This window comes from Spirosoma liriopis (assembly GCF_023196085.1).
GTDB classification, from domain to species: domain Bacteria; phylum Bacteroidota; class Bacteroidia; order Cytophagales; family Spirosomataceae; genus Spirosoma; species Spirosoma oryzicola.
Map to the genome: position 1 here is coordinate 576,308 of NZ_JALPRF010000001.1, position 57,671 is coordinate 633,978.

At 48.4% G+C, this 57,671-nt stretch carries 45 protein-coding genes and 1 pseudogene (1 of these 46 cut by a window edge); 18 read left to right on the forward strand and 28 right to left on the reverse strand.

Features of this window, described 5'->3' with window-relative positions; translation table 11 throughout:
- Nucleotides 1–150: 150 nt before the first annotated feature.
- From M0L20_RS02420 to M0L20_RS02440, 5 genes are all read right to left on the reverse strand, one after another.
- Entirely contained in the window at nucleotides 151–1,698 is a 1,548-nt protein-coding gene (locus M0L20_RS02420; protein ID WP_248475459.1) for a vanadium-dependent haloperoxidase, read from the reverse strand.
- Between the two features lie 16 nt (nucleotides 1,699–1,714).
- On the reverse strand, nucleotides 1,715–2,611 hold the full coding sequence (locus M0L20_RS02425) for a hypothetical protein (protein WP_232559233.1): 897 nt from the start codon (nucleotides 2,609–2,611) through the stop codon (nucleotides 1,715–1,717).
- Between the two features lie 91 nt (nucleotides 2,612–2,702).
- Nucleotides 2,703–4,931: a TonB-dependent receptor family protein gene (locus M0L20_RS02430; protein WP_248475461.1), complete on the reverse strand. Its 2,229-nt coding sequence runs from the start codon at nucleotides 4,929–4,931 to the stop codon at nucleotides 2,703–2,705.
- Nucleotides 4,932–5,141: 210 nt separating this feature from the next.
- The gene (locus tag M0L20_RS02435; RefSeq protein WP_248475463.1) at nucleotides 5,142–6,263 is read right to left on the reverse strand and encodes a hypothetical protein; all 1,122 of its coding nucleotides are present in this window, start codon (nucleotides 6,261–6,263) and stop codon (nucleotides 5,142–5,144) included.
- 282 nt (nucleotides 6,264–6,545) lie between these two features.
- Nucleotides 6,546–7,085: a hypothetical protein gene (locus M0L20_RS02440; RefSeq protein ID WP_248475465.1), complete on the reverse strand. Its 540-nt coding sequence runs from the start codon at nucleotides 7,083–7,085 to the stop codon at nucleotides 6,546–6,548.
- Between the two features lie 246 nt (nucleotides 7,086–7,331).
- Between M0L20_RS02440 and moaA the strand changes: the two genes are divergently transcribed.
- Nucleotides 7,332–8,312, forward strand: a complete 981-nt coding sequence (gene moaA / locus M0L20_RS02445) for a GTP 3',8-cyclase MoaA (protein WP_248475467.1) — start codon at nucleotides 7,332–7,334, stop codon at nucleotides 8,310–8,312.
- 25 nt (nucleotides 8,313–8,337) lie between these two features.
- Here moaA and M0L20_RS02450 read toward each other — a convergent pair whose 3' ends face one another.
- A complete protein-coding gene (locus M0L20_RS02450) occupies nucleotides 8,338–9,297 on the reverse strand; it encodes an ABC transporter substrate-binding protein (RefSeq protein WP_248475469.1) in 960 nt (319 codons plus the stop codon).
- 101 nt (nucleotides 9,298–9,398) lie between these two features.
- Nucleotides 9,399–10,175 carry an NrtR DNA-binding winged helix domain-containing protein gene (locus M0L20_RS02455; RefSeq protein WP_248475474.1) on the reverse strand — a complete coding sequence of 259 codons (777 nt, stop codon included), beginning with the start codon at nucleotides 10,173–10,175 and terminating at the stop codon, nucleotides 9,399–9,401.
- Nucleotides 10,176–10,257: 82 nt separating this feature from the next.
- Between M0L20_RS02455 and M0L20_RS02460 the strand changes: the two genes are divergently transcribed.
- The 3 genes from M0L20_RS02460 to M0L20_RS02470 are packed head-to-tail and all read left to right on the forward strand — an operon-like array spanning nucleotide 10,258 to nucleotide 14,921.
- Nucleotides 10,258–13,035, forward strand: coding sequence for a PQQ-dependent sugar dehydrogenase (locus tag M0L20_RS02460; protein WP_248475476.1), 2,778 nt, complete (start codon nucleotides 10,258–10,260; stop codon nucleotides 13,033–13,035).
- Nucleotides 13,036–13,052: 17 nt separating this feature from the next.
- On the forward strand, nucleotides 13,053–14,078 hold the full coding sequence (locus M0L20_RS02465; protein ID WP_248475478.1) for a sugar phosphate isomerase/epimerase family protein: 1,026 nt from the start codon (nucleotides 13,053–13,055) through the stop codon (nucleotides 14,076–14,078).
- A gap of 3 nt (nucleotides 14,079–14,081) precedes the next feature.
- Nucleotides 14,082–14,921 (forward strand): ThuA domain-containing protein, encoded by an 840-nt coding sequence (locus tag M0L20_RS02470; RefSeq protein WP_248475480.1) that lies wholly within the window; start codon nucleotides 14,082–14,084, stop codon nucleotides 14,919–14,921.
- An 82-nt stretch (nucleotides 14,922–15,003) separates the two neighbouring features.
- Here the strand turns inward: M0L20_RS02470 and M0L20_RS02475 are convergent, their stop codons facing one another.
- Together M0L20_RS02475 and M0L20_RS02480 are read right to left on the reverse strand one after the other, a co-directional pair.
- Nucleotides 15,004–15,939, reverse strand: coding sequence for a polysaccharide deacetylase family protein (locus M0L20_RS02475; protein ID WP_232559242.1), 936 nt, complete (start codon nucleotides 15,937–15,939; stop codon nucleotides 15,004–15,006).
- Nucleotides 15,940–16,150: 211 nt separating this feature from the next.
- Complete coding sequence (locus tag M0L20_RS02480) at nucleotides 16,151–16,462, reverse strand: hypothetical protein (protein WP_232559243.1); 312 nt, start codon at nucleotides 16,460–16,462, stop codon at nucleotides 16,151–16,153.
- Nucleotides 16,463–16,697: 235 nt separating this feature from the next.
- Here M0L20_RS02480 and M0L20_RS02485 point away from each other — a divergent pair, with 235 nt between their 5' ends.
- Entirely contained in the window at nucleotides 16,698–19,130 is a 2,433-nt protein-coding gene (locus tag M0L20_RS02485; RefSeq protein ID WP_248475482.1) for an endonuclease MutS2, read from the forward strand.
- Nucleotides 19,131–19,181: 51 nt separating this feature from the next.
- On the opposite strand, the gene M0L20_RS02490 is transcribed toward M0L20_RS02485, so the two are convergent.
- The 5 genes from M0L20_RS02490 to M0L20_RS02510 all read right to left on the reverse strand — a co-directional run bounded on the left by M0L20_RS02490 (nucleotide 19,182) and on the right by M0L20_RS02510 (nucleotide 24,039).
- Nucleotides 19,182–20,054: a YDG/SRA domain-containing protein gene (locus tag M0L20_RS02490; protein ID WP_248475484.1), complete on the reverse strand. Its 873-nt coding sequence runs from the start codon at nucleotides 20,052–20,054 to the stop codon at nucleotides 19,182–19,184.
- A 97-nt stretch (nucleotides 20,055–20,151) separates the two neighbouring features.
- Complete coding sequence (locus M0L20_RS02495; RefSeq protein WP_248475486.1) at nucleotides 20,152–21,204, reverse strand: sugar phosphate isomerase/epimerase family protein; 1,053 nt, start codon at nucleotides 21,202–21,204, stop codon at nucleotides 20,152–20,154.
- Nucleotides 21,205–21,248: 44 nt separating this feature from the next.
- Nucleotides 21,249–21,566: a four helix bundle protein gene (locus tag M0L20_RS02500; RefSeq protein ID WP_248475488.1), complete on the reverse strand. Its 318-nt coding sequence runs from the start codon at nucleotides 21,564–21,566 to the stop codon at nucleotides 21,249–21,251.
- 95 nt (nucleotides 21,567–21,661) lie between these two features.
- Nucleotides 21,662–22,810 carry a Gfo/Idh/MocA family protein gene (locus M0L20_RS02505; protein ID WP_232559248.1) on the reverse strand — a complete coding sequence of 383 codons (1,149 nt, stop codon included), beginning with the start codon at nucleotides 22,808–22,810 and terminating at the stop codon, nucleotides 21,662–21,664.
- A 95-nt stretch (nucleotides 22,811–22,905) separates the two neighbouring features.
- Complete coding sequence (locus tag M0L20_RS02510; RefSeq protein WP_232562869.1) at nucleotides 22,906–24,039, reverse strand: Gfo/Idh/MocA family protein; 1,134 nt, start codon at nucleotides 24,037–24,039, stop codon at nucleotides 22,906–22,908.
- 431 nt (nucleotides 24,040–24,470) lie between these two features.
- On the opposite strand from M0L20_RS02510, the gene M0L20_RS02515 reads away from it, so the two are divergent.
- The 3 genes from M0L20_RS02515 (at nucleotide 24,471) to M0L20_RS02525 (ending at nucleotide 29,173) form a co-directional block, all read left to right on the forward strand.
- Entirely contained in the window at nucleotides 24,471–25,721 is a 1,251-nt protein-coding gene (locus M0L20_RS02515; RefSeq protein WP_232559249.1) for an MFS transporter, read from the forward strand.
- Nucleotides 25,722–25,984: 263 nt separating this feature from the next.
- Nucleotides 25,985–27,535 (forward strand): DUF1800 domain-containing protein, encoded by a 1,551-nt coding sequence (locus tag M0L20_RS02520; RefSeq protein WP_248475490.1) that lies wholly within the window; start codon nucleotides 25,985–25,987, stop codon nucleotides 27,533–27,535.
- A 72-nt stretch (nucleotides 27,536–27,607) separates the two neighbouring features.
- Nucleotides 27,608–29,173: a DUF1501 domain-containing protein gene (locus M0L20_RS02525; RefSeq protein ID WP_248475492.1), complete on the forward strand. Its 1,566-nt coding sequence runs from the start codon at nucleotides 27,608–27,610 to the stop codon at nucleotides 29,171–29,173.
- A 67-nt stretch (nucleotides 29,174–29,240) separates the two neighbouring features.
- Here M0L20_RS02525 and M0L20_RS02530 read toward each other — a convergent pair whose 3' ends face one another.
- Nucleotides 29,241–30,152, reverse strand: coding sequence for an LEA/WHy family protein (locus M0L20_RS02530; RefSeq protein WP_248475494.1), 912 nt, complete (start codon nucleotides 30,150–30,152; stop codon nucleotides 29,241–29,243).
- Nucleotides 30,153–30,341: 189 nt separating this feature from the next.
- On the opposite strand from M0L20_RS02530, the gene M0L20_RS02535 reads away from it, so the two are divergent.
- The 5 genes from M0L20_RS02535 (at nucleotide 30,342) to meaB (ending at nucleotide 34,590) form a co-directional block, all read left to right on the forward strand.
- Nucleotides 30,342–30,980 carry a 3-keto-disaccharide hydrolase gene (locus M0L20_RS02535; protein WP_425276911.1) on the forward strand — a complete coding sequence of 213 codons (639 nt, stop codon included), beginning with the start codon at nucleotides 30,342–30,344 and terminating at the stop codon, nucleotides 30,978–30,980.
- A gap of 331 nt (nucleotides 30,981–31,311) precedes the next feature.
- Nucleotides 31,312–31,674 carry a hypothetical protein gene (locus M0L20_RS02540; protein WP_232559253.1) on the forward strand — a complete coding sequence of 121 codons (363 nt, stop codon included), beginning with the start codon at nucleotides 31,312–31,314 and terminating at the stop codon, nucleotides 31,672–31,674.
- A gap of 116 nt (nucleotides 31,675–31,790) precedes the next feature.
- Nucleotides 31,791–32,834: a tRNA preQ1(34) S-adenosylmethionine ribosyltransferase-isomerase QueA gene (gene queA / locus M0L20_RS02545; protein ID WP_232559254.1), complete on the forward strand. Its 1,044-nt coding sequence runs from the start codon at nucleotides 31,791–31,793 to the stop codon at nucleotides 32,832–32,834.
- A 67-nt stretch (nucleotides 32,835–32,901) separates the two neighbouring features.
- Nucleotides 32,902–33,573 carry a 2-C-methyl-D-erythritol 4-phosphate cytidylyltransferase gene (locus tag M0L20_RS02550; protein WP_248475495.1) on the forward strand — a complete coding sequence of 224 codons (672 nt, stop codon included), beginning with the start codon at nucleotides 32,902–32,904 and terminating at the stop codon, nucleotides 33,571–33,573.
- Nucleotides 33,574–33,603: 30 nt separating this feature from the next.
- Nucleotides 33,604–34,590: a methylmalonyl Co-A mutase-associated GTPase MeaB gene (gene meaB, locus M0L20_RS02555; RefSeq protein WP_248475497.1), complete on the forward strand. Its 987-nt coding sequence runs from the start codon at nucleotides 33,604–33,606 to the stop codon at nucleotides 34,588–34,590.
- On the opposite strand, the gene M0L20_RS02560 is transcribed toward meaB, so the two are convergent.
- The 11 genes from M0L20_RS02560 to M0L20_RS02610 form a co-directional block, all read right to left on the reverse strand.
- A complete protein-coding gene (locus tag M0L20_RS02560) occupies nucleotides 34,587–36,230 on the reverse strand; it encodes an ArnT family glycosyltransferase (protein ID WP_248475498.1) in 1,644 nt (547 codons plus the stop codon). The genes meaB and M0L20_RS02560 overlap by 4 nt on opposite strands.
- 78 nt (nucleotides 36,231–36,308) lie before the next feature.
- Complete coding sequence (locus M0L20_RS02565; protein ID WP_232559258.1) at nucleotides 36,309–36,767, reverse strand: hypothetical protein; 459 nt, start codon at nucleotides 36,765–36,767, stop codon at nucleotides 36,309–36,311.
- Nucleotides 36,768–36,847: 80 nt separating this feature from the next.
- The gene (locus M0L20_RS02570; RefSeq protein WP_232559259.1) at nucleotides 36,848–37,366 is read right to left on the reverse strand and encodes a hypothetical protein; all 519 of its coding nucleotides are present in this window, start codon (nucleotides 37,364–37,366) and stop codon (nucleotides 36,848–36,850) included.
- Between the two features lie 511 nt (nucleotides 37,367–37,877).
- A complete protein-coding gene (locus M0L20_RS02575; protein ID WP_232559260.1) occupies nucleotides 37,878–39,362 on the reverse strand; it encodes a SusD/RagB family nutrient-binding outer membrane lipoprotein in 1,485 nt (494 codons plus the stop codon).
- A 51-nt stretch (nucleotides 39,363–39,413) separates the two neighbouring features.
- On the reverse strand, nucleotides 39,414–42,674 hold the full coding sequence (locus M0L20_RS02580) for a SusC/RagA family TonB-linked outer membrane protein (protein ID WP_248475500.1): 3,261 nt from the start codon (nucleotides 42,672–42,674) through the stop codon (nucleotides 39,414–39,416).
- A gap of 498 nt (nucleotides 42,675–43,172) precedes the next feature.
- Nucleotides 43,173–44,666, reverse strand: coding sequence for a glycoside hydrolase family 130 protein (locus tag M0L20_RS02585; protein WP_232559262.1), 1,494 nt, complete (start codon nucleotides 44,664–44,666; stop codon nucleotides 43,173–43,175).
- A 93-nt stretch (nucleotides 44,667–44,759) separates the two neighbouring features.
- On the reverse strand, nucleotides 44,760–47,081 hold the full coding sequence (locus M0L20_RS02590) for a glycosyltransferase family 4 protein (RefSeq protein ID WP_248475501.1): 2,322 nt from the start codon (nucleotides 47,079–47,081) through the stop codon (nucleotides 44,760–44,762).
- 347 nt (nucleotides 47,082–47,428) lie between these two features.
- Entirely contained in the window at nucleotides 47,429–47,764 is a 336-nt protein-coding gene (locus M0L20_RS02595; protein ID WP_232559264.1) for a hypothetical protein, read from the reverse strand.
- A 657-nt stretch (nucleotides 47,765–48,421) separates the two neighbouring features.
- Nucleotides 48,422–48,865 carry a response regulator gene (locus tag M0L20_RS02600; protein ID WP_232559265.1) on the reverse strand — a complete coding sequence of 148 codons (444 nt, stop codon included), beginning with the start codon at nucleotides 48,863–48,865 and terminating at the stop codon, nucleotides 48,422–48,424.
- Nucleotides 48,866–48,874: 9 nt separating this feature from the next.
- The gene (locus tag M0L20_RS02605; protein WP_248475502.1) at nucleotides 48,875–49,945 is read right to left on the reverse strand and encodes a sensor histidine kinase; all 1,071 of its coding nucleotides are present in this window, start codon (nucleotides 49,943–49,945) and stop codon (nucleotides 48,875–48,877) included.
- A 1,354-nt stretch (nucleotides 49,946–51,299) separates the two neighbouring features.
- Entirely contained in the window at nucleotides 51,300–51,662 is a 363-nt protein-coding gene (locus M0L20_RS02610; RefSeq protein WP_232559267.1) for a hypothetical protein, read from the reverse strand.
- A 1,055-nt stretch (nucleotides 51,663–52,717) separates the two neighbouring features.
- Here M0L20_RS02610 and M0L20_RS02615 point away from each other — a divergent pair.
- The 5 genes from M0L20_RS02615 (at nucleotide 52,718) to M0L20_RS02635 (ending at nucleotide 56,682) form a co-directional block, all read left to right on the forward strand.
- The gene (locus tag M0L20_RS02615) at nucleotides 52,718–53,107 is read left to right on the forward strand and encodes a LytR/AlgR family response regulator transcription factor (protein WP_248475503.1); all 390 of its coding nucleotides are present in this window, start codon (nucleotides 52,718–52,720) and stop codon (nucleotides 53,105–53,107) included.
- A gap of 669 nt (nucleotides 53,108–53,776) precedes the next feature.
- On the forward strand, nucleotides 53,777–54,565 hold the full coding sequence (locus tag M0L20_RS02620; RefSeq protein WP_248475506.1) for a hypothetical protein: 789 nt from the start codon (nucleotides 53,777–53,779) through the stop codon (nucleotides 54,563–54,565).
- A 120-nt stretch (nucleotides 54,566–54,685) separates the two neighbouring features.
- The gene (locus M0L20_RS02625) at nucleotides 54,686–55,765 is read left to right on the forward strand and encodes a hypothetical protein (protein ID WP_248475507.1); all 1,080 of its coding nucleotides are present in this window, start codon (nucleotides 54,686–54,688) and stop codon (nucleotides 55,763–55,765) included.
- Nucleotides 55,750–56,241: a hypothetical protein gene (locus M0L20_RS02630; RefSeq protein ID WP_248475509.1), complete on the forward strand. Its 492-nt coding sequence runs from the start codon at nucleotides 55,750–55,752 to the stop codon at nucleotides 56,239–56,241. Before M0L20_RS02625 ends, M0L20_RS02630 begins: the two co-directional genes overlap by 16 nt.
- A gap of 114 nt (nucleotides 56,242–56,355) precedes the next feature.
- Entirely contained in the window at nucleotides 56,356–56,682 is a 327-nt protein-coding gene (locus tag M0L20_RS02635) for a hypothetical protein (RefSeq protein WP_248475511.1), read from the forward strand.
- Nucleotides 56,683–56,711: 29 nt separating this feature from the next.
- Here M0L20_RS02635 and M0L20_RS30470 read toward each other — a convergent pair.
- Both M0L20_RS30470 and M0L20_RS02640 read right to left on the reverse strand, forming a co-directional pair.
- Nucleotides 56,712–56,882: pseudogene (locus M0L20_RS30470) on the reverse strand (IS982 family transposase); the annotation flags it as partial.
- Nucleotides 56,883–57,129: 247 nt separating this feature from the next.
- Nucleotides 57,130–57,671, reverse strand: the final stretch of a protein-coding gene (locus M0L20_RS02640) for a phage integrase SAM-like domain-containing protein (RefSeq protein ID WP_248475513.1). The gene runs 721 nt beyond the window's last position; only the last 542 of its 1,263 coding nucleotides appear in the window; its start codon lies off the right edge, out of view — the gene reads right to left on this strand; its stop codon occupies nucleotides 57,130–57,132.

A 57,671-nucleotide genomic window follows, 5' to 3' on the forward strand; every position in this document is an offset into this window, starting at 1 on the left:
GCATCCTTCCCATTAAAGTTGGTGATTCTGTGTCTGCGGTCTTCGTTAGTAACGCCAGGAATAGACAAGTCGTGTACGGCCTAAAACAATAGTTCCCGGCCGCAACGCAACCGGGAACTACGATTAACCTATGATAAACTCTTTAAACTCTTACAATCCTGATCCGTCAGCTTTGCCACGAGCGATGGCGTAAGCGCCAATCGCATTGCCGTGGTCTACCCCTTTTTCGGAATCGAACCGATAGTGAATCAAGCCATATATCCGCGACAAAGATGCCTCGTTGGCCTGTGCCTTAAATTCATCGGCCTTATCAGGAAAAATATAGGCTAACACCGTAGCGGCTGCGCCCGAGAAGGTCGAGTGGCCGGATGGGTACGAAGGAAAGTTGGGCAGCCCGACCGATGTTTTCATACCGAATTGTTGCGGACGAGGATAATAGTAGTAGTACTTTGCTTCCCAGCAACCGATGGCAGCGTCCATTTCGGTCGTACCCAGCAACGCCAGCATACGCGCCATGCGAACTTCGCTGTATTTTGCATCATGGCCTGCGTTGGCCGCCGTGCGGTGCCAGTGACCAGGAGGGGTGTAACTGCCCGGACCATCAGACCAGAAGTTCGCAACACGAGCCTGTTCGCGGGTTTGGCTTTTGTTAATCTTGCTCAACTCCGAAAAATCAGTGTTGTATTCGGCACTGTTCAGCTCCGGTGGTGCGGGTGGGCGCATGCTGACCAAGGTTTTCTTGTCAAAATTCCAGGTCTGAACCGAGCCGTAATTGGGCAACATCGGTGGACGTGCCGGACTCTCCTGACTTACCCAGACATCTTTGAGTCCACGCTCTTTGGCCGCCTGAATCATCCCCGCCGTCACGGTCTGGTTGTTCGACGTGCTCATCCCATCGGCTTTGGCCCGACCCATTATTTTTGCCGCTACAGCCGTACCGAGTGCCTCACCGGCGGTCAGATCACTCTCGACGTTCACACCCGCCCACAGACGGCTGTTGCGATGCTCGGCCAGTTTAGCATCCAGATAGGCTACTTCGCCGGGAAACATGGCTTTCAGAATAACCACCGAAGCCGTAGCCACAACCGCATCTTCGGATGGGTACGATGGGAGAGCCGACGTAGCCAGCAACGGTTTGATGGAAGCATCCGCTTTATCGGGCGAAATCCGGTTGTACTTGTATTTGTAATACCAGGTCGATACCAGGGCGTCGTACTGCGCTACGCTCAAATAAGCCAGAGCACGAGCCGAATACGGTGGATTCGCAAACGGAAACCTTGGGTCCGCCAGCGGGTTGGCCGCGTCCGGTACGGGATATTTTCCATCGGCTGTCGAAGCAGGTGGAATATTGTAACGAGCGCACAATTCACGCCCGATTTCGTTCCAGCGATACACGGCACCGGCTCCCCAGTAGGTTACGGCATCCTGCTGGCTGGCTGTCAGGTTGGTCGTTTTTTGTTTTAAACTGGCCAGTTCAGCCTGATATTCAGTAGACCCCACCGCTTTGGGTGCGTCCACAACTATATCAGCGGGTGATGCCAGTACGTATGTTTTCCAGTTACTTGCTTTTTCGTCAAGATTAGCGGGTGTATAAGCCTGAACCTGTGGCTCATCGATGCCTTTGTCGCACGACAAAAATGCTGTCGACAAACCAGCGGCAACACTCGTAATTAGTAAAAATTGATTTAACTTTTTCATGGTTTGTACGGCTGAATTATTTCCTAAAATTGATTTGATACAGTAGCCCAACGGTATAGCTGGTGCTCTGTCCTACGTTCAGTCCATCGACGACGTAACCGACCCGGGCGTTAACCCCAACATTCCGGGGTTGAAACTTACCGTACCAGCCCACCGATGTAGCCTGCATGTTGTTTGTTGGGAAAGGCATATCGTTCCGACGAATGTTGTCGCCACTCAGGCAGGCGGTACGCTCCGCCCATACTTCGGTTTGCCACCCTTTCCGCAGGACACCCAGGCGAACCGCTGCATCGTAAACGTTAGGCATTTTCACCTGATTGGTGTTGTAAAGACGTTCGTCGGCGAGGTACGAATCGCGGTCGAGCTTAATGTTACTCCGCCATCCGTAGCTGCCGTGCGCCGTCAGATACAGGCCCGTCGATGGGTGTTTGTAGTTGGCTAGTAAGCGCGCGGTAGCGGTACGGCATTGCAACCCAATCGACATGGGCATGAAATCAGGAACATAGCCACCCAGTGGAACGGATGCGCCGACAATACCATGCAGCGAAAACCCACCGGCAACAAACGCTTTTACTTTTAACCAGGCCGATATATCCTGAATACCCCGCTGCCCCATCAGATTACCCGCGCTGGCGCTCGTCCAGACGTAGGGTAAGCTCAAAATCACGTTTACCCGCTTGCTAATTCCGATAGCGGGCATGATCATGGCACTTTGGGTTGTATGGGTACCAATATTGAAGTTTTCGCGTTTGAGTGTATTCTCCCAGTAGTTATTCCAGGAGCTATGTCCGTACATGGCGGCCACACAAACCGAGTTCTTCCCCATGTAGATAGCGTCGTGTGGCATCTGCGCCCGAACGGCGAAAGGCATGAGCAGCAATGCCAGCGCCAGGTACTGTAGATTCTTTTTCATAGTCATCGGTTAACAAAGGAGCTGTTCAGGACTCATCGATTTGGTCGGTGGATACGTTGGAATAAGATCCTGAACAGCTGGTTTTAAAACATTAGATGGTAAGGCCAACCGTCAACACCGCACTCCGACCGTCGGAAGGCCATACGCCCGGTCCAGGGTAAAATGTAGGACGTTTGGTAAAGTATTGCTTGTTTAAGAGGTTGTTAACACTGCCACGCAGGGTGAGTTGACGACCGATGCGCCAGGTGCCGTTCAGATCGACCAGCGCATACGAGGGCACGGGTCCAACAGCTCCGTTCGCTGATGCGGTTGGCGTATTCAGCGCGTCGGAGAACGTTTCACTCACGTAACTGTATTGCAGGGTTAGACTGGCGGAACCGTAACGCGCTGTGACGCCGTTGCGGCTGGTCCAACGCGGTGCCGACTCTACCTGATTCCCTTTAACCGCCCGGTTCTCGGTACCCGCCGACACCTGACCGTTCAGATAGCGGGCGTTGTTATAAGCCGTTGACGTGAAACCACTGATCAGTATCTTCTCCGTGCGGAGCAGCTGGGCTTCGATAAGCGCTTCGACACCTGTGCTGCGGCTGTCACCAATGTTTGTACGGAAAATATAGTTCGTACCGTCCGTGTTGGTCAGCAACAGCGTTCCTAGACGGTTGCGGTACAACAGATCAAAAACCGTCAGATTCAGGTGTAACCCTTGCCAACGGCCTTCGATACCGACTTCCGCATTGTAGCCATACGCGTCTTTCAGATTCTTGTCAATCCGTTCGTAAACCGATGTAGGAATAATGTCTTTGAAGATAACAGGACGGTAAGCCTGCGCCCAGCCACCGTACACTTTCACGGCATCGTTGATACGGTACTGAGCGTTGACGCCCAACAAAGCAAATTTGTGGCTGATGTCGGTCGGCAGATTTTCGGGCTGGTAGTACGTAATCGTACCGCGCATTTCGGTCTGGCCGTTTTCGATCCGAATACCCGGTGAAACCGTTAACCGATTCGTCAGGTGAAACTGGCTTTCGGCAAATGCCGCCAGGTTTTTGGTCCGGAAATGCAGGTCACGACGAAACGGACTGGTCAGCGTAAAATCGAAATCACTGGCTGTCGTTCCTGCGCCCTGCTGACGTCGGTGTAAATCCGTGCTAATCAGCTGAACGCCCGCAGCCGCGGTTGCATTGACGTTACCAAGTTGGTACTGATGTATCAGGCGTACTTCGGTTGTGTAGCTGTGAAAATTGTCGATATCAACCTGACGGGCTCTGTATTGTCCCGTAGCGCGGTTGATGGTGTCGGGTACGGTCGCAAATGCATCCAGTTGTACGCTGTTACGAGCGCCCAGCACCGCCGAAGTCGTCCAGAGCAACCGGGTCCGATCCGATAGCTGCCAGTCTACTTTGATCGACGGTACGTAAATATCCGGGTTAAAATAATTCCGGCTTCGGGTCGACTGGCGCGGGTCTTGCGCAAACATGGCATCGGTTAGCGGCCCCGGAATCTGGTAGGTGTAGGTAGAGCGTCCCACCTCCGCCGTTATTCCCAACCGCTCATTAGCCTGGTAATGCAACCGCCCTAATTGCGCTTCGGCATCTGACCGGCTATTTTGCCGGTATCCATCCGAATGACGACGGTAGTAGTACGCGTAGTAAGTCCATTTTCCGACCCGACCACCGATGGCGTTATACGTGCTCAACAAGCCATACGACCCAACAGAGTTAACCGTTTCAAACCCAAAACGCCGTGTACTATCGGCTCGTTTGGTTACGTAGTTTAGCATCCCTCCAAATTGTGCTCCGTACTGTAGTGAAGCGGTTCCACGCACGAATTCAACCCGTTCGATGCTTTCCATCGGGGCTGAGTAATGACTGGCTGGGTAACCGTACATATCCGAATTGGTGATTACTCCATTCTGCCGAATGTTATTCTCCCAGGAACGGTGTGGGTCTAGTCCACGAGTCGCTATATTGATTTGATTTCCTGTTCCATCCATATCGTACACAAACACACCCGGAATCCGGGCAAATACCTGCCGGGGCGTCTTCTCAGCTACGTTTGCGTCCACATCAGCTAGCTTGATCACTTCGCTCCGCTTACCACCCATCAGATACGTGCCGTAGACTTCGGGCAGTGATTCTACGACAACTGGCTTTACTCCCTTAACCGTCACCTGACTCAGGGTACGGGTGGGCAACGAATCAGAAACGGGCTTGTTGCCAGCTTCCCCTTTGTTAGTCATTTTTTGCGCGTATAGCTGCCCTGCCAGAGTGACCATCGCTATTATCAATGCGTAATCAATTCTTATTTGTGATTTCTTCATTTTAGGCTGTACTGTTAAAAGAAGCTATTCAATCATCCGATCACTGAGATCCTACTGGGCAATACGCCAAAGGATGCCAAAGATGAAGTCACGTCATGTCGCTCAATAAAGCAACCATGGATGTAAGAGTGGAAGATCGAACACAGCGGTGTCCGATCTTCGTCCTCCCGAACAGCGTGAATAGAAAAAGTAAACTCTTGTATATTGTCCTTAAAACCAACGCGATATGTTGATCGATACCAGGTAATCAGCGAAGGCGGCATCGCCGTGCTTCTGTCCCAGTGGATCTAACCGATCAGCATAACTCTTGATCCGGTTCCGGTAAATAGCGATAGGTACTGTAGCCGCTACCGATGTTTTGTGACGCATATAAGCCAGTCCTGGCTCAACGGAAACGATATAACCGGGCCGCCGGAAGCCAGAGCTACCACCGATGGCGTCCATCGCCGGAACGCCTTCTACCCGACCGCCCAGCATGACGGACAATCCGGGAACAAAGCCCAGCGATTGACTCAAGCCAAGACGAGCGGCAAACTGGTCGGCCACCGAGAACGTACCCGTCACCAGATCGACAGTTGTCGATTCAGGACTACGGACAACGCCATTGGTTTCGCGCGGGTTAAACAGGTAAAAACCGTTTGCGTAAGCGGTCAGCGTTTTTGTTAGCTGCGCATACCCCTGAAGCTCAACACTCGCTCCGACTCCCCCATCGCCAAGCTGAATCGATTGGTCAACTGGTTTATTGATGGTATAATCGGTGCCTTCTTTCGTCAGCTTGTGAAAATCATCGGTCGCCTGATAATTTCCCGTTGGCAGCTTAATGCCAAGGCCCACAGCAAGATTCGCTTTGGGTAACTTGGCCGGATTAATCACCCAGTAGCTTCCGGAAATCCGCAGGTCTCCGATCCCCTGGGAACCCGTATGAAACCGCTTTTGCTCAGGATTCTGGGCTACTGCGTTCCCATAATGTTCATAAAGCGACGAACGATCGTTGTACTGAATCGGCAGATTCGCCGAAAAGGACAGCCGATGGTTGACCAGATACGTTATGCCCAGGTCAAGGGCATGCGACACGTTGATTACCTGTGTCCCTTGCTCGACACGATGTTTCTGCTCGACATCACCGACGAAGTGTTTGTACGAGCGGAAGAAACGGTAACCGGCTGATACTTGCCAGTGTCCATTACGTTGTTTGAAAAAGTCGGCTGAGTTCATTCCTGCCGGAGCCGCGCAACTCATATGCCGCACGGCGACGCAACCCTGCGCCCGGCTGGATTCAGCTGAAAATAGTGTATAGGCTACCGCTAGAACGATAGTAGAAATCGTTTTCATTGAGAAAGATCTAGGTTGATCCTGTGTGAATAAGTTGATTGACAATTGTCGACAAGCAATGCATCAACTGGACGCACAAAAGCGCGTACACCCGTGACACAAGGCATTACCAGCAACGACAAAAATGGATAGATTACAGTGTGCGAGGATTCGTACCAGCGATTTAGAGGCCAACAAACCGACGGGCAGAACCTACGACCGCTGTCCAGATGCCACAGATGTAAGCATAGCCAACGGATCAGTAGAATTTACTGAAAACACACTGTAAAATCATTCAGGAACCTAGATTTCTGGCGGGGGTGAGTGAACGGGCAGCGCACGAGCCGCAAACACAAATAATGTGTCGGGAATGCGAACAGCCTCGCGCCATACAGGAGAAAGGAAACTAAAAATGGCTCGCGGATTGGGCGAGTATTCTTTCAACAAGAATTTGAGCAGCTGATTGGCTTTATGATTAGAATCTGTCGTACCCGAAATATGGTCGTTCAGAAACGAAAGCAAGTCGCTTTGCCAGAAGGAGCGCCCTTCCGCTTCCAGACCAGCAATGTGCAGGGTGTCGCCCCGGATTTCCAGACTCACCACACTGTAATAATGCCCCCGGTACGTAAATCCATCCGATGTGGTATTCGCCAGCGTGCTTTCGTCGGGTTTGTCTTTGAGCGGAATCTGGAATTCAACGATACTATCAACCGATCGATAAACCAGTAGTCGTTCGGATAAGTCGTGCTCAGCCTGCCACCACGTACCGATGCACACAAGCACATAAGCCAGTGTGTGGTACAGTAGTAAAACAAAGAGACCGATTGAGACGACTTTCTTCACCTGCTAGAAAGTAAATTTATCTCAAAAATAATACTAAATTTTAAATAACAAATATGTTCCGCCTGCCAACGTATTTTTACTTACTATTTTAGTTACCCGTATACGAAGTCCATTTAGTAAATGGTGTTACCCATCGTCTAATCAGGGGAGCGACTTACTGCACAAAATAACTTTTACCTGTGAAGAAGCTATATATACGCTTCCGTGCAATCAAAATCCGTATTTTCGTGTTGGGTCAATACGCTCATGATCTACGACAATCACAATCGCCCTATCTCTTACCTTCGGCTAGCCGTAACCGACCGTTGCAATTTGCGGTGCTTTTACTGCATGCCCGAAGAAGGGATCAAGTACCTGCCCAAACACCAGCTGCTTTCATACGAAGAAATGGAGCGAGTTGTGCGTGTACTAGCTCGGCTTGGGGTGTCGAAAGTACGAATAACGGGTGGAGAGCCGTTTGTCCGAACGGGACTAATGGACTTCCTGCATCGGCTGGCCGAAGTTGATGGGCTCAAGGATATTTCACTAACAACCAACGGTGTTTTGACGGCACCTCACGTTGCTGATCTGGCGGCACTCGGCGTTCGTGCGGTCAACCTGAGTCTGGACACACTTGATCGGGAACGATTTCATAAAATCACCCGACGCGACGAATTACCCGCCGTTCTGAAAACCCTCGACGCGCTGCTGGAAGCGGGTATTCAGACGAAAATCAACGCGGTTGTGATGGACGGACAAAACACGCAGGACTTGATTCCACTTACGGAGATGACCCGCCTGTTACCCGTCGATGTTCGGTTTATTGAAGAAATGCCGTTTAACGGGGAAGGTAGTCATTACCCCGTATTGCACTGGACTCACCGACGTATCATCGAAGAGATAAGAGCCCAGTACCCGACCCTGCAAAAGCTACCCGACCCGCCGTTTTCTACGTCGGCCAACTACCAGATTCCAGGTCATCAGGGAACAATTGGTGTGATTGCCGCTTTCAGTCGCACGTTCTGCGGTACCTGCAACCGGATTCGTCTGACGGCGCAGGGAACCCTTAAAACCTGCCTTTATGACAACGGTGTGCTTGACATCCGCGCGCTGATCCGGGCGGGCGCATCCGACGACGAATTGATTACAGCTTTCCTGAAAGCCTTTGCTCACCGCCCGGCCAACGGCTTTGAAGCCGAACAGGGCCGGGATGTTGTTACGGAGTCGATGTCGACAATTGGTGGTTAATTTCTTATAGCACGAAAGTCTCGGCTTATAACCGAATCGGAACGGGCGTATTCTCCAGGAATTCGTTCGTGAAGAGACGGTCGATGTCGAGTTGCTGAATGAGTTCACCGTCACGATCTGTCAGCATCCGGTTGCGAATCATCCAGTTAACGAACGATGTCCAGACGCTTCGGTGCATAAAGCCCCAGTTGCCTTCACCATCCAGGTAATAACAGGAAACCATTTGCTGACTCTGATCCACAAAATTCCGGTCGGCCAATGCCGGATGCTTTACCGTTTTTCTTAAGATACGAGCAGCTTCATCGGAATTCTTAGCTGCATACCGGAACCCGGCAGCCGTTGCTTCCAGAAACTGCCGTAATGCCTCCGGATTCTGTTCAACCCAGCTTCGCTGTGCGGTTAGTAAGGGATTGTATCCGTAGGGAATCGCGTAATCGTCGAATAGAAATTGATTCAACTCGACCCCATCAATATCGGCCCGAACGCCCTCCCAGGTCAGCCAGAACCAGGCAGCATCGACCTCTCTGGTTAACAAAGCTTTCCAGATCTCCGACCACCCTAGTTTGTGCGAGAGGACCTGACCGCGTCCTTCGTCGTTCTGGATAAGCTGCCGAATAATATCCTCTTCGTAGCGGGCGCCATACGACGCGTAGACTTTACCATCCAGTTTCTGCGGTCGATCAATACCGCTTTCACTGAGCGTTACAATAGCGCTTATGTCGCGGGCGAGCACGGTAGCGACAGCCACCAGATCAGTACCGTTGGTTTGGTAGCTGATCACACTTTCGGAAGGCGTAATGGCCAGTTCACACTTACCCTGCGCTAAGCGCCGGGCGGGCATCATCTGGTAGTCATCCTGATCGGGAGAAATAAATTCAACGTCAAGACCGGCCTCCTGATAAGATCCTTTTGCCAGAGCGACGTAAAATCCGGTGTGGTTAGTGTTTGGCGTCCGGTCGAGCGCTACACGAATTTTTGTAGTCATGGTAGTCCGTACTATTACGGCTTGTTTAACCATCCAAAAGTAGGAAGGTTTTTTGCAAACGCACGCAAAACGCGTCTAGTATACATGCTGCCGAAAAACGCTTAGCCGACAAAAAGGGTTTCATCAGCCAATGCCTGCTGGTATTTTTCCTTATCGAACCGGTATAAATACGGTGCTTTATGAGCGCCCCCCGTCTTACGCTCCTCCAGCCGCTCCAAAATGCCGTACCCCAGCATACGTTTCTGAAAGTTCCGGCGATCCAGCGACTGCCCAAGAATCGTTTCGTAGAGTTGCTGTAGGTCGGGCATGGTAAATTTATCGGGCAGCAACTTATAGCCAATGGGCTGGTAACTGAGTTGTCGGCGTAACGTCTTCAAGGCTAGCGTAACCATGCTGTTGTGGTCGAAAAGCAAGGGCGGAATCTGGTCAATGTCCCACCAGCGACATTCTTCCGTGAAGAAATCAGGGCTTGGAATCACATTCGCGAATTCGACCAGCGCGTAATAACCGACCGACACATCACGACCCATCACTTCACTAGCCAGATCTTCGGGCAAACCTAACTTGGCTAATGTCTCCTGCTGGCTAAAATTGATGTAACGTACCACATCACCGAATGTATGAAATTGCTGAAGGAAAATTTCGCTTAAGCCGGTCCGCTCGTTCAGGCTTCGATAAGCCGCAGCCTGAAGATCTTCTTCGTGACGAATCCGTCCACCCGGTAAGCTCCACTCGTCCGTTCCTTTCCAGCGTAACAACAGCACTTTTAACTGTCCGTCGTGAAAGCCGAAGATGACGAAGTCGATTGAGACAGAGGGAATGTAATTAGTCTTTAGATCTAAAATAAGCTGCTGAAACTGGTTTTTGTACTCGGCCATGTAAATTTTAAAATATTTATAGTGTGTTTTTCATACACAATGGCAAATAAAGCTATTATTGTGTTGAAAATACGCATTGTCAATGAAACAACATTCCTTTACGCTACAACCTTTCCGGACCCTGGCTACCTTGTGTGTAGGCGCTATCGGTCTGTGGGCTTACTCGGTCAGGCCCTTCGTCGATCCCGGCGATTTGCCCGACGAGAACCGCTTCACAAAAGTAGTCTTGGCCGAAAAGCTTAATGAGCCGCTCGAAATGGCCGTTCTACCCGATGAACGTGTATTGTTTATCGAACGGCATGGCGAGGTCAGACTTTTTTCGCCGACGACCAAGCAACTCAAAACGATCGCTACCATTCCGGTTAGCACCAAATACAAAGACAAAGAAGGCCACGAAACCGAAGCGGAAGATGGTCTGCTCGGTGTTAACATCGACCCTGATTTTACTAAAAACCACTGGGTATACCTCTACTACTCGCCCGCTGGCGACGAGCCCAAGAATATTCTGACCCGCTACGAATTACAGGGCGATGAGTTGGTTCTTTCGTCAAAAAAGGTGTTGCTGGAAGTTCCGGTGCAACGCGAGCAATGCTGTCATACCGGCGGCTCAATCGACTGGGACCGCGACGGTAACCTGTACCTATCGACCGGTGATAACACCAGCCCCCGCGCGACGCTCTACGCGCCCATCGATGAGCGGCCCGACCGCAGTCCGTGGGATGCTCAGAAATCGTCGGCTAATACCAACGATCTGCGGGGAAAAATTCTTCGTATTCACCCCGAAGCGGACGGAACCTACACGATTCCGGAAGGCAACCTGTTCGCAAAAGGAACGCCCAAAACACGGCCTGAGATTTACACGATGGGTCACCGCAATCCGTACCGCATTTCGGTCGATAAACGAACAAACTACGTATACTGGGGAGACGTTGGTCCCGACGCAGGAACCGATTCCGTTGGTGTTGGCCCGACCGCCGAAGATGAGTACAATCAGGCAAAAAAGCCCGGCAATTTTGGCTGGCCTTACTTTGTGGGCGACAACAAAGCCTACAACGACCTCGATTTCGTAACCAACAAATCAGGCGCTAAATTCGATCCGGCTCATCCGTTCAACGATTCGCCGAACAGTACCGGTCTTCGCGATCTCCCGCCCGCTCAGCCCGCTTTGATTTCGTACCCAGCGGCTGAAAGCAAGAAGTTTCCGCTCATGGGCAGCGGTGGCCGCAGCGCGATGGCTGGTCCTGCTTACTATAAAGACGATTTCAAAGGCGCTAAGCGTCCTTTTCCAGAGTACTACAACGGAAAACTCTTTCTGTACGAATGGATGCGCGACATGATTCTGGCGGTCAGCTTCGACAGTAAGGGCGACATGACCAAGATGGAGCGGTTCCTGCCCAATATGCCGTTGAGCCACCCGATTGACATGGCATTTGGGCCAAATGGTGATCTGTACGTACTCGAATATGGTACGGGCTGGTTCCTCAAAAATGATGACTCGCGGTTGGTACGCATTGAATTTAACGGGGGCAACCGTAAACCCAACGTACGGCTAGCGGCCAGTCAGAAAGCGGGTGCGGTACCTCTGAAAGTAAATCTATCATCGGCAGGTACTACCGATTTCGACGGCGATGCGTTAACCTACCAATGGAAAATTGTAAGCCGGACGGGCGGACAGCCAACGGTTTTGACCGAGCCGAATCCGACTTTCACGTTTCAGAAACCCGGTCAATACAAAGCGATTCTGACCGTGACCGACGCCCACGGACTCGCCAGTACCCGCGAGGTAGACATTACAGCGGGAAACCAGCCACCCCAGGTGACGCTGGATATCACGAATGGAAACAAAAGCTTTTATTTCCCCGGTCAGCCGATTGCGTATCAGGTAAGCGTAACCGACAAGGAAGACGGAAGTCTGGCGAGTGGTCGCATTCCAGCGAAACAGGTTTTAGTGCGGGCGAACTACATGAACGAAGCCAATGCGAAGGAAACAGGCAGCAGCGAAGGGCATAAGTTTTCGGAAGCGGCTTATCTGGGTACTGGCAAAACGCTCATGGACAAGAGCGATTGTAAAGCCTGTCATTTTACGGATAAAAAATCGGTCGGTCCCTCGTTTATCGACGTTGCGAAACGCTACAAAGGCGACGCAAATGCCGTAGCCAGCCTGTCGAACAAGATCATCAAAGGCGGTGGTGGCGTGTGGGGCGACGCCATTATGACGGCTCACCCTCAGTTGAATCAAGCTGACGCGGGCGAGATTGTTAAGTACATTCTTACGCTGTCGGACCAGAAAGTTGCTAACCCCCTATTACCTGCCAAAGGAACGTACACACCGGCTCAGAACGAAAAAGGGAATCTGGTGTTTCAGGCATCTTACAAAGACAAAGGCGCGAACAATTTGCCCGCGCAGACCGCCGAACAAACGCTTATTCTGCGCAATCCGGTGATGGCGATGGGATCAAGCGACCGTCAGTCGAAAGGGATAAACCTCTTCAAAATGGGTACACAACCGTACCCGCTGGTGATCGTCATGGGGGCGGATACGTACGTTCAATTCAATCAGCTCGATCTGACGGGAATCAAGGCAATGGAATTTGCCGTGGCGGTTCCTAAAACGCAGTTGAGTGCCGTGGGCGGTCGCATTGAAGTGCGGATCGATTCGCCAACCGGCAAATTATTGGGACAAACTGAAGACATTTTGCCCAGCGAAAGCAAGGACCCCGCTGAGATGTTTAAGCCAAGCATGGCGAAGGTAAGCGTTACGCCTACTACCGGTACGCACGATTTGTATTTTGTCTTTAAAAACGAGAAAGCGGGTAAAGCTCCGCTCTTTGTCCCTGCTACCGTTCAATTTTCTAACTAATCCCTTCTCCTACTGAAATGAGTCAATCTCGTCGTGAGTTCCTAAACCAACTTGGCCTGACAGCCGCCGGTATCGGCCTGTCGTCCGTTTTGCCAACCCAATCCTTTGCCCATATGCCCGCTAAAAAATTCAATTTCGACATCTCCCTGGCTGAGTTTTCGTTCGCGGGCGATCTGTTCTCCGGCAAAATGACCAACATGGATTTTCCGGCGCGTGCCAAAAACGATTTCGGTATCAACGTACTGGAGTATGTTTCCATGTTTTTCAACGACAAGCATACCGATCAGGCTTATTTGAAAGAGCTTAAGCAGCGCTGCGACGACCTGGGCATGAAAAATAACCTCATCATGGTTGATGGCGCTAACATTGCCGATCTGGATGCAACGAAACGCCAGCAAGCCGTTGAAGCGCATCGTCCCTGGGTCGAAGCCGCCAAATTTCTGGGATGCAGTGCTATTCGGGTCAACCTGGGCGATTCGTCAAAAGCGTTATCGGGAACGCCCGATGATCCCGCTGACGAAGCGGCCAAAGCCGCTGCCGATGGCTACCACAAACTGCTGGAATATGCCGCTAAATCGAACATCAACGTAATTGTCGAAAATCACTTCGGTAATTCGACCAATATCGACTGGCTGGTAGGTATCCTGAAGCAGGTCAACATGCCCAACGCGGGTCTCCTCCCTGATTTCGGCAATTTCTGTATGCAGCGCAGCAAGCCGGAAACCAACGATATAAAGGGGGTCATGGGCACCAAATGCATCAAAGAATATGATCGGTACGAAGGGGTCAAAAAAATGATGCCTTACGCCAAAGGAATCAGTGCCAAAACGCATAAGTTCGACGCCAAGGGCAACGAGACCGAGACCGATTTTCGGCGGATGTTCCAGATCATCAAGGATGCAGGTTTCAGCGGTTATGTGGGCGTTGAGTACGAAGGTGGTATCATGAGCATGTACAATCCGACGGGTGGTTATCTATCTACTGCCGACGGCATCAAAGCCACGAAGAGTCTGCTCGAACGAGTACGAACTGAACTGGCCTAAACCATGCGCAAACCACTAAAAATCGTACTGGGTCTAGTTCTGTTCCTAGCGCTACTGGTGGGTGGCGCCGTCCTGTTCGGTATGTACGTGACCAGACAACTTCCCGCGCAAGAACCGGTCTTTGACACCGTTCGTCCGGCAGATCCGGGTCAGGTTGGCGAGAAAGGCGTATTGATCTTCTCAAAGACGAACGGTTTCCGGCATGAGTCAATTGAACCCGGTATTGATGCGCTGCAAAAGGCCGGGAAGGAAAGAGGCTGGGATGTTCGTACGACCGAGAACGGTGCGTTCTTTAACGATGATTACCTACGTCGCTTTAAGGTCGTTGTGTTTCTGTCAACAACCGGCGATATTCTGACCGCAGATCAGGAAAAAGCTTTCGAACAGTTCGTCGAAAATGGTGGCGGGTACGTGGGTATTCACGCGGCCTCGGATACGGAATACAGCTGGGATTGGTACGATCATTTGCTGGGTACGCACTTCCGCGATCATCCGCTTTTTCCCGAACACACGCCCGAAGCCGAGATCATTACGGACACGCGTACGCATCCAACGACGAAGCATCTGCCTGCCAAATGGCGTAAGGTCGATGAATGGTACAACTTTAAGCAAAGCGTACGGGGTAAAGACAGCATTCAGGTGTTGTTGACTCTCAACGAAGCGTCGTACAAAGCCACCTTACCGAAAGCGATGGGCGGAGATCACCCTATTTCGTGGACAAATACTGTTCGCAAAGGCCGCGTTTTTTACACCGGCATGGGGCACACAAACGAAACATTTACCGATCCAAACGCGATGCCTCATATCGTAGCGGGTATCGAATGGGCTGGACGGTTTAAGTAGCGCTGGCAACCACTTCGCTTAGGTCAGTAGAAAACAGAAAAAGCGGCTCCGGAGCCGCTTTTTCTGTTGGGTTTAACCTCAATTATTTGTTATCGAAGCTTTGAATCATGTTCCGATACATGGTCTTTGCTTTCCACTGCCCACCCGCAATAATCCGCCGGACGGTATAGAGCGGCATCTGATCATCGCGTTTGTCAGCCAGCGTGAACGCAGCTGCATAACCCCGTTTCTGTAGTTCAGGCAGAGCAGGCTTATTCCACAGACCGAATGGATAAGCAAAATACCGAACTGGTTTACCGGTAATCGCTTCCAGCTTAGCTTTAGGCTCTTCCAGTTGTATTTTCCAATCTTCGCCCTGGTATTTCTTCACGTTGTGGTGATCCCAGGTATGCGCGCCAATGGTATGCCCCCGATCAGACAAATCCTTGATCTGGGCCTTATCCATGTACGGCTGCTTACCCCGACGACCGATGGCGACGGTCATGATAAAAAATGACCCTTTGAAGCCATGCTTTTCGAGTTCAGGCGCTGCCACTTCGTACTGGTCCAGATCGCCATCATCGAACGTGAGCATGAATGGCTTAGGCGGCAGAGGTGCGCCAGTCGTCAGATACGCGTAAAGCTGATCGGGCAAAATAGTGTGGTAACCACTATCGGCCAGCATCTGCATCTGTTCTTTGAAAGCGGCCACCGGAATGATGTAATCTTTCGCCGATTTGGAGTCACTCGCTCGCCAATCCCGAATCTGGTGATAACACAGAATGGGTACCTGAGGACGAGACAAAATAGTAGCCGCATCCGCTATCTTGCTGGCAGGAATACTTGTCGGATCAACGGAGGGTGCTGTTTCGGCGTTAGCTTTAGCGGGTTTATCCGCGTTGGATGCTTCGGTCGCCGTAGTCGTTTTTGTCGATTCGGCAGTGTCGGAGCCTTTTGATTGGCAACCAGTTAATGTAGCACTAAGGGAAGCAGATAAACAAACAGCCGTTAGAAAGGGAACGATTGTACGGGTAAGCATAGTAAATAAGTATGTCCCCAAACATACTGAAAAGACTTCGGCTCAGCGTATAGTTTTTAGTCAGGAAGTTAAAATTTAATGCTACGGTACTTAACGACAGCTGACATTTCATAAACAATCCTGTATTTCGCGAGCCAATTTTCAGCCCCAGCACCGAAATAAAGAGCCTTAAAATTAGCAAGATAACTTTCCAGCTACCGTTCAACCCGGACTAATTACTTGGCTTTGCCAACCGCATACCAAGTCCCATCCAGTTCATAAGTAAGCGAACCCAGGAATAAGCAGCAAGCTTGTTTTTTATGGTTGGGCGGGTCTTAGCCTTTAGTTTATTGACTATGTTTTCCCCCTGACTGTAAAAAACGATTTTATCAGTAGACACCTCAATAATTGACAACGTATCCTCTTTGTCGTTTTTTTGACTAGTCGTTATTGATACGGCATACGAAAGAGCAGCTTCGACGGTTTCGGTGTAGGCAAAGGTGGGCTCATTGCCTTTATAGTACACCACAAGATAATTATCCATGTATGATATGTAGTTTCGATAAACCAGTGATTGATAACATTACCTTGTTTCTTTACGCTTATTAATTTCTAAGTAAACGTAAGTATAATACAAAGTATTTTCAAAAACTTTAACCGGATTTATGACGCGCTCTATTACCAGCTGGTCACATATATAAAGGAATTTCTGTAGCGAACCTCCCCAGGCCAATAAACGTTATCTAAATGGCTATTTATAACGCCTTTTCACCCATTAAATGCTTTACCCAAATACACTAGAACAAAAACTCGGGTTTGACACCATTCGTCAACATCTCAAAGACGCCTGCGTCAGTCAGTTAGGCCAGGATTACGTTGAGAAGATTCGATTTACGGACAACGCTCAACTAATCGATAAGCTGCTACGACAAACCGATGAGTTTAAGCAGATTGTCCAGTACGAACCTGAATTTCCAAGCAGTAATTATATTGACGTTCGGCCCCACCTGAACCGCGCCCGCGTTGAAGGTCTCGCCTTGACGGAAGCCGAATTTTTCGATCTAAAACTGGCGCTGAGGACCATTCAGGACTGTCTGAAATTTCTCGCCAAACGGGAAGAAAACAACGCCCATGCTGACCGTAGCTTCCCGTTCCTGCGTGAATTGGCCGGTCCGATAGGTGTCGATAAAAATTTAACAAACGCCCTGGAACGGGTCATCGATGATCGGGGTCTTGTCCGCGACTCGGCTTCGCCCGAACTGGCCAGCATCCGTCGCCGTATTATTAGTGAGCAGGCCAACCTGCGCAAACGGCTCGACAGCATTTTGCGGCAAGCCCGCCAGAACGGCTGGATCCCGGATGATTTAAGCTTAACCATTCGGGGTGGACGGTTGGTGATTCCGATTGCCGCTGAACACAAGCGCAAGATCAAGGGATTTGTGCATGATGAGTCGCAAACGGGACAAACCGTGTTTCTCGAACCAGCTGAAGTTTTCGACGCGAACAACGAAATCCGGGAACTTGAGTACGAAGAACGGCGCGAAATCCACCGGATTCTGCTCGCACTGACGGATCAAATTCGTCCACATCTGGACGAACTCAGGAAAGCCGTAAACTTTCTGGCCCAGATTGACTTCATCCGGGCGAAGGCAAAGCTGGCGGTTCAACTGGATGCTATCATGCCGAAGCTTATGGAGCGACCATTCGTAAACTGGATTGACGCCCGGCATCCGCTGTTGCACTTATCCTTCCAGAAGCAGGGAAAAACGGTCATACCGTTAAGCGTTCGCCTTGAGGAAAAAACACGAATTCTGATCATTTCCGGTCCCAACGCGGGTGGTAAGTCGGTAGCGCTGAAAACCATTGGCCTGGTACAGTACATGCTCCAGTGCGGATTGCTGGTTCCGATGGCGGACTACTCCGAGATGGGCGTTTTTCAGAACCTATTCATTGACATTGGCGACGAACAATCGCTCGAAAATGACCTGAGTACCTACTCGTCGCACCTGACGGCGATGAAGCAGTTTGTAATTGGCTCCAACAAACGGACTTTGTTTCTGATTGACGAATTTGGGACGGGTACGGAGCCGGGTTTGGGCGGAGCAATTGCGGAGTCGATCCTGGAAGAATTAAATAAGTCGGGGGCTTACGGAGTCATCAATACGCACTACACCAACCTGAAAGTCTTTGCCGACAAAACGTCGGGATTGATCAACGGAGCGATGCGCTTCGACGGCGAAAATCTGGAACCGCTCTACCAGCTGGAAATTGGTCGTCCGGGTAGTTCGTTTGCCTTCGAAATTGCGCAGAAGATCGGCTTACCCAAAGGCGTAATCGACCGGGCAAAAGAGAAGCTGGGCAATCAGCAGGTAAACTTCGAGAAGCTGTTAAAAGAGCTGGATATTGAAAAGCGTGTGTTCTCGGAGAGAAACTTGGAGATAAGCATCAATCAGCGGAAACTGGCTCAACAACTGGCTGAATATACGGCGCTGAAAACCCGGCTTGACAACGAACAGAAACTCTTGATCAATAACGCCAAACTGAAAGCAAAAGCGTTGGTTCAGGAAGCGAATCAACGGATCGAGAGCACAATTCGTGAGATCAAGGAAAATAAGGCCGAACGCGAAGCAACCCGACAGGTTCGGCAGGATTTGGAGCAGTTTGAGCAGAAAGAGCTAAAGCCCGAAATGCTTGTTGCGGATAAACCCAAACCGGCAGAAGAAGAATTTGAAGCCGACAATGGGGCAATTACGGTCGGTAGCTACGTACGCATTGCCGGACAGAATGCGGTGGGTCAAGTCCTATCGTTGCGCGGTAAAGATGCCGAAATTCGCATCGGTGATCTGAAGTCGAACGTGAAAGTGAATCGGCTGGAAAAGGTAAGCAAGAAAGCCTTCAAAGACGCGACTGAAACGAAAGATGACCGCCCGCGTAGTCAGGGGCTGGATATGAACGAGAAGATGCAGCACTTTAGCTTCAACCTCGACATCCGGGGCAAGCGGGGCGAAGAAGCCCTCGGCGAAGTAGACCGTTTTGTCGATGATGCGCTGATGCTCGGTTATCCCGAACTGCGCATTGTTCACGGCAAAGGCGACGGTATTCTTCGGACGCTCGTACGGAATCACCTGCGTGGTTACAAGCAAGTTGGTAAGATGGAAGACGAACACGCCGACCGCGGTGGCGCGGGCGTAACCATCGTCCGAATGAAATAGAAGCAAGAATATCGCTTTTTTTATCTGAGGCTTCTCTCGTGAAGTCGGGTTTTAAACCCCGACTTCACGAGAGAAGAAATGCTGCCGATGGTATTGAAGATACTCAATGCCAACAACATGGCTCTTGTGATTATAAAGTTTACCCTTCACCCCCAGTAGGCTCAAATCATCAGCTATGCTAAACCCGCCAAAGTCAAACATGACATGATGGTTTGGACACAGGCACAGCAAATTAGTTAACACATCGGGGCCATCATGGGGCCGCCCTAATGGTCGGATGTGAGCCGCTTCGGCGTAGGGACCGATGTTTGTTTCGATTGTATGCTGACAAACCTGACAATGATAGCCATACAGTTCTTTAATAAACCGGCTTAGTTGGCTGTCGCGCACGATTCTAGACACACTTGTATCGACCCGCTGCGTTTGTCCGTAGGTGGGTTGCTCTTCCGAAACCTGGTTAGCATCCGATAACGGTTTGATCTTGATCAGCCGAAATCGCCAGACGAAAAAACCGGACAATCCTTTCTCTCGCCAGTAACTGTCTACCCGATACAAGCCATCATACCGGTACCCCACCGAAGGAGAATACGGCGAATTATGGTTGTAGCCTCGAATGACTCTGACCGGTAGCCCTCGCTGACAGTTAAGCGCTAAGGCTAGATTCTGTCGGCTGAGGGTCTGATCGCTCACCTGTAAGCCCGTCACCTGGCTTCTCCCGCCATGCCCCGTGTATATAATTTCGTCGCCATTGTCTTCGTCGTCCTCGTAACCGCCAGACAATACAATCGAGTCCGCGCCTTCAGTCTGCGAGCCGCTTATTCCCGCTTGCAGAGGGCGATGTATGCCGTACTGGGAAAGGTAAAAGCGGTTTTCAAACTCACTTCCTTCGGGTATCCCCGTGATTTCACCGAAAATGCGATCCATAGCGTGAGTATATGACAAATGCCGAAGTAATCACCCCGGCATTTGACACGTGGAGTCGGGTTCTCAAACCCGACTCCACCTTTACAAAAAATCAAACCTACAACCCGAGCACTTTCTTGTTGAAGTTCTCGTCGGCACCCGTTCCAGCGAAATCATCGAAAGCTCGTTCGGTTACGCGGATGATGTGACTCTCGATGAACGGTGCACCTTCGGCAGCGCCCTGTTCAGGATGTTTTATGGCACACTCCCACTCCAGTACCGCCCACCGGTCGTAGTCGTACTGCGCTAGTTTGGAGAAGATACCGGAGAAATCAACCTGTCCATCGCCCAGCGAACGGAACCGTCCGGCCCGCTCAACCCAGCCCTGATAACCGCCGTACACACCCTGCTTACCCGTTGGATTGAACTCAGCATCCTTAACGTGATACGCAAAAATACGCTCGTGGTAGAAATCAATGAACTGAAGGTAATCCAGTTGTTGTAACACGAAGTGGCTTGGGTCGTAGTTGATACCCGCCCGTGGATGGTTGTTGACGTGTTCCAGAAACATCTCAAACGTAACGCCATCGTGCAGATCTTCACCCGGATGCAACTCATAAGCGACATCGATACCCGCTTCGTCGTAGGCGTTCAGGATGGGTGTCCAGCGCTCGGCCAACTCTTTGAAACCCGTTTCTACCAGACCAGCCGGACGCTGCGGCCACGGATAAATAAACGGCCACAGCAAGGCTCCCGAGAAGGTGGGGCTTACTTTCAGACCCAGGTTTTTACTAGCCTTGGCAGTCATCAGCAACTGATCAACCGCCCAGGCTTGTTGCTCTTTCGGTCTGCCGGCCAGTTCGGCGGGGCCAAATCCATCGAACATAGGTCCGTAAGCCGGATGAACCGCTACCAATTGTCCTTGCAGGTGCGTAGCCAGTTCGGTTACTTCTACACCAATTTCTCTGAGTTTACCCGCGTAATCGTCGCAGTAGGTTTTGCTCTCCGACGCCTGTTTCAGGTCGATCATCCGAGGGTCCCAGGTCGGAATCTGTACACCTTTATAGCCGAGATCGGCCATGTATTTGGCAATTGACTCCAACGAGTTGAAGGGTTCGGCATCGCCCAGGAACTGAGCCAGAAAGATGCCAGGGCCTTTCATTGTTTTCATGTCTTATTGAGTGAATTAGTGATTGAGTAATTGAGTGACCCTTTTTAGCTAGTACCCGTGTTGTTCCGCGCTTTCGCCACTATTTTTAATAACTGGTGTCCCTCATCGATTAAACTACTCAACCGTGTTTCTGACAAAATTTCAGTAAAAATGAGCATTTCAAGCCAAAACAGCGATTCATCTAATTCTTCGACAACTATGCTAAGTTTAGCAAAGAATTCATTTTTACTACGAGCACGTCTTACGGCTCGGTAGTTAGCTGCGGATGACGACGAACTACGGACTAATTGCTTCCCAAAGTGTTGCGCTTCGTATGATCGAGGCAATGCTCTAAAAACTTGAACACAGCGAAACGTATACATTTTCAGGCGGTTTTCTATGCCATCGGCAAACTCACCTTTATCGAATCGCTGTGTATCTATATTGCTCAGAGCTTAACGATTACTCATTCACACAATCACTCAATAGTAACCCACGCCTGTTTGCGGTTGCTTTCCAGGATTTTCTCGCAGATAAGCAGTTCGCGGTAGCCGTCGGCAAAGGTCGGGAAGGTTGGGTTTTCGGGTTGTTTACCGGCAGCAATGGCGTCGTAAACTTCTTTGAACAACTGCTTCGAGGTATCGGGGAAACCTTCGTTGTGACCACCGGGGAAACTGATTACCGACCGAGCTTCGGCGTGCATCAGCGATGGATCGCGCATGAGCGACTGGTTCGCTCCGTCGCGGTTACCGATCCACATCTCGTTGGGCGCTTCCGAATTCCAGGCAAACGTTTGCTTCGATCCGGCAATCTCCAGCTTCATCTGATTCTTACGACCCGCCGACACCTGCGATACCGTGATGACGCCCCGGTTACCGTTGTCAAACTTCAGCAACACGTTGGCGTGGTCTTCCGTATTGATGGGGACATCCGCGTAGTCTTCGGGTTGCAGCATCTTGCCCGAATAGGTTTCCACCGGCTTCAATGGCTTCTTACGAACTTTGTGGACCGTATTGAAGTCGGCCATTACCGCTACCGTTTTCAGCCCTGTGATGTACTCCAGACTATCCATCAGGTGCGAACCAATATCGGCAATCGCCCGCGAATCGCCCGACTTGTCGGGTTCGAGCCGCCAGTTGTAGTCGGTATCGTAGAAAAGCCAGTCCTGCAAATACGAACCGATCACGGAATAGACGTCTCCCAGATCGTTTTTCTCCCGCATTGCCTTCATCTGACGAACCAGCGGATAGTAGCGAAGATTGAAATGAACCGCATTGACCAGCCCGGTTTCTTTCGCCAGTTTTACCAGTTCTTCGGCTTCGTGTAAATCTTTCGCCAGGGGTTTTTCACACACCACGTGCTTACCCGCTTCCAGAGCCGCTTTCGACTGCTGGTAATGCAGAAAGTTTGGCGTACAGATATGGACTACCTGGATATCATCCATGGCCAGCAGTTCTTCAAACGTGCACGAACGTTCAATACCTAGTTGATCCGCTTTCTGACGAGCGAGTTCAGCAGTTACCTCACAAAGAGCAAGGACATTCGTGTTTGGTAAGCGACGGAGGGCTTCGATGTGTGCGGGTCCGATGAATCCAGTGCCAACAACACCAACATTAATTTTTTGCATGATCAGGGGTTTGTCGCCCGGACGGCCACGTCCGGGCAATGTAGCGTATCTAAAATCCAGACGTGGCCGTCCAGACTGGCTGCCGAGCAGCTATTTTACTGCACAAACTTCGTCCATTTTTCGTCCGACTTCGACGAGGCAATAACGGTATCGATAAAAGCCAGGCCCCGAACACCGTCTGCCACGCTTGGAAAGTCATAAACCGGATCGGCCGGGCGACCTTCCATGTGCGCTTTCACGGCATAAGCGAAGTTGCGATAGATATTCGCGAATGCTTCAAAGAATCCTTCGGGGTGGCCCGCTGGCAACCGCCAGTGCGCTTTCGCGGATGCTGATAGATCGCCTACGTTCGTGCGGATGATGCGCTGCCCTTCCTGCGTCTTGTACTTGAGCGTGTTGGGATCCATCTGATGCCACTCCAGGCCACCCAGTTCACCGTACACAAATAGCTTCAGTGAGTTTTCTTCACCATTCGCAATCTGGCTGGCATGCAGAACACCTTTCGCTCCATTGTCGAAACGCAGTAGTACGTTGCCGTCGTCGTCGAGCTGGCGACCCGGTACAAAGGCACTCAGGTCGGCACAAAGCTCGCTTATTTTCAGACCGGTAACGTATTCGGCCAGGTTTTCCGCGTGCGTCCCGATATCACCCATACAGCCAGCGGCTCCCGACTTGGTAGGGTCCGTCCGCCAGATTGCCTGTTTGTAGTTATTGTCTTCTTCTTTCTTCGACAGCCATCCCTGCGGATATTCAACCACCACTTTCCGAATCTGGCCTAATTTTCCGTTACGGACCATGTCGCGGGCTTCTTTCACCATCGGATAGCCCGTATAGTTGTGCGTCAATCCAAAAACCAAGCCTGACTTTTCAACGATTTCTTTCAGTTCTTTCGCTTCCTCCAGATTCAGCGTCATCGGCTTATCGCAGATAACGTGAAAGCCATTTTCGAGCGCCATCTTAGCGGGCGGGAAGTGCAGGTGATTTGGCGTTACGATAGACACAAAATCCATCCGCTCGCCTTCGGGCAACGTTTTTTCGCGTTCGATCATTTCTTCAAACGAGGTATAAACGCGGTCTTCGGGTAAGTAGAGCGCATGGCCGGTCGCTTTCGATTTTTCGGCTGATGCGCTGAAAACGCCACACACCAGTTCAATTTCGTTATCAAAACCTGCCGCCCGGCGGTGAACGGCGCCAATGAAGGCATCAAGCCCTCCGCCAACCATACCCATTCGCAATTTTCTGTGCATCAGTGTTCGAGTTGAGTGTTCGTTAAGGATAATTTACGATTGATCATGAGCGTTTTGGTTACAGAGTATTTGCACGAGCCTGCCGCCAACAGACTCGGCCACAACAGAATGTAAAAAAGAATGGTGAGCTTGGTACTATGTCAAGCCTGACAATGGAGGAACCTACTCGCTTTTTCACGACCGGAAATTAGCGGTTTTCTATTATTTTTCGGAAATTTTGCATAAATACGACTATCCAGCGGGGAGTTTATGCCGCCGAATGTCTTTAGAAAACTATTGAATAAAGAGAATTCAGGCTCCGAAAAGTCATGCAATAGACATGTTTCCAAAGCCCCTTCTTTGTTCTTCTCAACTGCATTAACCCGTTTAACTCTTTAACGAATTACTAATTTTTAATCCCCTTCTTTCAAAAAATGGACCTGACCATTAATCGTTCGCGACTGTTCAACGCCAGTTGCTTCTCGCTTATCACGACCGCTATGGCGTTTGCTATTCGAGCCGGTGTGCTGACCCAGCTCGGGCAGGAGTTCAACCTGACCGCCGAACAGCTGGGCTTCGTCAACGCAATGGCTTTCCTGGGCTTTCCAATTGCTATGATTTTTGGGGGTCCTTTATACAACGTGATTGGCCCTAAACGCATCGTTTGGGTTGCTTTTGTAACGCACGTCATCGGGCTGGTGATGACGATTACAGCCGATGGTTACTGGACTTTGCTTCTTTCAACGTTCTTCGTTGGCTTTGGTAACGGAACAGTTGAAGCGGCCTGTAACCCGATGATTGCCGATATGTACGAAGGCAACGTGAAAATCAAAATGCTCAGCCGTTTCCACATGTGGTTTCCGGGCGGTATCGTGATCGGAACCTTGGTGTCGAAGTTCATGACCGATGCGGGCCTGGGCTGGCAGTATCAAATTGGCTCGATCCTGATTCCTGCCGTGATCTACGCGCTTATGTTCCTGGGTCAGCAGTTTCCGGCCAACAAAGTGGAAGGAGCCGCATCGACTGGTGCTAACCTGAAGGCAATGTTCTCTCCGCTGTATCTGTTTATGCTGGCTTGCATGGCCCTAACGGCTATTTCGGAGTTCGGTCCAGAGCAGTGGGTTGGCCCGATTTTGGGTAAAGCAGGGGCTAGCCCGATGCTTATTCTGGCGTTGGTAACGGGTTTAATGGCCGTAGGGCGGTATTTCGCTGGTCCGGTTGTGCATAACCTGAACCCGATGGGCGTACTACTTGGCTCGTCTATTTTTGCCGCGCTAGGTGTTTACCTGATGAGTACGGCAACGGGTCCAATGGTGTATGTTTCGGCGGTCATTTTTGCGATTGGCGTTTGTTATTTCTGGCCAACCATGATTGGTTTTGTTGCTGAATACATCCCACGCGCTGGTGCATTTGGTATGTCGATCATGGGTGGTATGGGCATGTTTGCTTCATCTATTTTCCAACCGGTTATTGGTAAGTGGCTGGATGCGGAAACCGCAGAAGCAAAAGGTCGTGGTCTTTCGGGTGATGCAATGGAACTAGCGGCTGGTCAGGCGACCTTGTCGCACATGGTTATTTTCCCCGTTATCCTCATTGTTGCGTTCAGCGGTCTTTACTTCTTCATGCGGAACCGCAAGCCGGGTCATGTTGACGAAACGTTGGTAGCTGAGCAGCCTCAACTGTAAGTTTATACCGTAAGTTATCCCTTATTGAAAAGCTCCGTCGCTAATTCAGCGCGGAGCTTTTTGTTTACAAACTTATCTCTTAAGTATGATTTTTCATTAATATGTTACTGCAAATTAGAATTATCCGATCAAGTATGGAATTATGTTTCCTATTCGCCTAACTACCTCATTAAAAGTCAATTAAGCAGTAAAATCAGCCAGAGCACTAAGTATATTTACGCGGTATTACGCATGCTAGCCAGAAGAATTTGACCGTTCATACCGTGGCCTTACTCGACGCTTACACCCAACCCCTGACTGCCGCCCAAGTTGCTCATCTGATCCGGCGAACAACGTTTGGTCCTACTCCCGAACAGATTAAAACCAACACGGGCAAAACAGCAAGTCAGCTCTTATCCGCGCTTTTAGCCGACCAGCCGACTCCATCTCCACCGCTCGATGCAGTTACCGCAACAACCTTTCACGATCAGCCATTCGACATGACAAATGCCGGGAAACGCACCGGTTATGTCAAATCCTGGTGGGCCAATCTGATGCTTGGTCAACCGCTGTCGTTGTTGGAAAAAATGACGTTGTTCTGGTCAAACCATTTCGTGACCAACACCGCCACGGTCGATGACTACCGCTACTCGTACCGGTATAATACGCTGTTACGTCAGTACGCTCTGGGCAACTTTAAAGCATTCGCCATAGCGATTACGCAGGACCCGGCGATGCTTCGTTTCCTGAACGGCAATCAGAATGTAGTTGGGAAAGCAAACGAAAACTACGCCCGCGAGCTACAGGAGCTGTTTACCATCGGTCGTAACGGTGGCTATACCGAAGATGACGTTCGCGCAGCGGCCAAGGTGCTGACGGGTTGGGTCGATACCGGCTACCGCGATGCCACGAATGCTACATTCAGCAGTACGTTTCAGCCAAACCGGCACGATACAACCGCCAAATCCTTTTCGACTACTTACCGGAATACCGTTATCAAAGGAAGAGCGGGTGCAAACGCAGGGCTGGATGAGCTGAACGATCTACTTGACATGATTCTGCTCAATGCCGAAACACCCCGGTACATCTGCCGTCGGCTTTATCGCTGGTTTGTCAACTCGGACATTACACCGACCATCGAAACCAATGTTATTCAACCGTTGGGCGATCTGTTCAGGAAAAATAATTTCGAGATCAAACCCGTATTGCGGACCCTGTTTCAAAGCCAGCATTTCTTTGACGAAAGCATCCGGGGGGCTGTTATCAAATCGCCGACCGACCTGGTTGTGGGAACGCTACGGTTTTGGGGTGTGTCAGTTCCCGACCCAAAACAGGCGATAACGACCTTTTATCAGGTAGGTAATTATGCATACGCTCGGCTTAAAGAGCAGCAACAGGACCTTCTCGATCCACCGAACGTTTTCGGCTGGACAGCTTATTATCAGACCGGCTACTACCAGCAATGGATCAACTCAACAACGCTGGGCTTGCGGGGTAGTTTCAGCGATACATTGACAACAGGTAATTTGAAACTAGCGGGCAAGCCCGTCATTGATGTGCTCGCTTATGCCAAATCGCTGTCGGACCCGACCAATGCGGGTAAACTGGTCGATGACATGACCACGCATTTACTGGCGGTTTCACTTTCTCAGGCTCAGAAAGATTTTCTGACGGACACAGTTCTGCTCAGTTCGATTCCTCGCTACGAATGGACGGGCGAATGGAACGATTACGTCCGAAACCCGAACGATACGGCTAAGAAACAGGCCGTTCAACTGAAGCTAACGAATCTGCTCCAGTACATTTTTCGCATGGCCGAGTATCAGATTGCCTGATAGCCTATCGAACTCAGAACTCTCTACCGGCTTTTTGCCGCATCTACGCTAACTCATCCTACTCTGAATTGAATGAAACGTCGTCATTTTTTGCAGCATGCCGCTTCGTCGCTGCTCCTGCCGGTTTTGATCGATGGCTATGGAGCAAAAGCATTTGCCAAGCCGTCCTCGTTTATACGGTCAATGATCAGTCTGGCTAGTCAGACCGACCGGGTACTGGTGATCATTCAGCTTCAGGGTGGTAACGATGGGTTGAACACCGTTATTCCGCTCGATCAGATGAGTGTGTATTCGTCATCGTCGTTTCGCGGCAACATTGCCATTCCCGAAGGGAAGGCGCTAAAGTTAAAAAACTATGCAGGCACGGGGCTGCATCCGGCCATGAGCGGTATGCAGCAGCTCTTCAACGATGGGAGAATGAGTATCATTCAGGGCGTGTCGTACCCTACCCCTAACTTTTCGCATTTTCGGGCGAGCGATATCTGGATGACCGCCGTCGATTCCAATCAGACAGCTACGTCGGGCTGGACGGGCCGTTACCTCAATAGTCGGTACCCGAATTTTCCGGAAGCCTACCCATCCAAAGCCATGCCCGACCCACCGGCTATCCAGATCGGCTACGTCACAGCAACAACCTTACTTGGTCCAAGCAATTCGATGGCGCTGGTACTCCAGGACCCTGATACGTTTGCCCGGCTGGTGGGCGAGCGCCCGAACAGCCCATCCGGTAGCGAGTCGGGCTACGCTGGTCAACAGCTTGATTATATCCGCCAACAGCAGGCAAGTTCGGTTAGCTACGCCAGCCAAATCAAGAATGCCGCTGGAAAAGGAAAGAATCTAGCGACTTACCCGACCGGCAATTCATTAAGCGATCAGCTGAAGATCGTGGCGCGGTTGATCAGCGGAGGATTACAAACCAAAGTTTATTACGTTACCCTGGGCGGCTTTGATACGCACGCCAGTCAGGTCGACGCCAACGACACCACCACAGGCACGCACGCCAAATTGCTCAAAACCCTGTCCGATGCAATCCTGGCCTTTCAGACGGATCTGGAAAAGCTGAACGTTGAAGACCGAGTCGTTGGCATGACGTTTTCGGAGTTTGGCCGCCGGGCTATGTCGAACGGCAGTCGCGGTACCGATCACGGAACGTCGGCTCCTATGTTTGTGTTCGGTACCGCCATTCGAACGCCAATGATCGGTAAAAACCCGAATCTGAGTGATTTGGACAACAACAACTTGAAAATGCAAACGGATTTTCGGCAAGTCTACGCGGCTGTTCTGACGGACTGGTTTGGCACTGACAATGCTACGGAAACGGCTACGCTTTTTCGGGACTTTTCGGTTTCTCCGATCTTCCGATCCTCCAGCACCGCCGTCGATACAAGTCCGCAAACCGTAAACCTGTATCCAAACCCGGCATCAGCAGATGTGACCCTGGAAGCCGATAATATCAGTAAAGGCTTACAAACAATCGCATTAACAGACGTTCAGGGCCGTTTGCAGTTACTCAACCCAACCCTGGTGATGCCGAACAGTGTCCACTTCGATGTGAGTACGCTAGCCGCCGGAAGCTACGTAGTCCAGGTTGCTACCGAACGGGGTACGTTGACCAAACGACTGATCATCGCTCGCTAAGCTGTTGGAAGCACCAAATTTGAAGCCTGTTCCCTGCTTCTGGTAATGGCACGGAACAGGCTGACGATTATTTGAGTTTTTTTAGATCATCCAGCGTTCCTCGAACGGTGGCCATCATCTTGCTGTTTTTAAACATCGGATTATCGCTTTTGTCGGCAATCTTACAACTGAAGTTAACCAGATAGGGCGTGTCCTTTTTGTCGAAAAGCATCTTCGGCAGCACGCTTAGCGTCTTACCCGGCTTGGAGGTTACGGGAAACACGACGGGCGTGGTAGCCTGGGCTTTAATGACAACAGGCTCCGGTTGATAGCCATCGGCAATCTGTTTCCCATCAATCATGACGGTATAACGCGTGTCCGTGAAATTGATCGGAAACTTATTTTTATTGGTTATGCTCACTTTAGCGGCTACGTCCATCCGCTTCAACCCAAACTTTCCGAGGTCAATATCGTCGATTTTGATTTTTGGAATGTATACCGTCGGTAATCGCCGTTCCATCGTTGCAGCAAAGGTTTTTTCACCGACGATGGGTACATCAAGCACAAAGCTGGACCGGACTTTATACGTTGTACTATCAATTCCTTTCTCCTCCAGCGTTTTCAGCACTCGCACTAATTTCTTGTTCAGCATTTTAACCGGCATCATAACCACGGTACTATCCCCGGACTTGACCTCAATTGGTTTTTTGTAGGAGTCGGCAATCACGGGCGTATTGGCAATGTAAACCGTGTAATCAAGCTGGTGTGCCTTAAAGCCTACGGGCAATGGATTGTCGATCAGCATGTACATGTTCATGGTGATGGCATCGTCGCTGATGTCCGTTATATCAAACCGGCTAAGCTCTATGCGAGGTTTAAGGGTGTTGTCATAAGGGCCGTTTTCAGCGGCAGCATTGCTTTTAAGTCTACTGTACCAGATATAGGCACCGGCTGCACCGATCAACAACAGGGCCAGGGCAATAATCCATCCTTTTTTCATAACGTGTCGCGCGTATTGTAAGAAGACGTAACGACGTGCTTATAAGGACTGTTTGAATTAAATAGCCTAGTTCACAACTTGCCCTTAATGACTGCTTTGTCATACAAGCTACTCATCTTTTTTGCCCGGCAAAGAGTATAGATTGATCTTTTTATTCTTAACCAGATACCAAACTCTACTCGCTGTCACATGAGAAAATTTTCGATCATTCTGGCTCTTGCACTAGCTGGGCTGTTCATGAATCTAACGGTTCGACCAAGCGCCGACGGCTGGGTCAGCATTTTTGATGGGAAGACCCTTAACGGCTGGAAGGTTACCGAAGAAAGCCCCAGTACGTTCAGTGTTCAGGACGGCGCCATTGTGGTTGCGGGTCCCCGCGCTCACTTATTCTACGAAGGTCCCGTCGGCAACCACAATTTCAAGAATTTTGAGTGGAAAGCTCAGGTTAAAACAATGCCCGGTTCTAACTCAGGCATGTTTATTCACACAGCTTACCAACCATCAGGCTGGCCTTCACAAGGCTACGAAATTCAGGTGAATCAGACGCATACCGACTGGCGCAAAACGGGTAGCGTTTATGGCCTCCAAGATGTGAAACAGGTTTTTGTGAAAGACGATGAATGGTATACCGAGCACATCATCGTACAAGGCAAAAAAGTAACCATCAAACTCAACGACAAAACGATCAATGAGTACATGGAACCTGACAGCGTTAGCCAGGGTAAGTCTATGAAAAAACTAAGCAGTGGTACGGTTGCGCTGCAAGGACATGACCCAAAAAGCAAAGTGTACTTCAAAGACATCCAGCTGAAAGTTTTACCGGATTAGTTTGTATTGACGTCGGAATACGCAAACGGGCCAGTAGGGAAGCTTCCTTATTGGCCCGTTTGCTTGTTGTACCCCTTTCCTATTCTCTACTCTTGGTTTGACCAGCGGAGTATACGCTACAAGTCATTATCGCGCATATGGAGTCTAAGCGCACAACAAGCAGCGTATTTGTTAACCATTTCTTTCTATTTAGTGCGTGGGCAAATTGTTTTCCTCGCTGCTTACACGGCTTATTTTTTTCAAAAGGGCAAACAAGAAATTAGTAATCATTCGCTGGTAAAACTATCGCTGCCTTTTTGAGTTGTAATTGCATACAATTCATTACAACATTATGAAGCATTTTGAAACCCTGACTGAAGCAATGGAGGACCTGCGTAGCCGTGGTTATACGCACGAATTCGCTCCTAAAAAAGACTTTCTGGTCGAACAGAGCACCGAGACAAAATTACGTGGTGAAGAATTCGACGTTGATGAATTTCACCGCTTCGAAGGCACATCAGATCCCGGCGACGAAATGACGCTGTACGCTATCACCACGAATGGTGGCCTGAAAGGCGTGTTTGTCTCGGCGCAGGGAACCTACTCGAATGAGGTATCGTCCGAATTGATGGCGAAATTCAACATAACCGACCGCCGGGAAGTAAATACAGCCGGTTCGGTGGAGCCGCTGCCTCATTTGCCAGCCAGCGAATAATATTTTTCATTCATATTTGCAAGAAAACAACCCGGAACGTGTTAAATTTTCCGGGTTTTGCACTATATTTGCGGCCTTTACACAAAACGCGCTGTTCTTTTCCGTACTGATACGCCATGAAGTTATCCGAATTCAAATTTGATTTGCCCGACAGTTTAATTGCTAAATACCCAGTTGAACGGGGTGAGTCACGGTTAATGGTTGTTGACCGTAAAACCAAAACAATTGAGCACAAGCAGTTTTCGGATATGTTAAGCTATTTCGGCGACGGCGATGTGATGGTTATCAACAACACGAAAGTATTTCCGGCAAGATTATACGGTAATAAAGAAAAAACCGGGGCTAAAATCGAGGTTTTTCTGCTGCGCGAACTCAACCGCGAAATGAAGCTTTGGGACGTACTGGTCGATCCAGCCCGAAAAATTCGCGTTGGCAACAAACTTTATTTTGGCGACAGTGACCTCGTGGCCGAAGTAATCGACAATACAACCTCTCGTGGGCGGACCATCCGGTTCCTGTTTGACGGTAGCCACGAAGAGTTCATGAAAGCGGTGGATGAACTGGGCGAAACGCCCCTGCCGCGCGAAATCAAACGCGAAGCGGAACTTACTGACCGTGACCTTTACCAGACAGTTTTTGCTCAGCATGTAGGCGCTGTAGCCGCTCCAACGGCGGGTCTGCACTTTACCCGTGCTATGATGAAGCGTATGGAAATTAAAGGCATTCATTTTGCGCCTATCACGCTTCACGTTGGGTTGGGAACATTCCGTCAGGTAGACGTTGAGGACCTGACCAAACATAAAACCGATTCCGAAAATTATCGCATACCAGAGGATGCCGCTCAGATCGTCAATACCGCTCTTGACGGGGGCAAACGTGTGTGCGCTATCGGGACAACGTCGTTGAAAGCAATTGAATCATCCGTATCTGCCAACAGCCGGCTGAAACCGGTGGAAGGCTGGACTGACAAGTTTATTTTCCCCCCGTACGATTTCAAAATAGCCAATTCGCTGCTGACCAGTCTGCACCTGCCTGAGTCGATCCTGATCATGATGACGAGCGCTTTTGGTGGACACGAGCTAATCCGTCACGCGTACGAAGTAGCTATCAAAGAAAAGTATCGTTTCTTTAGCTACGGCGACGCCATGCTGATTCTGTAAGCCGATTGTTTATTGAGTCGTTCATTGATATGTATTTCTGAGGGGCTTTACGGCCCCTCTTTTCGTTATGGTTCAATCGTTTAGTGAGTCTCGCTTTGCCATCATCGTTGCGGGCGGTAGTGGCAGTCGGATGAAATCGGACGTACCGAAGCAGTTTCTGTTGTTAGGTGGTAAATCCATTCTTCAACGCACGGTCGAGCAATTTCTCGCTGTGTTGCCCGCTTCACATATCAGGCTGGTGCTGCCCGCCCGCGATCAGCTTATATGGACCAGCCTGTGCGATCAACACAATTTTCACTGCGACGTTCAGCTCGTTACGGGCGGAGCGACGCGGTTTCAATCCGTACGAAATGGCCTGAATGCGGTTTCAGCCGCCGAAGGGCTGGTGGCGGTTCATGATGGGGTCCGCCCGTTTATTACAACTGACATTATCAACCATAGCTTTGAAACAGCCGCCCGAACGGGATCTGCTGTCACCTGCGTACCCGTGAAGGATTCGGTACGCCTTGTCTCTTCGGATGGTAGTAGCCAGGCCGTTGACCGCAGCCAGTACCGATTGGTACAAACACCCCAGACATTCAGGCTGGATTTGTTTCGACAAGCGTTTACGGTTGATGAACAGCCATTTTTTACAGACTGCGCCAGCGTCATGGAACATGCCGGATTTCCGATTACGCTCATTGAAGGTTCTTACGAGAACATCAAAATTACGACGCCGGACGATCTGAAAGGGTTTTGATTTGGACTCAACCAGAACCACTGAAAAATTATGCGTAACCGACTTACTCCCGATCAGTACGCAAACGGTATTCTGGCTGGAGATCGGTTCCTGCTGAGTCGAGCGATCACGCTAATCGAAAGCCGACGGCCCGACGATCAGCAGTTGGCTCAGCAAGTCCTGACGGCTGTTCTAACGCAGACAAATAACTCCCCGGCTAAACCATCCCTTCGCATTGGTATTACAGGCGTACCGGGTGTTGGTAAAAGCACGTTCATCGAAACGCTGGGCAAGTACCTGACCAGTCAGGGACACCAACTGGCCGTACTAGCCGTTGACCCAACCAGCCAACGGTCGGGTGGCAGTTTATTAGGCGATAAAACGCGTATGGAAACGCTTTCGCTGGATCCTAAGGCTTACATTCGTCCCTCACCAGCGGGCGAATCGCTGGGCGGTGTGGCGCATCGTACGCGGGAAACAATGCTTCTCTGCGAAGCAGCTGGTTTTGATATTGTTCTGATCGAGACAGTCGGCGTGGGTCAATCGGAAACGGTTGTTCACGGTATGGTCGATTTTTTTCTGCTGCTGATGCTGGCCGGAGCGGGCGACGAACTTCAGGGTATGAAACGAGGCATCATGGAGTTAGCCGATATGCTGGCTATTACGAAGGCGGACGGGGTTAATACTGCGGCTGCTCAGCGGGCACAGGTCGATTATCAGAATGCGCTACACCTTTTCCCTCCCACCGGCACCGGTTGGTTTCCACCCGTATTAACCTGCTCAGCCCTAACGGGCACGGGGATTGATGACTTATGGCGGGCTATTCTCGACCATCAGCGGCTAACCACAGCGAGCGGGCATCACAAACAACGCAGACAGGAGCAGCAACTAGCCTGGTTTCGCGCTTTACTGCAACAAACGTTGGATCACCGTTTTTACGCTCAGTCGGGTATACGCGAACGACTCACGACTATCGAAGCACAGGTAAGAGCAGGTACACTACTCCCTGGTTCGGCAGTACGGGAACTGCTTGGCTAATCAGCACTCAGGAAACGGACCAGCTTAGCCGGATGCTTGTTGAACAAGCAAATGGTATCGATTGTCTCGTACCGTTCTCCTTGCAAGCTGGCAGAATCGGCGATGTAATAGGCGTTCGGTAGTTTACGGTTTGTTTTTCGCAAAATCTCACCCCTCAGAGCAGTGATATGAAACGAATTTACGTCGGCGGCTCCGCTGCTGTTGTCAATTGTTTCGCGGTAGCTATAGAGGGGATTACCCATCGTTTTACGGGCAATACGCTCCGATTCATTCTTGTAAAACTGCCGCGAGGCTAATCTGCCTGGTAACGTAATCCAGTTGATCCCAATGCGAACAACAACCATTACCAGCAACATACGGGCAAGTCGATTAGTTGTGTCCTGCCAGAGCCACCACGTACTAACGGCTAACAGCAAAAAAATCAGTGTAACCTTCCAAGTAATACCCTCAACACTATTGGTTTTCGGATGAAACAACGCTACCCAGCACCCAGCGGTAACGATCATTGCCGATCCCAGCCAAATGCGCTCGACCCATTTACGATCCATTTGAGTGGGTTCGCTCCGTTCGTAGTAGCAGTACGCGAGTACTGTGAATAAGAGTGGCAGTAAACCGATCAGGTAACGAGCGTACACCTGGGGTGACGACCAATACACAATTACGTTTGCCAGAAACACAACTGTATTAAACGCAATAAAAGGCTCCTGTCGTAGACGTTTGATGCTTCCTCGCCGAAACAGCAGAATGAGCAATAACAAGTATGGGACAAAATGATAAATCATTTCGAACGAAAATGTCAACAAGTGCAATAGCGTCTCTCCTATGCCAAATGTTACAACGGTCCGTTTAGCGCTTTCATCGAACAAAACGCTGGCTACGCTAGTCAGCGGAATGTGATTTCGGCTAAAATACGCAGCATAATAGCAACCCGTTATCAATAGGAATAAGCCTATACCGACAAAGTGAGCGGGGTGAAACAGCCGTCGAAACTGTCGAGTATAGATGAACCAGCTCAACAGTGTTAAACCTTGAAATACCACGGCTGGTAGCCCTTTTGTCAGAAAGCCAAGCGCAGTTAAAGCGTAGGTGCTCAAAAAAAGAGCCCAGTATTTTTGCCGACGATCAAAATGGTAGACGAGCATCATGGCTAGATAGGTGAGCCACGCAAAAGGAAAATCAATGGAGCTCCAGAGCGAGTCGTAAATCAACACCCGACCATTGGTTAAAACCATCATGGCCACGACAAAGGCTACCATCGTCGCCTTGTCGGCACGGACCGGCATATATCGACGGACGAAGCTAAACACCGTTACGCCGAACAGCAGTATAGAAACAACCATCGGCAATCGCAGCGTAAACGACGAATAATTACCGAAAAACCGACAAAACAATACGATAAACCAGTTGTAAAGTGGTGGTTTATTAAAGTACAGTTCTCCGTTGAGGGTTGGTGTGATGTAATCACCCGAAAGCATCATTTCAATAGCGACTAATGCCCGGCGTGGTTCATCTGAACTGGTATCAAGCGGTAAATAACCCAAATGCGACACCAACGCGACTAACAAAAGGCTCAGTGTTAGAGCAGGCCAGCCAATCAGATAGCTCAGCCAGGATCGATTGGTTACCGGAAATGAATTCAAAATAACATGTTGTCTATAGTTTAGACACAAAAAAAGGCGAACCGACGGTTCGCCCTACATTTTCTCGAAAATTAATTCCTACGAATTACCAAGCGTCCGGTCTGGTTCATCTTTTTGGGTGACGGGAATTTGACCTTCCAGCGTACTCCGATTCCAATCAGCGTCAGCTACTTTTTCAGATTCTGACAAACCAGCCTGATTTATTGGTTGCTGATAAGCCGTCATTGGGTTATTCTCGTCTGTAGATGCATCATCGGCATCCGGCGACAGTGGAGGCTGCCCCCATGAAGCGCGCTTTGATTCTTCGATATCAGCATCCGACGGACCATCACCCTCAGTGGACGCCCGTGCTTCGGCTTCCTGAATATCACCAGGTACATCAGTATCACGGCTCGATGCTACCCGAGATGGCAGATCGTTTTCCAGGTTTTTGTCGTTTAATTGAGCCAACTCTGGAGCAATGCCCATTGTGCTGTGCATTTGTTGGGCAGCATACGACTCTGTACTTTCTTTCCGACTATTGCTACTTACGCTCATAACGTTGTTGTTTATAAAGTTGATTGTGAATGCTCACATGATGTACGAAAGCATTGTATATTAAGCATTTATCGATCTACTCAGTATTCGGGCTGATTGTTTAAGTCCGTACCCGTCTGAGCAATATCATCCTCAGAGTTCTCTTCGGAGTTATCCTCAGTTTCTTCCTGCTCATTGTCGTTCTGCTCTTTGGCCTGCTCCTGCGCTTTGGGAACGCCTACCTGATCAGCAGATGCATAATCGTCTGGTCCATGCGTTGTAACGTCAACCATAGCCGTATTCGTCAAGGCTTTATCATTTGCGGCATTACTGGCTCCTTCGTCCGTTACTTCCATAGTGCTATTATCCATATCACCCATGCGAAGCACACCGTTTTTACCATCCATATCAGTACTGGCAACACCACGGTTGTTGCGGCCATCCTGGCCACCTCTGATTTGTACGCTATCAAGCCCGTTGGCAGAATCTTCTATTTCATCTCGGTTCCTGTTATCCTGTACACGCATGTCAACGTCAGCATCGTCAGTACCGAGTGGTCCTTCGGTTCGACCATTAATTTGTGCGTCGTCTCGCTTTACTTCTTTTGAGTCATCCTCCATGGCGTTGAGTGCTTATTATAGATAGAATAACTGGCGTTTTTACAAAAAGTTTAAGTCAATTTCGACTAGACATTTCTTTATTCATCCTGATAATCTTCTCAGCATATCTCAGTACGAATTGAATTATATCAATAGCAAATAGGGCTTCAGCCGGAACCATAAGCCCCGTCGCCGATTAATAAATACGTAAATTCTAGATCTCTAATAGGCTTATTAAATCATATGATATATTGGTATAATTATATCGTATCGAATCATTTTGCCCATCGCACGACAAGCTACCTTTTTATTTATTGGACGGTATGCAAACCTATTCTTCCTAGGGATTTCCTTTGTATATGGTTTCTAGTCCTTTATGGGAAAGAAAGCGTACAGAGTCTTTGATGAGAAATAATTTAATAGTTGGATAAAGCGTAATGCAGAAAATGGGTCGACATTGTTGACCCATTTTTTTTGTACAAAAAGAAAAGGGGCCATAGCCCCCTTCCTAAATTAACGATTCTGAGTACGATTATTTATCCCACCAAACACGCGAGCTCGTTTTATCGCCATTGGTCAATTTACCAATAGCCGCGTTATAAGCTGCCGTATTGAGCGTAGGCTCCGTGTTTGGATAGCCATACCGACGTGGTATCTGCTTGCTCTCATTTACTGCGTAGGGTGTAGGTTTCAGATCTGGGTAACCTGTACGACGCCATTCTATCCACGCTTCTGTACCATTTGGGTAAAGAGCAATCCAACGCTGATCCCCAATCTTAGCCAGGAAATCGGTTGTAGTTGGGGCTACTTTTGCACTGGTCGTGTAAGCAGCAAACTTAGTAGCATCATACACACCATATTGTTGCCACGAAGCCTGAATAGCGGCATTGTACGCCGTCGTTGCATCATCTGTAATCCATCCACGCACAGCCGCTTCAGCTTTGGCAAACAACATCTGCGATGCCGTGATAATGTAGCCCGGCTGCGTTTTAGCCAGGATTTTCGTACCAGGCGACGAAAACTCGTTAGCTCCTGTGTACTGAATCAACAGGTTACGGTTCAGACCATAAGGCAATCCAGCGTAGCTGCCCGATGGCGTTGGTGCAGCGTAAACCGGCAGACGCGGATCACTCAGATCTTTCAGCTTATTGACCAGTACATCACTAACTGCGTAGTCATTCCGACCATCAAACAGTGCGTTGTCTGGGTTACGGAACTGGTTTGCATCCGTAAACTGCACTAATGCGTTATCGGTGTTGGTGCTAATGTACCCAGCAGCATCCGTATAGGCTGCCGTAAACTCGGTTTTGGCCGTGGTTGGGTCTACCTTAACAATACGAAGCGCCATCAGCATCCGCATGGAGTTGGCAAACTTTTTCCATTTGGCGGCACTACCACTGAATATAATATCACCACTCGCAGTTGTACCGCTGTCAAACTGAGCAGATGCTTCTTTTAACTCCTTGAAAAGATCCGCGTAGATTGATTGCTGCGAATCATAGGTCACCTGTGTTTCCTGCTTCAGCGCATTGAAGTATGGAATATCACCCCAACGGTCCGTTGTTACCCAGAACATGTATGCTTTCAGGATACGAGCGATAGCCAGCTGGTTGTTATTCGAGCCGAACTGGGCAACGTATGCTTTTGTAGCCGGGTCAGAATTGTAATTAATGATCGTTTGCAGATCCTGCAACGTAACGGCATAATAGCGGCTCCAGTCGGAAAACGTTGTTGAATAGAGCGAGTTTTCCGGATACTGCGTCTGCGACCAATACTGCGCGAACAACCGTGGTTCAGGCGCCAAACTTGTTAAACGTCCAGCAACACCGTCAAGCAAAGCACCCGTTGCGGTTGTAGGTGGAACCCCCGTAATAGCTTCCGTCAGCAGAGCCGACGTAACCGGTGTAGAAGCAGCGTTCGGTGTCACGTTCTCGCTACCAAAATCACTGCAACTGGTCATGAAACCCAGGCATGTAAGTAGACTGAGTGCCAGAACTTTATTTTTTATCGTTGTCATTTGAAAGCTAATGGCTAGTCTGCGCTGACCCGTAGGCCAGCGCAGTTTGTTTTAGAGACCTAAACGGATATTGAAACCAAGCGAACGGGTACCAGGCTGCTGACCGTTCTCACCAAACCGTTGCGACAATTCAGACGGATCGATGTTACGGTTCGTCGCGTAAATCAACCAAGGGTTACGAGCTACAACTGCCAGGTTAATGCTTTGCACGAACTTGTTGGCCTTGATGGGCAGACGGTAACCAATGCTTACTTCACGCAGTTTAACATAAGAAGCGTCAAATACTGACTTATCGATGATTGAGTTGTTACCAAACTGGTGGTAGTAATCGTAAGCGGCAACATACGTATCAACGGCTTCTCCGTTTGCATTTACCCCTTTTACATGCACACCACCACCCTGAGCTACGTCGTCACGAACATTCTTTCCTTTGTCGTTGGTAGCCGCTGTTTCAGCGTATAGACCCGAGTAAGTTCCCCAGAAGTTCGACAACGAGAAATATTTACCACCTTTCTGGTAATCGATGCTGAAGGCAAGGGTTAGATCCTTGTAGCGCAGGTTGTTCACGAAACCACCCGTAAACGAAGGCAGAACAGAGCCGAAATACTGGTTCGTAGCAAACTGATACGTACCATCTGCATTCACCACAGGCTGACCATCTTTGTAAACGATACCATTACCACGCAACTGCCCCCAACGGTTATTACCACCATTATCAACACCTGTCGAGTGAATGATATACGCAAAGTTAAACGCATCGTTTGTGCTATACGATTGAGCCGTCTGGCCAAACGGCGTAGCCGACGTTGCCTGGATGGAATTTACACCCGGCGCCAGGCTGATGATACGTGATGTATTCACGGCAAAGTTCAGCGTCATGTCCCAGTTGAAATCCTTACCAACAACGGGTTTTCCGTCCAGCTGAAGTTCAATACCATCCCGCTCAATTCGACCAGCGTTAATTACCTTTTGCGTAAAACCACTGACCGACGTTACATCAACATTCAGAATTTCGTTGATCTTATTTTCGTGATAATACGTGAAGGCTAAACCAACGCGGCTTTTCAGGAACCGTAAATCAACACCTGCTTCGTAGGCTGACGATAACGATGGAATAATTCCAGCGTTCGGCAACAAGTTAGGCGTTGTCATCAAGCTGTTGGTACCGTTGTACTTGGCCTGATCGACAGCGTAGTTCAACGAAAGCTGGTACGGGTTCAAATCGGAACCAACCTGCGCCCAGCTACCCCGCAATTTACCAAATGATAGAAAGGGCAGAGACTCACGAGTAAGTTCAGAGAACACAAAGCTGCCGCCTACCGATGGGTAGAAATAGGAGTTGTTGTTAGCGGGTAGCGCGGAACTCCAGTCGTTACGGCCCGTTACTTCCAGATACACCAAACTACGCCATCCCAACGAAGCCCGTCCATATACACTACGGACCGTTTTGCGATACCGGTTATTGGTTTGCGTAAATGCCTGCAACGAGTTACCAATCGTAAACAGATCAGGTACGAACAATCCGCCGTTTGTTGACAGCGTAACCGTCGTAAACGTATTGTCCCGAATATTTCCCCCTACGTTAGCGCTTAAATCAAAATCGCCAAAGCGGTTGTCATAAGTAGTCAAGAACTCGTAGTTATCTTCCCGGTCAAGCGTCTGACCTGTTTGATAGGTAGCCTTCTGACCCGTTTGAGCACCACTGGTTTCAATGATTGTCGGCGTTTTGTTCTCATTATTCGAGTTACGCTGATTTCGGCGTAACCAGCCCTGAGCCCGGAAATGGTCGTTGAACTTATAGGTCAAGTTCACATCACCAAACAAACGATCTCGGTTAGCTACGTTGTTGATATTGTCCTGATAAGAGTACCAGTTGTACCAATAGTTGCCCTTGTTGAACGTAGTCGAGTTAAAATTGGTCGTAGACGTTGGATTTGTATGGTTCCAGCTAGCCAGTGCTCCAATAGGCGTTCTGAGGTCACGTAGCTCCTTGATGATGCCCATGTCCAGATCACGATGGAACCACTGGTTGAAGGAACCAGCTCCTGAATAGTTACCGTATCCGTCGTTGAAGTCACCCTGTAGACGCTCCGTTGTAAAGTTCAGGTTGACACCTGCTGTCAAGTGTTGCCCTAAATCGAACGTGCTTGATGCGGTGATGTAGTTACGTCTTAACGCGGTGTTTGGTATCACCCCCGTCTGATCAAGATTCGTATACGACAAGCGCAGGTTATAGCCTGTGCCACCACCTCTCAGGCTAATGCTGTTATTAAATGTTCTACCCGTATTGTAGTACTGACGAACGTTGTTGGGCTGAGCCGTATAGTTCGCTGTCTTGAACGAGTATGGGCTATTAGGATACCACGCGTACCAGGGGATGTATTCGCCACCATCAATGCGTGGCCCCCAGGATGCATCATCTGAATAATCATGGTACCGCTTTCCGTCAAGTGCCTTCCACTCTACTGGGTTACCCGAAGCCCAGGTGTAGGTACGCCATTCGGGCTCGCCACCGCCACCGTATTCATTTTGGTATTTCGGGATGATGTTAACCTGCTCAAACGTCGTTGTACTGTTGATGTCAACCCCGATTCCCTTACGATTCAGCCCTTTCTTGGTTGTAATGACAATAACCCCTGCGTCGCCACGCTGGCCGTACAGTGCCGTTGCGTTCGGTCCTTTGAGAACGGATACATTCTCAATATCATCCGAGTTGATGTCCAACGATCCAGGTGTACCACTATCGCTTGATAATGGTGTACCATCGATTACATACAATGGGTTTTTATCGACCAATGAAGCCGCTCCGCGAATACGAACGACCGCTCCTGATCCAAGCTTTGCACCTGCCTGGCTAAGCACCTGTAAACCTGCCACTTTACCGGCTAACGCATTACCCGCATCGGGCTGACGAGTAACAGTCAGGTTTTCGGCATTGACCTGCTGAGTGGCAAACGAAATTGACTTGGCATCCCGCTTAATGCCCAGCGCTGTTACCACCACTTCCTGGAGTTGGGCGGCATCAGATACCATACTTACGTTGATAGTAGACTGATTGCCTACTTTAACCTCTTGTGTGATGAAGCCGATGAAGCTGAAAACCAGCGTCGACCCCGCTGGTGCATTGAGTTGATAATCACCGCTTGCGTTTGTGCTGGTTCCGCGCGATGTTCCTTTGATGGCAACGTTTACACCAGGTAGCTGAGAGCCATCTTCTGTTGACGTAACCTTACCGGTGACAGCTATGTCCTGAGCCAGCAACGGTAAACTGAGAAAGCACAGCATGAGCTGTGCAATTAGAAGTTTTCTCATAAAGTGAAATAGTCTAGGTTAATATTGAGTTTACACAGAAACCCGTATCAAAATTGTACAAAAATTATCACACAACAAAATTTTGCGCTGCATTTATTCCACAGAATAAAATCTATGGCATAACCGCTTCTTTACTACATTTCTTCATTGATTTGCTAATATTCTGATAATCAATTCTTAATATTCACATTAAAAATAGATTAAAAATAAGGATCTCAGTAACCATTTGTAGTACAATAAATAATTCTGATATTTAAATGCTATTAATTCTTTCGCCTTTTGTTTTTCCTGATTCCTGACGGAAATTGGATTAGTTATATTTACCTAATAGACCATAGGCAGTATGTACTAGCTACTATTGATAGCAATAGTTGACTACTTTATTAATCGGCGACGAAGCGTTTTCTATAAGCGTATAATAATGAAAAAGTGCCCTGGCAACAACCAATTTCAGTTATTGCCAGGGCACTTTTTGTGAATGCGTACTTTACAGTCGCTCTAGGAAACAGCTTCCTGCGAATTTGCTAGTTGCGGGGTAGCCGACCCAACCAATTCAGCCAATAATTCGTCGACGTTGACCGTAGCAAAGCTACTTGCATAATCAGACATGGCGTAAGGAATGATTAGTTCACGTCCGTTGATGAGTCCTCCGCAACTGTACACTACGTTCGGAACATACCCTTCTCGTTCGTTTTCGTCGGGACTTAATATAGGCTCGCTGGTCCGGCCAATGACTTTACTAGGATCGTTAAGGTCAAGCAGAAAAGCGCCTACGGCATACTTTCGCATTGGACCAACGCCGTGACTGAGCACCAACCATCCGGCTTCGGTTTCAATTGGCGATCCGCAGTTACCCAACTGAACGTACTCCCAATTGTACGTCGGTTTTAAGATCAGCTCTTTTGTCTGCCAAAAATACAGGTCGTCGGAATACATCAGATAAATGTTCTCGCCATCCTGCCGGGAAATCATGGCGTACTTCCCTCCTATCTTACGAGGGAACAAAGCCATCCCCTTGTTTGACACCTCCGCTCCGTTTAACGTGCTGATGCTAAAATGGGTGAAGTCTTTGGTTTCCAGCAATTGAGGGAAAGTCACTCGTCCATTGTAAGCGGTATAAGTAGCGTAGTACGTTACTTCACCATCATCGTCTGTAAACCGGACGAAACGAGCATCTTCAATCCCATTGGTTTCGTTGGGTGAAGTAGGGAAGATACAGCGCTCATCCAAACTCTGATCTTCCTCAAAATGAATTTCGTAGTTCGATTTCGCCAGAGCCAGCAAACCACTGGCAATGGTTTCATACTCGGCGTTGTAGCGATACTGGGCCGTAACCCGCTTCACCTGGCTTTCGAGTTCAGAAAGACTAAACTCGTCACCAAGCCCTGCCATCATTTTTTCCTGAATACTATTTTCGAGTCGTAACTCATATAGCTTTCGTTCGAACTGGGCGCGGTTGAACCGGTGGTTGGATACAATTTCGGGCGACGTAACATACCGGGAAGGTTTGCGTAACACAATTTTACCTTCCTCGTCAATGTAACCCATTCGAAAGGATATTGACGAGACATGCCCTTCCCCGGTTGCCCGAAGACTTAGTATAAATCGCTTATAACCAGGTGGTACATTACTTTGATCCGGGTGCCAGATCATGGATGGGTTAAACAAAGCCGCTGATTCCAGCGAATACTCCATCGTGAAGTAAGCGCCCAACAGTAGTTTGCGCTCAAGAGTCAATGGCTCATCGGTCAGCAACTGGGGCTTGATCTGTTCGAACCGCTGTAATAAAAAACGTTCCAGTTTGTAATGCCGTCCGCCAAATTCCCGGATTACTTCGTCCAGTTTTTGGGCGGCTTCGTCATCGGTCATACTGCCTACGCGGGCGATAATTTTTAAGGTGCGGGTCGTACTGCCCAAATCGAACGCGCGAAACAAAACACGGGTAGGATCGGGCCGAAGCACAATGCCGGTACGGGTGGCTTTTATACTCATGTATTTTAAGTTACTGAATAGCAAAATCGTTGAACAATTGAATTTAGGCTATTTTGCTTAAATCCAATTATTCAACGATCCAATTAATCAATATTATCCGTTGACCAGTGATGAAATAGTTACGTCAACTGATTTTGTGGCTATACGTCTTTTCTGAGTGTTGTATAAGTCCGCCAAAGCCAGCAGGTACGACAGCGTCGATTCCGCACCCTGGTTCTGATTCACACGGTCGATGTGCAATCCATCACGGCAACCGCCGGTCTGCTGATCATAAATCGGCAGTCCCAAATCGTTCAAACCGGTGAACCACTTGAAGATCCGGATGGCAGTCCGATGCCATTGGTCGTCGCCGGTTAGTTCAAAAGCTGCCAGACAGGCGGCAACAGTACTTTGCGCTTCCAGTGGCTGCTGGTCGAAGTAAGCACGGGTCTGCCCTTTTGTATAAAATCCGTTAGAACCAATTGGTTGAAAATGTCCCCGTTCTGAAGTTTGTAGGTTGGTCAGCCAGCGCAACGAACGCAAGCCTATCTCTACTAGCCGTTCTTCGCCGGAGCGGATCATCACATGAGCAAGTACTGCGTTGTCGTAGGATAATGTATTTTCAAACCAAGGCCAGTCTGGCGTTGCCGTTTCGGTATACCGGAATGCCAGTTTATCAAGCAATTGCCGCTGAATTTTCTTGGCCAAACGGTCATCATTAAAACATTTCTGATACTCGTAGATACCCAGTAAGGCAAAGGCCCAAGCTCTCGGCGAAGTCATCTCAGCGATACTGGGAAGCACTTTTTCCATCAGACTCATTGCCCAGGTGATCGTGTTTCGGTCCGTTGACCGGCCAATACACACGCCCAGCGCCCATATGGTCCGCCCTGTACTATCGTCAGAGCCTACATCCTCCAGCCAGCGACGGTCGTAGCTCATGAAGTTGCGGAACCGCCGGTGATCTTCCGTGTAGGCGTGATTCAAGAACGCGCAGTAATTGTCAGCCGCCTGACTTAATGTACGGTCGCCTAAGCCCGCTTCCTGAACCATGATGGACAAGATAAGTGCCCGCGCGTTGTCGTCGGTGCAATAACCTTCTTCGTAGTATGGCAAATGATAACGGGCGTGCTGAACAATACCGGTCGAGTCGGTCAAGCGGAATAAGTGATCAAGCCGAAGTGTCGGAAGTTTGAAGGCAGCACTACCGTTCCCACCCATATCGTATGGCGTCTGGTTATTGATAGTGCTCATACGCTCCTGACGAGCTTGGGCAAACGATCTAGCATACTCCTGAATAGCCCTCTCCCAGATCATGTCACGACCCATCATGTAAGCCTTTTTCCGCATGGCATGACGAGCTGGTTCGTCTGCAAGCAAATTAATGATCTGGTCGGCAATTGCTTCCGAGTCGCCGAAAGGCACAAGCGTACCCCGCCCCTCCGCCAGCAACTCCTCTGCATGCCAGTAGGGAGTCGATACAACCGCTTTGCCACAGCCAAAGGCGTACGATAGCGTTCCAGACGTTATCTGAGCCGGATTCAGATAGGGTGTAATGTAAATATCGGCTGCGCCAAGGTATTCTAGAAGATCGTCCAGTTCGACAAATTCATTGTAGAAACGAACGTTCTCGCTAACGCCACAGTCTTCGGCCAACTTTACCAGACTATCTCGATACGCTTCCCCTTCGTGGCGGATCAGGTGTGGATGCGTCGCACCGAGTACCATGTACACTACGTTCGGGAACCGCTCTACAATCCGTGGCAGAGCGCGGATTACATTTTCGAGACCCTTATTTGGCGACAATAAGCCAAAAGTAAGTAACGTCTGTTTTCCTTCCATACCGAAACGATCCTTGTAGAAATGAGGATCGACAAACGGCATATCGGGAATACCATGCGGCACCAGATCTATTTTTTCTTCCGGTACTTCGTAAATATTAATCAGAAAATCGCGGCCTTTCTCTGACATGCAGATTACTCGCGACGAGAGGTCCGCAATACTCTTAAGAACTAGTAACTGTTCTTCATTCGGATTTTTAAGAATGGTATGGAATGTTGTCACAACAGGCATTGTGAGGTTCCGGAGCAATGTCAATATGTAACTACCAGCTGGACCGCCAAAAATTCCGTACTCATGTTGCAAGCAAACCACTTCTGTATCCTTCGAATTTAAGAATTCGGCGGCTTTACGATACGCTTCCTGATCATGCTGATAGAAATCGTAGCGAACCTCGCTTGGGTAATCATACCCATCAAGCGTATCATTCACGGAAACAACCATCGCCCGCGAATCGGGAATGAATGTATTATACGATTTGTATAAATCAGATGTAAACGTAGCAATACCACACTGACGAGGAAGATAATCGCCAATGAATGCTACATTTTTAGGATTGTGCGCCCATATCGTTGAGTCGTTTCTATGCGTTGTCATAGCCGTTAGGAATGTCATTAAGACCGGATTGTAAACTTAGAAAGTCTACTCAGCTTACAGTCTGTGTTTTTAGTAAAATAGACTTATGTAGGCTTTTGTTTAACTCTTCCAGACTTTTTTGACTTTACAGAACGCAGATGCTGCTTGCAAAGAAATATTACACCATAAAATATAATTTTTACAACACCGACTTACTAATTAATATGAATTCATGAAGAGGGTTTATTACTTAAATTGTTCACTACCTCTACTGTTAATTACTCTGCCATTTTCTGTAGCAACGCTCATCAGTTAGACTTTTGCTTTCGGCTCAAAGCCTAGTTGATGAGCGTTGCTTTATGTCGGAGTTATGAACGGGGTGCTAACTTTATATAGGCAGGTTGTATTGACTCGTATTTACCTGTGTAGCCAAGATGAGGCTGGAATTCATAGTACGTCAATTCAATATCTTCAATTTCGGTAAAGCGAAAGATCTGCCAACGCTCGTCATTCTCCTTATACAATGTTGGAATGACATCCCGGCAAAAACCGTATAAGCTTGGCACCTGCGTTTCTTTATGCAGGCCCGCCATATAAGGTTCAATCGTTCGCCATATGCTATTGTGCTTGATTTGAATAACCCGTTGGTCTGTTATAGCGATACCGATAAGTTTGAGAAAATCGTTTTGTATCTGTGGATTCATGGTTTGGGTGGTTAGTAGTTTCAAAAAATACACGTTGAAATACTCACTATTGTAATTCAACCCTATACCATATAATATGCCAAACCTGCTGATACCCAACGATTTTTTCCTTTTTTATTTCACCATATTACCAAATTAAACATATGATTAATTCATTCAATCAACCAATTAAAGTCGCTGTGTCAACTGGTAACATGTGCTCTTTGATCATTCTATTTTAGCAACTTTACCGATGTAACTGAATTTACATTATTTGTATAATAATTTTTTAATTGTTAAAGACATACATTAAATATAGAGCAAAATTTTGCGAAGTGTCCTCTTATCTAATTTCGTGCTAAACCTGTCTACAATCCCTTAAAAACAATTATATGTGCAGCTATTTTTATCAAAATCCATCTATTGGTAACACTCGATAAGCATTATAACCTGTTACCTTATACGCCTGATGAATAACTTGTTTCATCAGGCGTATATGTATAGATCCTGCCCAAAGCTCACTTTCTGGGAAGTCGGCGCTTAAGGTTCAATCTTTCCAGACACCAAAATTCGTCTTTAGGAAAGTGGTTGTATTGGCAATGTAATTGTCAAATTCAACAATAGCCGCATAGCAATAGCACTCGGTCGCTTACTAGGAAAGTTTACCTGAGCCCCGGCCTAGCCTTCGACTTCTTCGGCTTCAAAATAGCGCTCTGCCAGCTTAACAACCATATCCGGCCGCAACGGCTTGTGCAGAAAATCGACGATAGCATTATCAGACAAAGCGCGTTGGTGGTCATCCGGATTCAGCGAAGTAGTTAGCATAACCACAATAACCTTGGCTTTGTAGGCCTTGTCCAGCTTGTGATACAATTCCATGAAATCCCAGCCTGTCAGACCAGGCATATTGATATCGAGGAAAATGATGCCTGGTCTGGGTATGTGATGGGTTCCTTCGTAATCACCGGAGACCGTCAAAAACGCCAGAGCTTCTTCAACGTTGGTTATTGCTTTAACATTTACTCCTATATCCGCCCTTTCTACCGCCTTCGACTGAGCCAGGTTAATGAACCGGTCATCGTCAACGAGGAGCACACAATCAAGATTCTTAAATTTTTTCATGCTAGCTAATTAGTGTGACTGAAGATCGACGTTCGGAATGGTAAAAAAGAACGTACTTCCCTCGCCAGGTTTCGACTCAACCGTTATTTCTCCGCCGTGCATTTCTACAATTTTTTTGCAGTGAGCCAGTCCGATACCATTGCCATCGTAGGTATCCCGACCATGCAGACGACGGAAGATTAAAAATATTTTATCCTTGAAGGCGGGATTGATCCCGATACCGTTGTCACGTACAGCAAACTTCCAGAAGCGATCAGCTCTTTCGGCTGAAATACTGATTTGAGGAGCGGTGTCTAGTTTTCTAAACTTAATGGCATTACCAATCAAGTTTTGAAATAACTGCCGTAACTCAACAGGATAGGCGGCAAGGGTAGGTAAATCAGCACATTGAATTTCAGCGCCGGACAAGGCGATGTTAGTCGCCAGATCTTTCACGAGTGTACCGACCAGTTGGTGACAATCAACTGTTGACAGGTATTTCTCTTTACCTAACCGCGCGTAATCCAACAAGCCCTTTATCAGATCGCGCATACGCTCAGTGCTCTGATTGATGACATCGAGGTACATCGCTGCCGTTTCGTCAAGTTGCGGGGCGTATTCATGTTGCAACAACTCGACGAAATTATTAACGTTAAGAAGCGGCTCCTGCAAATCGTGCGAAGCGATATAGACAAACTGTTCCAGCTCCTTATTGCGCGTCTCCAGTTCCTGTAGATGCTTTTTGATCGTTCTTTCGGACTGCGTACGCTCGGTTAGATCACGTGTGATTTTAGCAAATCCAGTAACCTCTCCGCTTTCGTCGTGAACCGCCGTTATGGTGATATCTCCCCAAAATCTACTTCCGTCTTTGCGAATTCTCCACCCTTCATGACAAGCGCTACCAGTAGTCGACGCTTCATTCAGTAGACGGGTAGGCAGATCTAACTGGCGATCTGTGTCGGAGTAAAATGTTCTAAAATTCTTACCTATGATTTCCCCAGCAAGATATCCTTTGATTTTCTCAGCTCCTTTATTCCACGTTTCAACGTTTCCCTCCTTGTCCAGCAGAATAATAGCGTGATCTTCTATTTCTTCCACCATTCTTAATAATCGGAGTTGGGGCACGCTAATAGTCATATATGTTAGTCTTTAGCTGAGAGTACATTTACTTATCTGTCATCTACTTCTATACCGTTGAGAAATAAATGTAAATCAAATGTACCCACTAATGAATAATTTCTCATATCTAAAAATACTTATTTACCCACGGGTACACTGACTAACATACAGGTAAGCTCTACTATGTATAGCTTTTTTATCGAGTAGGTCACAGGCTTGGCCTGCTGTATAGACTGATGTAAGCACAAACCATCCGTTTGTGATTGAAACTGCTAATACGACTCTACTGGGTTACTGATTGTCTGTCAGTTCGAAATAGCTTCGAATTGTATTTCAGCAATTAGCGTTAAGTCAGTGAAGAAGTGATGTGATATTTACAGACAATGCTATCTAAAGAGCACTACTAAGGGCTACTTACAAAAAAGGATACGATGAATGCTAAAACGCCCGGTCAAGATATCTTGGCCGGGCATTCTTGGTTCATTCAATCGCAGACAATCAGTAGACGCCGTTGCTGTCCGAGACGACTTTCTTAATTAAAAATTGGATAAAGCGCACTTTCCTTGCAGGCTACCATATAAAACTTTACCAATAACATATTGTTTAGCCTATCTTAATTTATGTAAACTTATTTACTAAGAGGTATAAATTGGACATGTGAATGAGAACAGAACGTACTCATACCGATTAGTAAATGATTCTTCAAAAACCACAAATACAGTGTTACTTTTAACGTACTAATAATTGGATAAAGCGTATTGCACTTAGGCAAGCTCTACTTTGCGGGGCTTGCTTACTTATTACAGCCTGTCACAACGAACTTTACATATATACGTTCGGTTAGGATTCTTAGATCTTGACTACACAAAAAAAGCCTGACTCGAACTAAGTCAGGCTTTTTCTATTGTACATCTGATAGTAGAAAACAAGCGATTCAACAAACAGAGTTGCGCATTTGAACCGTTGTCGGTTACGTAAGATAATCTACTAGCTTGGCTTGTTCAGTGCTTCTTTCCATTCCTGCTGTAGTTCGCTTAAACAAGATCCTGACACTTGTTTAGCTAAGTCATGATTCAGTTGGACTAACCCATTATTCACAGGACACTTGGTGTCCAATTGACTAATCAACCGGATAAGCTGTAACTGCTCATCTGGATCGATTAGATGAATGAATTTTGCCGCATAACTGAATGCATAGCGTTCTAATGCGTTACTTAATGAGAGCATAATATCTCTTACAACTTATCAGAGTAAACAATCTGACTACATAACGAAATAGAGAATCATTAAGTTACTTAATAATACCTAATATTAACAAATTTCATTCTCAATAACTCTAAAGATTAAGCCGCTTTTTAATGTCGAGGCACCATTGAAGTACGGTTTGTGTATCCTCAATTATCATCAGTGCTTGCTGGGCAATGCTTGTTTCTTCTTCGGTAGTCACCAAATCCTTTCTCAACTCGTCTAATCCGGAAACGATTTTATTTTTAAGTTGAACAAGCTCGATCAGTTGGACCCTATTCTCATCATCTACTAAATCACTACGAGAATGAAAATCTGTCTGCTCGTCAATAGCTTTTTGTAGTAATGTGTTCCAATGACGAAGTTGATTGATGGCTTCCATCCAATCGCCAAGTACCCCTGAAAGGGGCTGACTGGTAGAGTAATCAGTAGCTTTGTTAATGCGCTTAGTCATTAAGTTTTTCCGGGTAGATAGTCTCTCTTCAACAAAAGATGTATTAATACTCACTCAATAGCAAATAACAACATCCATTACGGCAATTCATACAAGCTCACCTTGTAGTAAGGTACTTACGCTGATACCCGGATCAGGGATCTTTAGCTTAGTAATAATCTGTATAATTTTTCATATCTATCTGCTTACTGACTGCTAGTTAGCTCAGCTTTTATAGTATTTCATTGATTAAATATGCGCTCACTGGGCTCACTATTGGCGATCTCCTATTTGCTCGAACAAATACATAAACTTTATCGGGTAGCCCTTGGCCAATTTGATGAAGAGTCCAAGAATAGCCTTAGTTGAAAACTAGTCTTCCAAGTACCTCTGTTCATTGGGCAGAAGGGTGTAGAGACAAGTAAGCCCAAATGTATAGTGCTTGGACTTATAGACGATGAACAAACCTCTTTATAGACTGCGGTAACTAGTCTCTAATACAGCCATTTAACGGATAAAGCGTAACCATGATACCCGTAAGTGTATCATGGTTACGCTTTATCCTGTTTAGTTTCCGATTTGATCGTTATTCATCAACAGCCTGTCAGTGTTGCTCTATCATGTTCTTGTGTGCGGGCCTATTTTAGAAGATCACTACGACCAGCGACCCGTCATCTGGATGAGAAACAAAATGTATTAACAGATAAGGCTATTGCTTTCTAGAAGTATCCATTAGGGCTTACACGTAAATAGGGGGTTTTCCCCGGAACGAAACGGGCGTATACCCGTAATGTTCGGCAAAAGTAGCTTGTACCTTTGCCCACGATGAATAAACCCCTGCCCTCCAATAATGATGCCAACCTTCATCTGTTTAGAGAACAGTTGGCAGCTTATATACGCAGCGTTCAGGCGCGTAACCGACGCAGTAAATCAGTCATGCAGGCAACACAGCGGCTTGTCAAGCAACTACAGCTTCCACCGCTACTATCTTGTTAAAGAGAACTGGTAAAGCGCCGGATTAGCGTAGTCCGGTGTTTTCTCTTGAAAATACTATTAGCCCTGCTTTTCATCACGTAATGTCTGTAGCCTTCAAAAGTTCCGACGACTTGCCTAACCCTTCACTGCTTCGCATCTATACGAAAGCAAAAGGGTCTCATTGGGTAACTACCGACAATTTGGTCTATCTGGAGGCTATTGCTAACTATACTTGGTTGCGTTGGGCGGACAGTGCCCCAACCCTTTCTCCCCATACCCTTAAGGTATTTGTCAACCAGTTACCACTTGCTGATTTTGTTCGCATCCATCGGCGCTATCTGGTTAATCGGCAATTTATACTTCAAATAGAAGTAGGATTAGACGGAGCTGTTGCTCACTTAAAGTCAGGATTAAGTCTGCCTGTTTCGCGTCGTAAGCTCGTATCTTTGCGTCGGCAGTTAATAGGCATTCCACTCATTAAAAAAGAGTGACCGATAGCGCACAACTTAGTACTATTTTATACTACGTACAGCTACTGCGATAAACCGAGCTTATGCCTATTATGAGCTAACATGCCTACATCTGGCTCCTCAGCATTATTAAATCAGTAAAGTGCGTTCTTCCCTCCGATCGTGGCCAATTTATCGAATCGTGATAATATTATAAGCAAAATGACACTACTTTCATTTTCAGCTAGTTGGAAACGAAACGCCCCCCGTCTTTAAGGGTATGGCTCATTCATACCATGTGCAGTGAAATACGTTTTGCTAAGAAGTTTGGGTTTTCCGGCTATGCTGCGGGCTTCCGGCTGTTTTACTAGCACCTGCCAGCCGGGGGAATACACTTGGTCGATGAACGGTACTGTAGTCGGTAGGGGCTCTAGCCTGAAGGTAGTACAAGCTCAAGCCACAACCTACATAGTTTCTTGTAGTAACGGAAGTAGTAAGACCCAAGTGGTGGGTATCAAACAACCTGACTGTGACCGGCCATCTGGATTCGTGGTAAACCCCAGAAACAATACCCAACAGGTTGAGTTGAATGCATCTTTTTGCGATGTGAGTTATCCAATTACCTGGTTAGTTAAACAGACAGGCAAGCCGTTTGCAGAATATACCGCTGGGAGAGATCGAAGCCGCATTGTAGTACAACGACCGGCAGATTTGCAAACGACAGCTGGGCCTATTGGTCAAAGTGACGATTATAATGTATCCTGTGTGGTTAAAGGCCAGTCGGTTCCTTGCCAGTTTTATGTGGGTAGCGCTGAGAGTCAAAGTCTCATTTTCTCCCCCGGTACTTGGGCAGGAGGTAACTCGGACCCTGCTAACATCCCTGATCCCTGCAATCAGTTTGTGGGTATTGAAAAAGGGGGTATTAAGAACATTGCCCGTAGCCCAGGGGATGAGAATACGGGCAATTATTATGTGCTCTACACGGACTGGTGTCCAGGCAACGTAGTCTGGTACGACGGCAACCGCAAGCTGACTCAACTGACAGTTGGCCCTTTCACCTCAGCCAAGTCCTTCAACTATGAGTGTACCCTGAGCAATGGCCAGGTCTGCAAAAGCAGTTACACGTTACCCATCGCGTCTCAGACCGGCGGTGGTCGGCTAGCGGCTACTAGTGAGGCCGTCTCGAAAGGGGTATCGGACAACTGTTCAAGCCAGATATCGCTGGCCACCGCGTCGGCGGTGTTCTACAGCCAGCTTCTCTGTAGTTTGAGCAATCTGATTCAAACCACAGACGATGCTCAAACCGTGTTGAGTAGCTTGAAACAGCAGTTGAGTGGCACAGCAGTCGTGTTCTCGACTGACCTCACTACCGTCATCAATGCCTTACTGGCTCACAATTGCCAGCAGGCAGCTCAGTTACTGGCATCTGCTAATGGGAGTGCTATGATCGACGATGAGGTCTTTAACAGCACTATTAACAGCTTGTTTACGAAAATATAGAGCCGCATAACCGCTGTCTTTGGGGCTAGATATCAGACAGTGGGGCAGACCATTCAAAGTGACCCGCGTGTCATTGTTGTCTCGGTCCAGACTTCGGACAAAAATAAAATCAATAGCACTATGGAAAAAATTGCCCAAGTTGACCGGCGAGAATCAGTAAATATCGCTGAAGACCGGCAGTCTGGGGTAAATGCCCTACCCATCGGGGCACATGGTCAAGTTTATTTTCGGGAGATTAGTACGGTCTGGAATCTGTCGAATCAACCCGCTTATATCGAGTACCTTTCCAATGTGTATGTATTGCCTATTTCCATCCAAAATGGCATCAGTCAGTTACAGGGCAAACCCCTTAATTTCCCCACTCTGGTGCAGGATGGCTCGCTGGGTAATCTGAGCGAGAACTTCTTGAAAGCCTTCTTTCTGAAGAAAATACAAGGCTATGAGAGCCGGGCATTGGGAGAAAGTAGCATGTATACGGGTTCCAATAGAAGCCTATATGAGACCGTCGCAGCTCAACTACTCAACCATTTCTATCAGAAGAGTGCGACCGACTACTTTCAGACCCAAGGGATTGCCGATGCCATTTACAACGATACTGATGTGGGGAATCGACGCATCAATAATATGATTAAAATAGTGGACGCGCTGTTCTTTCGTAAGATTGGCAATCTGGCCAAGCCTGAGGACAGCGACCCCACTATCTATCAAAAAGATTTCGTCCCTGCCAATATTTGGCCTGCCAAGGTTTTGGATAACCGATGGTTCGCGGATGTGTGTAAGACAAACGTGTTTCCCTCCTTTGGGGCTACAGATGCCATCACACTGAATGGAGCACCGGGTGTGGGTGATGCCGAACGGCTAGGCCTGTTTACGATTGGGGGCACGCAAGGTATTGATGTCCGAGTCAAAAGTATGACCCCCATCCTGACGCCCACCGAGCGGGGCTACGAGTCCACTGTTATTATTCGGTATTTGGATACCTTCGGGGTGAGTGAAAGTGACTACACTAAAGATTTAGATTTACCATCACCCGATTTATTAGAGCGTAATAACGGGCTGGGTCAGATCAACTACCTTCGCTTCAACTATCGGGGCGGGGTGTTGTCGCAGTGGATTCTACAGCACCAGTACGGTTACCCTCCTTTTACGGATTACCTAACCTATATTGTAAAAATGAAACGTGTATGGCCCGCCAACTAATCTCATCCCGAGCGATGATGCTATCGTTGCTTTTGCTTTCGACATTGTTGTGGCTCTATCGGGGTTCTCTGTTCGCTAAAGAACTGGACAGCACCGATATCATTATGATGAGAAAGGGGCGCACTATGGATGGCTACGGGTTCCTCTACGTAGGGGTAAAAAATGTAAGCAAAGGCAGGCCCAGTCAATACAGAGACTTTTTACCAAATGTAGCTGCCAACATTGCCGATACCATCCGTGAAAATATAAATATTTATTTTCTGACGTATGATCGCCAAATCGAGCAATATACACACAACTGGACTCCATTTAAGCTGGAAGAAGAAGTGCCTGATGCGTTTTTATTGAGGGAACACTGGAATGGTGGTAAAAAGCCAACTTTTGTCCACTGGTACATTCCTTCCCTTAAACCCCTCAACACCGAAGTGCCTGACCTGCTCCATTTGGAGGATACCAAGGTAGAACAAGTCAAGTAGAGCAATTGAGATCTAAGTATCCCAGCCTGCTATCTGATTTAACCCGCAACACCGATCTCCAGGCTCATTAGGCCGGGCGAGCTGCTGTATTCGTACTGGTGTCCGGAGGGCCAGGTGGCGTGGGTAACCGCAGCGGGGAGCCAGACGCTGACCGCTCCGGCGGTGCTGAACCTGAGCCAGACCAGCCAGCTGAGCTACAGTTACACCTGTTATTTGGCCAATGGTACGCCCTGTACCGGCAGCCATCGTTTACCCATCGCAGCTCAGGTGGGCGGTGGTCGGCTGGTGGCTAATAGTGGGGCCGTCTCGAATGGGGTATCGGACAACTGTTCAAGCCAGATATCGCTGGCCACCGCATCGGCGGTGTTCTATAGCCAACTCTTGTGTCAGTTGAGCAACCTGATTCAGAGTCGGGAGGATGCCCAAGCTAACTTTGTGTGAACTCGGCATTAGATTGTAACAGGTTTCACCTAAATACAAGGTGTGGTATCATTTTTACGATACCACACCCAGCCTGCCAACGTATTTCCTAGTGCATTAACGGGTGACCGATGACGGCTATAATCAATATCCTGCACACTCATCAAAATGTCATTCACTGACTCAATCAATGCCCGTTTCTTGAAATAAAGATAGTAATCGCGCTACCGGAAATATTGTTAATAAGATAAAACCTCCAAATGCCCTCTCAAGCATCAAGGTCTATTTTTGAGCATTACGCATGAGTAGACGATACATAAGTTTGACCATGAATCTACCGTTTTTAGGCTACTATTTTCGTATGTGAACAGCTCATCACATCACCACGCATCAATCAGAATCATCAGGCGAATACTTTAATGTATATACACGAAATAGCCCCGCATGAGCCGGGCTATTTCAGTTTATCTAGGCTGACTTATTGCCACCCTTGTTATCGCCCGGTGACTTCCTTTTGCGCTTGTTAAGAGCCTTACTCTTTTTCATCTCTGCGGCTACGCGTCGCTCATCAGGCTTACCATACACTTCGAGCCCTTTCGCGGACTTTCGGCCCAGCAGGACCTTTACAGCATCAGTGCTCAACAGCAGCGTATTGAAACACCAGTCCGTAAAGGTTTTCCTACCGGCTTTGCTCGATAACTCTTCGTGCAAACCCAGTTTTGCCGCTACCATTTTCAAATGGTCGTTGAAGCGCTGAGGGGACTTGATCGGTAGCTTTTCCCAACCGCCGTACTTATCAACAATCTGGTTAACCTCCTCAAAAATGGGTACCTGAATTTTTACTTCGGTCTTGATCCGGTCTTTGACGATCCAAGGCTTACCATCAAGTCCTTTTTTGATGGCTTTCCGGTGCTTTCGAACCAGATCAACCAGGTCGCCGTAGTGGACGCCCGACCGGCACAGGATCACAAATACATCTGCTGTCTGCTGAAGAATTTTGTTGTCGAACT

Coding starts and splice junctions, on each gene's coding strand:
- M0L20_RS02495 (WP_248475486.1), bottom strand. CDS start 21,204: ATGAAAACAATGAAAGGCCCTGGCATCTTTCTGGCTCAGTTCCTGGGC.
- M0L20_RS02565 (WP_232559258.1), bottom strand. CDS start 36,767: ATGAGCGTAAGTAGCAATAGTCGGAAAGAAAGTACAGAGTCGTATGCT.
- M0L20_RS02600 (WP_232559265.1), bottom strand. CDS start 48,865: ATGAAAAAATTTAAGAATCTTGATTGTGTGCTCCTCGTTGACGATGAC.
- M0L20_RS02510 (WP_232562869.1), bottom strand. CDS start 24,039: ATGGGTATGGTTGGCGGAGGGCTTGATGCCTTCATTGGCGCCGTTCAC.
- M0L20_RS02570 (WP_232559259.1), bottom strand. CDS start 37,366: ATGGAGGATGACTCAAAAGAAGTAAAGCGAGACGACGCACAAATTAAT.
- M0L20_RS02485 (WP_248475482.1), top strand. CDS start 16,698: ATGCTTTACCCAAATACACTAGAACAAAAACTCGGGTTTGACACCATT.
- M0L20_RS02480 (WP_232559243.1), bottom strand. CDS start 16,462: ATGGATAATTATCTTGTGGTGTACTATAAAGGCAATGAGCCCACCTTT.
- M0L20_RS02590 (WP_248475501.1), bottom strand. CDS start 47,081: ATGACAACGCATAGAAACGACTCAACGATATGGGCGCACAATCCTAAA.
- M0L20_RS02435 (WP_248475463.1), bottom strand. CDS start 6,263: ATGAAAACGATTTCTACTATCGTTCTAGCGGTAGCCTATACACTATTT.
- M0L20_RS02420 (WP_248475459.1), bottom strand. CDS start 1,698: ATGAAAAAGTTAAATCAATTTTTACTAATTACGAGTGTTGCCGCTGGT.
- M0L20_RS02430 (WP_248475461.1), bottom strand. CDS start 4,931: ATGAAGAAATCACAAATAAGAATTGATTACGCATTGATAATAGCGATG.
- M0L20_RS02525 (WP_248475492.1), top strand. CDS start 27,608: ATGAAACGTCGTCATTTTTTGCAGCATGCCGCTTCGTCGCTGCTCCTG.
- M0L20_RS02475 (WP_232559242.1), bottom strand. CDS start 15,939: ATGCTTACCCGTACAATCGTTCCCTTTCTAACGGCTGTTTGTTTATCT.
- M0L20_RS02595 (WP_232559264.1), bottom strand. CDS start 47,764: ATGAATCCACAGATACAAAACGATTTTCTCAAACTTATCGGTATCGCT.
- M0L20_RS02490 (WP_248475484.1), bottom strand. CDS start 20,054: ATGGATCGCATTTTCGGTGAAATCACGGGGATACCCGAAGGAAGTGAG.
- M0L20_RS02625 (WP_248475507.1), top strand. CDS start 54,686: ATGGAAAAAATTGCCCAAGTTGACCGGCGAGAATCAGTAAATATCGCT.
- M0L20_RS02455 (WP_248475474.1), bottom strand. CDS start 10,175: ATGGCCGAGTACAAAAACCAGTTTCAGCAGCTTATTTTAGATCTAAAG.
- M0L20_RS02550 (WP_248475495.1), top strand. CDS start 32,902: ATGGTTCAATCGTTTAGTGAGTCTCGCTTTGCCATCATCGTTGCGGGC.
- M0L20_RS02575 (WP_232559260.1), bottom strand. CDS start 39,362: ATGACAACGATAAAAAATAAAGTTCTGGCACTCAGTCTACTTACATGC.
- M0L20_RS02465 (WP_248475478.1), top strand. CDS start 13,053: ATGAGTCAATCTCGTCGTGAGTTCCTAAACCAACTTGGCCTGACAGCC.
- M0L20_RS02530 (WP_248475494.1), bottom strand. CDS start 30,152: ATGAAAAAAGGATGGATTATTGCCCTGGCCCTGTTGTTGATCGGTGCA.
- M0L20_RS02515 (WP_232559249.1), top strand. CDS start 24,471: ATGGACCTGACCATTAATCGTTCGCGACTGTTCAACGCCAGTTGCTTC.
- M0L20_RS02450 (WP_248475469.1), bottom strand. CDS start 9,297: ATGACTACAAAAATTCGTGTAGCGCTCGACCGGACGCCAAACACTAAC.
- M0L20_RS02585 (WP_232559262.1), bottom strand. CDS start 44,666: ATGAGTATAAAAGCCACCCGTACCGGCATTGTGCTTCGGCCCGATCCT.
- moaA (WP_248475467.1), top strand. CDS start 7,332: ATGATCTACGACAATCACAATCGCCCTATCTCTTACCTTCGGCTAGCC.
- M0L20_RS02460 (WP_248475476.1), top strand. CDS start 10,258: ATGAAACAACATTCCTTTACGCTACAACCTTTCCGGACCCTGGCTACC.
- M0L20_RS02540 (WP_232559253.1), top strand. CDS start 31,312: ATGAAGCATTTTGAAACCCTGACTGAAGCAATGGAGGACCTGCGTAGC.
- M0L20_RS02610 (WP_232559267.1), bottom strand. CDS start 51,662: ATGACTAAGCGCATTAACAAAGCTACTGATTACTCTACCAGTCAGCCC.
- M0L20_RS02500 (WP_248475488.1), bottom strand. CDS start 21,566: ATGTATACGTTTCGCTGTGTTCAAGTTTTTAGAGCATTGCCTCGATCA.
- M0L20_RS02535 (WP_425276911.1), top strand. CDS start 30,342: ATGAGAAAATTTTCGATCATTCTGGCTCTTGCACTAGCTGGGCTGTTC.
- queA (WP_232559254.1), top strand. CDS start 31,791: ATGAAGTTATCCGAATTCAAATTTGATTTGCCCGACAGTTTAATTGCT.
- M0L20_RS02605 (WP_248475502.1), bottom strand. CDS start 49,945: ATGGTGGAAGAAATAGAAGATCACGCTATTATTCTGCTGGACAAGGAG.
- M0L20_RS02505 (WP_232559248.1), bottom strand. CDS start 22,810: ATGCAAAAAATTAATGTTGGTGTTGTTGGCACTGGATTCATCGGACCC.
- M0L20_RS02470 (WP_248475480.1), top strand. CDS start 14,082: ATGCGCAAACCACTAAAAATCGTACTGGGTCTAGTTCTGTTCCTAGCG.
- meaB (WP_248475497.1), top strand. CDS start 33,604: ATGCGTAACCGACTTACTCCCGATCAGTACGCAAACGGTATTCTGGCT.
- M0L20_RS02630 (WP_248475509.1), top strand. CDS start 55,750: ATGGCCCGCCAACTAATCTCATCCCGAGCGATGATGCTATCGTTGCTT.
- M0L20_RS02580 (WP_248475500.1), bottom strand. CDS start 42,674: ATGAGAAAACTTCTAATTGCACAGCTCATGCTGTGCTTTCTCAGTTTA.
- M0L20_RS02615 (WP_248475503.1), top strand. CDS start 52,718: ATGTCTGTAGCCTTCAAAAGTTCCGACGACTTGCCTAACCCTTCACTG.
- M0L20_RS02425 (WP_232559233.1), bottom strand. CDS start 2,611: ATGAAAAAGAATCTACAGTACCTGGCGCTGGCATTGCTGCTCATGCCT.